Source organism: Gemmatimonadaceae bacterium (assembly GCA_037721215.1).
Lineage (GTDB): Bacteria > Gemmatimonadota > Gemmatimonadetes > Gemmatimonadales > Gemmatimonadaceae > UBA4720.
The window spans coordinates 1-57,050 of the sequence record JBBJNV010000025.1; the positions used below are offsets into that span (position 1 = coordinate 1).

Consider the following 57,050-nt stretch of genomic DNA (forward strand, 5'->3'; position numbering starts at 1 on the left):
CGAGACGTGCGTACGACACCGCTCGAAAGCATCTCGAGCTCAACCTCGACGATCCGCGCGCGCTCTACATGGGCGCAATGTCGCTCTCGACGCTTGGCGAATCCGAGAAAGCGCGCGAATGGAATCGACGAGCACTGGCAATGGACCCCGACGATCCGTCCGTGCTCTACAACATTGCGTGTGCATTTGCCCAGGAGGGGCAGGCTGATGAGGCTATCGACGCACTCACCCGTGCGCTCGACAATGGATTCGGCCACTGGAAGTGGATAGAACACGATACCGATTTCGATTCACTTCGCGACCATCCGGCATTCATCGCGCTACTTGAACGCAAGCCAGCCGACGCGAACGCGGAGTAGTCGCGTCGCTACTGCTGAGAGTACACCGTCGTACGGCCCGCACGGTCGAAAGTGAGTACGTCGTAGCGCTCCTTCGTGGGACCCTCCATACCAGGAGATCCCATCGGCATACCCGGTACGGCAAGGCCTGCAATCTGCGGCCTTTCCTTCAGCATTTTCCTGATCACTTCCGCGGGGACGTGACCTTCCACGACGTACCCGTCAACGAGTGCGGTGTGGCAGGACTGCAGCTCATCGGCAACGCCGTGCTTCTGCTTGAGCAGGGAGAGATCCGGCATGTCCATCGTCTCGACCTTGAACCCGTTGCTGGCGAGATGCTCGACCCATTTCTTGCAACACCCGCAGTTGGCGTCCTTGTAAACCTTGATCGCAACCGGCTCCCCGGCAGTCGCGGCAGTTACAGCGACCGTACTCGGCGCCGGCTGGTCGGGGGTCACAACTTCAGCTTGCGACTTTCCGCCGGTGGGCTCGACATCCTTGCTCCGAGATCCTCCGGATGCGTCGGCATCGTCAGCCCGGCATGCGGCGCTCGATGCAATCGCAATGACGACAACCGCCCGACAGACAATACGCTTCAAACTCACGTTTCCATCAATCATCATGATCTGATTCCTCGATTGGTGCGCCCAGCTCGTTCCACGCCCGCCATCCGCCGGCCATGGATCTGACGTTGGTGTAACCCATCTTCTGGATGGCATCCGCCGCCAGGGCCGATCGGTATCCACCGCCGCAGTAAAGGATGAGAGACTCGTCCTTCATGGGCACAAGCTTTTCGATATCGCGCTCGATTATACCCTTGCTCAGGTGATGTGCTCCCTCGGCATGCCCTGCCAGCCATTCGCTGTCTTCGCGCACGTCCAGAAGACGCGCGCTTCCATCTTTGACCGCGGCAACAGCCTCGGCAACAGCGATCTCCCGTACTTTGCTCCGTGCTTCTTCCGCAATCCGCAGAAATCCCGGCGAGTGCTCCATCGCTACCTCCCCAACCCGGCTGCGTCCATCTCCATGATCGTGCGGTTCGAGGGAGCCGTAGTCCGCTGAAGTCCGGAAGCTACCACCTCATTCCTGGCGAGCACCCGGAGAATGTTTTCGCCGGCGAGCTTTTTCATGTCGCCATCCGACCAGCCGCGACGCGCCAGCTCGGCGAAAAGCGCCGGGTAGGTGGAAACATCCTCGAGACCCTGCACGGTGACGGAGATTCCGTCGAAATCACCCCCGATGCCGACGTGATCGGCGCCGGCGACTTTCCGAACATGATCGATATGGTCGGCGATCTGCGAAATGGTCACGACAGGCCGCGGATTGGCCGCGACCCAGGCTTCCATCTCGGCGCGCACTGCGGCGGCGTTGCCCCGGTGTTTGCGCCCGGCTTCCGCTCCCGCTCTGCCTTCCAGTTGCGCGTGCGCGGCTGCCTGAGGCGACGTGAACGCGGTGACGAAAGTGATCATCGCTACACCACCATTAGCCGGCAGCCTCCGCAATATGGAATCGGGAATATTGCGGGGCACATCCGCCAGCGCCCGTGCGTTGGAATGCGAAAAGATTACGGGCGACTGCGTCGCATCGAGTGCATCGCTCATGGTCGCCGGAGATACATGCGAGAGATCGACGAGCATTCCGAGCCGGTTCATCTCGCGCACGACTTCCTTGCCAAACGGAGTCAGCCCTCCGTGCTTCGCCGAGTCTGCCGCAGCATCGGCCCAGTCGAGCGTGACGTTGTGGGTGAGCGTCATGTATCGCGCGCCCAGATCGTAGTACATGCGCAACGCACCGAGCGAATTCTCGATTGCATGGCCACCCTCGAGTCCGAGCAGCGACCCGATTTTTTTCTTTTTGAAAGTGCTCCTGATGTCCTTTGCAGTCAGCGCCCACTGAAACCGATCCGGGTATTTCGCGATGAAACGCCGGGCGATGTCGATCTGCTCCATCTGTACGCGCGCGAACCCCGAATCTCCCACTTCACCGGGGATGTACACCGACCAGAACTGCGCGCCAACCATTCCCTTTTTCAGTCTTTCGAGATCGGTGTGGCCGGTAGTGCGTTTGCGGAGATCGTAAGCGTCGACATTTCGTGGCGCGGTCTCGCTCTCGCGGATCGCCCAGGCAAGATCGTTATGGCCATCGACGAGCGGCGTGGAGGCTAGCACCCGGCGCGCCCGCGCCAGATCACGATCGGTTGGCTGGGCGGACATCTCAGCGCTGAAGATTGTGAGCGCGGCAAGTGCAACGAAACATCTCATGTACTCATACCAGGCAGGAGAAGCAGATCAGAGGCCGAAGTATAACGCGCTGGACTCGCATGCTCCACAAGGATAGAATCCGCGCATGAATCTCGACTCAGACTCGCCGCTCGACTTCGGCGATCAGACGACGCTCGACGAATCGCTTTCGGTAGCCGTGCGCGGTCTCCATGAGTCGGGGATTCTCAGAATCACCAGGCAGGTTCGCGCGATGATCGCGGCTGGGGAAAACGTCGTCAATCTCACCGTCGGCGATTTCGACCCACGGTATTTTCCCATCCCCGTCGAGCTTGCGATGGGCATTCAACAGGCAGTCGCGCGCGGGGAAACCAACTATCCGACGCCCGAAGGAATGCTCCCTCTTCGGCAGGCAATATCGGACTACGTCTTCCGCACGGCGGGCGTGCGATATCCTCTCGATGCGATCGTCGTCTGCAGCGGTGGCAGGCCGGTTCTCTACGGAGTGTACCGCGCGGTGATCAATCCGGGCGACAAGGTTCTCTATTCCGTCCCCTCATGGCAGAATGAGGCCTACGCCTGGCTCACTGGTGGAGAATCGCTCGAAGTGCAGGGAACAGCCGAGACCGGGTTTCAGCCAACTCTCGCGCAGCTTGCCCCGCACATTCCGGAAGCGTCGCTGCTCTGCATCTGCTCGCCGGGAAATCCCACCGGGACGGTGATGGCGGAAGAGCATCTTCGCGAGATTTTGATCGCAGTTGTTGCCGAGAACAAATCGCGGGAGGCCGCGGGGAAACGCCCGCTGTTCGTGCTGCACGATCAGATGTACGGGGCGCTTGTCTCAACGGGGCAGAAGCACGTCTATCCCGCGGCGATCGTACCGGAGTCGGCCCGATACCTCATTTCCGCCGACGGGGTGTCCAAGGCATTTGCCGGCACCGGCCTCCGACTCGGATGGATGCTCGTTCCGCCCGCCCTCGGCGCAAGAATTCGCGACCTGCTGTCGCATGCCGGCGCATGGGCACCGAGAGCCGAGCAAAGCGCCGTCGCGCACTTTCTGAATGATGAGGCGGCGATTGCGCGGTTCCGCGTGGAAATGGACGCAAGTCTTGCCGAGCGGCTGGAAGCGATGTCCGAGGGGTTCGACGCGCTGAAAGCAGCGGGTCACCCCGTTCACTCGATCAATCCCCAGGGCGCTATCTACTTCTCGGCGCAGTTCAAACTGCATGGAAAAAGTGTCGCGGGGCGTGTGGTCGAGACGGATGAAGACATCCGCAATCTGCTCCTCGAGCGGGCCGGCGTTGCCGTGGTCTCGTTCAAGGCGTTTGGTGTGCGCGGGGACACCGGGTGGTTCCGTCTGTCCGCCGGCGCAGTGTCGATGGATGAGATCCGGGAAATGTTTCCCAGAATCAGGGCCATGCTCGATGAGGTGGACTGAAACAATCAGGTCGCGCGCCGCGTCTGGATTTCATGGGATTCGAACCACAATCGCTGTTCATGATGACGATCCTGGTGGCAGTCACCGGGTACGTGACGAAGGGAGTCATCATTGCGTGGCGCCGGCTTGACCGCGACGCGAAACCGCCGGCAGACCGCATGGGGGAAATGGAGGAGCGGCTTCGAAAGATCGAGGTTGCCACCAGCAGCCTTCTGGTAGACATGACGGGAATGCGTGAGAAAGAGCGCTTCATGGCGGGTCTTGGTGAAAGTTCGGCGACCTGCCAAGCGCAGCGATCGCCATCAGCCACTGGTGATTATAAGTTGTCACCTCTGGTCACGCATAACATTCCAATTATTCCGCGCGCTGGCCGAACGCTGAAGTATTAGCAACTGTCACTGGAGGGCGCCTCTCCCTGGGAGCCGTGCGTTTATCAAAACCCCCAATTGGATAACTTCGTGATGTAAGCAGCGGCTGCTCCGCCGTCGAGCTCCCGCCAGCCAACAAACTTGTGGAGAGTCGTGATAAAGCACTCCAGAAGATTCGGATCGTAATCGCCGCGATAAGGGTCCCGGCTGGGCACACAGTCCAACATGAAATTGGCCAAGTTCCCTATGTTATCGTCTGATCGGACCTCGGACGTTTGGTACCCGCTTGCTGGATTGTCGCAGTTGTCCAACCAATTGGCGCCCTTGTCGCATTGATTCTCTGTTTTATAATTCGCGTGCTTGTCCTCAGCAACCCAAACGATCGGCCGGCCACGACCCTCGCCACTCCGGAACTGGAAATCGGCAGAAGTCCAGGTGCCTGTGCCGTCGACCCCACAGCACTCACCGTCATGCGCGGAGAGCGTTCCTCGCGTCATTTGATAGCGCGCAGCTGATTCTTCGCGCACCTCAACAATAATGAACTCGCTATCCCCATTATGCGATCCGCCCTGGCCGAATGCCGGTGAGCCGCCGTCCTCACGATAGGCTAGAGCGTAGAAGATGCGAAACGTTCGGGGAAATTCGAAGCTGCGAGTGACTGACCAGTGAGGTTCGCGTGACAGATTGTTGTCGTTCGACATGACTTTGAGATACGGGCGAAACGTGAGTGCTACTGCGTGCTCGCAATCATCCTTAATCTGGTCCATGTCGCGGTCGGGCCCGGTGCTATTTGTAACACAGTTATCCCACGAGAACGCCGGATCGAGCTGATACCCTGTTGCTACGAAGCCACCAGCGCCGGTTCCTTCCGTCGGGCATTCGATGACAGCCTCCGGTCCGCAGTCGTTCTGAACCGTGAAGAACTCTTCATTGCGAGTGCTGATGGTGCTCCCCATTCGTCGTGGCGCTTGACTCCGCGCTCTTTCTGGATCGCTACCAAAGTCGCTCTGCGCCTTCAGCACATGCAGTTGAGGCGCGGGCTCAAACGCACCCATTACAGGCACCGTGATTGGCTCGCCCCGCGTATTGTAGCCCGCAAGCCGACCAGTACGGAGAATGTCGTGAAGAGTGCTTACGCTCCCAACTACTAGGACATCGTCAGTGCCGGTCCAACGCACCCGGTCAATACTTCGCGACATCGAAAACTCCAAGGTCGGCAACGCGGCCAATTGCATCAGCAGATGCTGCGGCGTAACAGCTAAACCGAGTGCGGCGGCCTCAACGATTGCGGCACCCCGCGCTCCGCGTAAATAAGACTGGAGGTGAATCTTGTGGCGGGGGAAAGGAGTGTCGCGCAGGTCTGCCAAGAGCTGTTGGCGCACCGAGGTGGTGCGTAGAGCTAGCGCCACTCCCTTTAGAATGGCGTTTAGCGACGTGTCAACTTCTGTTGTCGCTATTGAGGTTAGTGGTTGCCTATCGCGGGAAGAAGGTGCCGTTGATTCAGCGTTGGAACAGCCGCTGAAAGCAAGAATGCCAATTGCGGAAATCAGTACCTTGTTAAAACGTTGTGTCATTTCTATCCTCTTGTGTAAAGGTGGAAGCCGACCTTCATACACCCTGCTACGATGAGGGGAAAGGTCACCATGATCAGACGATGGCAAGCTTAGTCTGGTCGCTTACTTGGGCTTCTGCCGGCTAGTCTTGCGTTCAAGGATGATCGAGGTCGCCAATTGCAATGGCGCCACAACCGCGTAGAAAGCACCCGCTTCGATGACGTCTCGGTCGAGGGCAAGGATCCCCAGGACACCTAGTGCCGTTGAAAGGAGCAATGCAGGAGCTAGATTTCCCCTCCCGCGATTGGCGATATTCACCCCCGCAGGGACGCCGACCGATTGCCCAAGAACCGCTCCGATAAATATTCCTCCGAGACCCTCTCCTGATGAGGCGGCACCTACAGCGCCGCCTATACCAAAACCAACGAGGCCGCCTACGATACCACCAGCGCCTAACCTTACTATCGAGGCCGGCGACCCTGCGGATGAAAGCTTAAATGTCACGAGCGGGATGGCCTCGAAAGCGGATGTGAGAGGCGTCGGACTAACGGTGCGATAAAGGGTTGGCGAGTGCTGCTGACCGTCTGCGCCAAGAGGGCGGAGCAACATCTGGGCGAGCGGAATTGCCATAGAAATGGCAAATCTTTGGAGCTTCATTCGGCGATCCTTCGAATCGTGTGTCAGGCGAGGGAAAGGCCCCAACCATAGGTGACCACTGTTCGAAACGCAAGCCTTTCATTAAATCGCTCTGCGCCTCGTGCTCAGGCACTCGCGATCACTGGCGGCGGAATCGCCTGAGGTAGGCGACAATACATTCATTCGCTCACTCGCGGGCCGGGGAACACGACTCGACGATCTCGGCGGCAGGACAGTCGTTCCGGGGTTCATCGACGCTCACTCGCATCCAGCGTCCGCCGGTCTTCGATATCTCCGCGCGGTGGGCTTTGATTTGCGGTACATCACGGCCATGTAGGTGGCGACCTCGAGCGCGCCGCCTCCACTGTTAAGTCCAAGTGGGTGCTTGGCTTCGAGTTCGACGACCCAGGACTTCCGAAGGCAGATTTCTCACGCGCGACGATCTGACGCGGCTCCGCGCGGCCATAGCGTTTGCATCGCGCATCGGTGCGGTCACAGCCCATATGATTCGCTCGCGATATGACGGGCGAACACGGCTGAACAGACTGCCGCCCCCTCGGTGGAGCATTCGACAGTGACAGCGCGGGCCGCAGACGGGACGGGTTGTCGAGAATGCCAGAGGCACATTCAACCAGGTGATCCCGAACACCTACATCCGCGCGGATTTTCAGAGCGGCGTGAAGCTTATCTTGAAGATGCTGGCAAAGTTAAGGGTCACGCTGCCGTGGTCTCGTTCGGCGTTTGGTGTGCGCGGGGACACCGGGTGGTTCCGTCTGTCCGCCGGCGCAGTGTCGATGGATGAGATCCGGGAAATGTTTCCCAGAATCAGGGCCATGCTCGATGAGGTGGACTGAAACAATCAGGTCGCGCGCCGCGTCTGGATTTCATGGGATTCGAACCACAATCGCTGTTCATGATGACGATCCTGGTGGCAGTCACCGGGTACGTGACGAAGGGAGTCATCATTGCGTGGCGCCGGCTTGACCGCGACGCGAAACCGCCGGCAGACCGCATGGGGGAAATGGAGGAGCGGCTTCGAAAGATCGAGGTTGCCACCAGCAGCCTTCTGGTCGACATGACAGGAATGCGCGAAAAACAGCGCTTCATGGCGCGGCTTGGTGAAGCTCCGGGCAGCCGTCCGCCGCCTTCGTCGGAGACAGCGCCGGGCGGGACCGAATTGTCACCGATGATGACGCAGAATGTGCCGGTCACTCCGCGCAGTGGTCGTCCGCGGTCGTAATAGCCAGACTGCCCGCGCATACTCCCGCCCGTCACACCGGCGTGACCGGCTGATCGGTCGCCTGAGGCTGGCGTGTTACAGGAGCCCACGGATTGTTGCCAACGCCGTCAGGCCCTGCGGTACTGGCACCCGCATCAGCAGTTGGCACCTGGCGCTTGACCAGGGTGAGAATCGTGTAGACCGCGACCGGTTCCTGATCCTGGTTAGTGACTTCGACGTCCCACGCGACGACACCCTGCGGAACAGTATCGGGCTGCGTCTCCTTTTCCGTTTTGACCTTGCAGGTGAGCCGCACCTGGATGGTGTCACCCACGTAAACCGGTTTTACGAAGCGCAGATTGTCGAGCCCGTAGTTCGCCAGCACCGGTCCCGGCGCGGGATCGACGAACAGTCCGGCCGCCGCAGACAACACGAAGTAGCCGTGAGCAACCCGCTTCTCGAATAGCGACTCCTTCGCGGCGATGTCATCCATGTGGGCGTAGAAGAAATCGCCGCTGATCCCCGCAAAGTTTACGATATCCGCTTCGGTGATAGTGCGACGATGCGTGACGAGTGTCTCCCCGATTTCGAGCTCTTCGAAATATTTTCTGAACGGATGTATGCGATCCGACGGTTGTGCGGCGCCCTTTATCCATTCTCTCGACACCCGCGTGAGGGTCGTCGGAGATCCCTGGACCGCCGTGCGCTGCATGTAATGGAGCGCGCTTCTTGTGCCGCCGAGCTCTTCGCCACCGCCGGCCCGGCCAGGGCCTCCGTGGACGAGGCCAGGCAAGGGAGAACCATGCCCGGTCGATGATTTCGCGCTCGTCCTGTCTATCACCATGATGCGGCCATGGTGCGAAGCAGCACCGAGCACCACGTCGCGGGCAACGGTATCGTCGGATGTGAACAGCGACCCTACGAGACTCCCTTTGCCCAGCTTTGCCAGCTCGACCGCTTCGCCAACGTTTTGGTAGGGCATGATGGTATTCACCGGGCCGAACGCCTCGATGTTGTGCGGAGCCAGGGTCGTGAGAGGCGCTTCGCAGTAGAGCAGCGTCGCGGGGAAGAACGCTCCCCGCTGCTTGTCACCGGAAGCGATCTCGAAATCGTATGGGTTCCCATATACAATCTCCGAGCCCTCTTTCAGCTCGTCCACCCGTTCGCCCACCTCCCGCACCTGCTCCCGTCCAACCAGCGGGCCCATGCGGACACCATCGGTACGCGGATCTCCGAGCTTCACTCCGCCAAGTCGCTTGCCGATTGCCTTGATGACATCGTCGACCATAGTCTCTGGCACCAGCGTGCGGCGGATCGCGGTGCATTTCTGTCCGGCCTTCGATGTCATCTCGCGCACGACCTCCTTCACGAACAGGTCGAATTCGTCCGAGCCCGGCGCGGATTCCGGTCCGAGCATCGAGAAGTTGAGGGAATCCGCTTCCATGTTGAAACGGGTGGAGTTTTCGACGATCGCCGAGCTGCTGCGAAGCTTGCGGCCGGTGACCGCAGAGCCGGTGAATGTGACGACGTCCTGGCCGGTCACATGATCGAGAAGATCGCCCGTGCTGCCCACGATGAGCTGAAGAACTCCCTCGGGAATTATCTCCGACTCGATCATCGCTCGCACCATTCCCTCGGTGAGATACGATGTGATCGTGGCTGGCTTGACGATCGCCGGCATGCCGCCCAGAAAAGTTGGCGCGAGTTTCTCGAGCATTCCCCAGCAGGGAAAGTTGAAGGCGTTGATATGAACCGCGGCGCCTTCGAGCGGGACGCACAAATGTCGGCCCACAAAGCTGTTGTCTTTCGAAAGCGGCTCAACCGCGCCCTCGGCGAAAAACGTCTCGTTGGGGAATTCCCGGCGGCCCTTGCTGGAGTAGGCGAAAAAAGTGCCGATGCCTCCTTCGATGTCGACCCACGAATCCTGCTTGGTTGCCCCGGTCGCTTCGGACAGCGTATAGAACTCGTCCTTCCGCTCCATCAGATATTTCGCCATCGCCTTCAACATCCGCGCGCGTTCGTGGAACGTCATCCCGCGGATCTTCGGTCCGCCGACAGTGCGGGCGTAATCGAGCATCCCGGCAAAGTCGAGTCCGCCCCCGGTGGCGCTGGCGACGGGCTCGCCAGTCACCGCATGTATCAGGTCGACGCTGTTCCCGGTGCCCTGAACCCATTCACCCCTGGCATAGCTCTTCAAAGTTGCAGTCACTCAGTCCTCACCTTTCTCGATTCGTCCTTCCACATCCCGAAGCTCGTCGGCTGTTGCGGCCGGTTGGGCTCGATCTCCCGCAGGGGCTCACACGGTTCGAGCGAATCGCGCAGACTTGCCGGCAGCGATTGATACAGCCGTGTACCCTTCGTTTTCCAGGCAATCATCTCGTCACTTACATCCTTCACGACTTTTGCCGGATTGCCAACGACTACCTTCCGCTCCGGAATCTGCATCTCGGCCGGGACGAAACAAAGCGCACCGACAATCGACTCTGCGCCTACCACCGCATTGTCCATCACCACTGCATTCATCCCCACGAGTGCATTCCGGCAAATGCGCGCTCCGTGGATGATCGCGCCGTGGCCGATGTGCGCACTCTCCTCCAGCACCACCGTAATGCCGGGGAACATGTGGATGGTGCAGTTTTCCTGGATGTTGCAGCCGTCCCCAATGACGATTCCGCCCCAATCGCCGCGGATCGCTGCGCCTGGTCCGACGTACACATCACGGCCGACGATCACGTTGCCGGTGACAGTCGCATTGGGATGAATGAACGCTGACTCGTGAACGACGGGGCGAAAGCCGCCGAACGCATAAATGTTGTTGGTCACTGCCACGCCTGCTGAGGCTGGAGAGTGCCGTTGAGCCAGATCGTACTCTTTCGCACTGAAAGCGGGATCACACGCGTTCGATGATCGTCGCCATGCCCTGGCCCACACCGACGCACATTGCGCAAAGCGCATAGCGTCCACCGTTTGCGTGCAGCTCGTGCATGGCCGTCAGCAGCAACCGCGCTCCCGACATTCCGAGCGGATGCCCGAGGGCGATCGCGCCGCCGTTCGGGTTGACACGAGGGTCGTCGTCGGCGAGACCCAGTTCCCGCGTGCAGGCCAGCGACTGTGCGGCAAACGCTTCGTTGAGCTCGATCACCGCCATATCGCCGAGCGTGAGGCCGGCGTGTGCGAGTGCCTGCCGGGATGCGGGCACTGGCCCGATTCCCATCACACGGGGCTCGACACCCGCAGCGGCAGATGCAACGATCCGGGCCTTTGGCGTGAGGCCGTACTTTTCCACCGCGGCCTCCGATACGATGTACATGGCGCAGGCGCCGTCGTTGATCCCTGACGAATTTCCAGCGGTAACCGATCCTTTCCCGTCTGTCCGAAACGCCGGCTTGAGTTTCGCCAGGATCGCAAGGCTGGTATCGGGGCGAATAAACTCATCCTCGGCGAATACTGCCGGCGCTGCGCCGCGCTTTTCCGATGGTACGGGAACAGCGACGATCTCGCGCTCGAACCGGCCGGCACTTCGGGCTGCTGCTGCCTTCTGCTGCGACCGGAGCGCGAAGCCATCCTGATCCTCGCGCGTGATGCCGAATTTCTCGCTTACGTTTTCGGCCGTCTGGCCCATGGAATCAACGCCGTACTCATCCCGCATTGCTGGATTGACAAACCGCCAGCCGATGCTCGTGTCGAACAGCTCAGCGTTGCGCGCGAACGGCTGAGCCGCCTTCGAGAGAACGTAAGGCGCACGCGTCATGCTCTCGACCCCGCCAGCGATATACACGTCACCATCTCCCAGGCGCGCCGCTCTCGCAGCGTTGACGACGGCATTCATCCCCGAAGCGCAGAGCCGGTTGACCGTCTCCCCTGGAACACTCGCGGGAAGTCCGGCGAGGAGTGCCGCCATCCGGGCGACATTCCGGTTGTCTTCACCGGCCTGATTCGCGCATCCCATCACGACGTCGGAGATCGCCTCCCTGGGAATCGCCGCACTCCGTTCGGCGAGACAACGGATGACGTGAGCCGCGAGGTCATCGGGACGAACCGGTGCCAGAGAGCCGCCGAAGCTTCCGATTGGCGTTCGTACGCCGTCCACGATATAGGCATTGGGCATGCGAAAATCTAATTGATCGGGGCTGGCACTCCGGGCCCGCCCGGTACGTAGTGCGTGTTGCCGGCGTTGGCTATCGGCGCCACTTCCGCGGATGCATTTTCTTACGCGGTCAATCCATTGCCTGAACGAGGTCGCAAATGACTGGTCCGACGCATGCTGACACGCACCGGATGATGACGTACGATGCCAACAAGAAATCCATCGCGGTTGCGTACCTGTGCTGGTTGCTGGTGGGCCTCTGCGGAGCCCACCGGTTCTACATGGGCAAATGGTTCACCGGCATGGTGATGCTGGCAATGACCATGTTCTCGTTCGTGATGATGCTGATTCTCGTTGGCTACTTCACGATCGCAGTTCCGGCGATCTGGGCGCTTGTGGATGCGCTGCTGATTCCGGGCTGGGTGCGCAGCCACAACAACAAACTGATTTCGGAGCTGGAGAGGTGACAGAGTCGGGCTGGCTCTGCTGTCACCGATGCTCTTTGACCCCGTGAGTCAGCAATTCATCCTCGTCGAATCCGCTGGCAGCGTGATGAAGATCACGCTCAACCGGCCTGACGTCCTCAACAGCTTCAACGGCGACATGGCCGCGGAGCTTCATGCCGCGCTTGCAACTGCCCGCGATGACAGAACAGTGCGCGCAGTGCTGCTCACTGGAGCGGGGCGCGCGTTCTGCGCCGGGCAGGACCTCTCTGCGGTTCCTCCGTCCGTCGATGGCCGCTTTGATCTCGGCGCGCTGGTTCGAACGACCTACAATCCAGTCATCAGGGCACTCCGGGAACTCGAGAAGCCGGTGGTTTGCGCTGTGAATGGTGTTGCGGCCGGAGCTGGTGCCAATGTCGCCATTGCCTGCGACATTGTCGTTGCCTCTGAGAATGCGTCATTCATACAATCGTTCTCGAAGATCGGGCTCGTACCCGACAGCGGTGGATCTTTTTTTCTTCCGAGAAGCGCAGGCCTGCCGATGGCAACCGCGATGATGATGCTGGGCGAGAAGATCTCGGCAACCCGCGCTCATGAAATCGGCATGATCTATCGGGTTTGTCCCGCCGATTCGCTGATGGCGGAGTCAATGGCCCTTGCAACGCAGCTCGCCGCGATGCCGACGCGCGGGCTCGGTCTTACGAAGCGATTGCTCAACGCGTCGATGGCCAACGATCTCGATGCCCAGCTCGATGCCGAGGAGTCGATGCAGCGCGAGGCGGGACATACGCGCGATTTCATCGAAGGCGTTGCGGCATTCCGGGAAAAACGGCAACCGCAGTTCTCGGGTGAATAGCGCGTCGGGCGGATCCAGCGGAGGAGGCGGGTCCGGTGGGTCGGCCAAGCAAAGCAAGCATTCCGGTGCCGATGTCATGGCCGGCGTCAGTCGCGAATTGCAGGTCGGAGTGGTGGGCGCGGGCGCAATGGGAAGCGGCATCGCCCAACTCGCCGCCATGGCCGGCCATCATACCGTTCTCTTCGACACCGACGCTGGCGCGCTCACTCGTGCTGTAGCGGGCATTGAAAAAAATCTCGCCAGAAGTGTAGAGAAAGGGCGAATGTCGGATACCGAAGCGGCTCTCGCCCGCAAACGCGTCATCTGCGTCGGAAGCGATGGAGGCGGGGGAGGCGGGGGAGGCGCGGCACTCGATCAGCTCGAAGGATGCGGATTCGTGATCGAGGCGATCGTCGAAACTCTCGACGCCAAGCAGAATCTTTTCTTCCGGCTGGAGGAAGTCGTCCCGGCCGACGCAGTGCTTGCGACCAATACGTCGTCGTTGTCAATCACGGCCATCGCGCAAGCGTGCCAGCGCCCTGAGCGGCTCATTGGCGTGCACTTCTTCAATCCGCCGACTGTCCTCCCGCTGGTCGAAATCGTACCGGGCCTCGCGACGAGCGGTGAGGTCACCCGTTTTGCGCGTGCTCTCATCGATGCATGGGGGAAGACCACGGTGATTGCGTCGGATACGCCGGGCTTCATTGTGAATCGCATCGCGCGCCCGTTTTATGGCGAAGCGCTCCGCATTTACGAGGAAGGAATCGCCGGCATGTCGACCATCGACTGGGCGATGCGGGAGATTGGCGGCTTCAAAATGGGACCCTTCGAGCTGATGGACTTCATCGGCAACGATATCAATTTTGCCGCGACGAAAAGCGTTTACGAAGCGACGTTCCATGACTCCCGCTTCAAACCGTTCATCACCCAGCAGCGATTGTTCGACGCGGGGTTCTTCGGCCGAAAAACAGGTCGTGGCTACTACGATTACAGCGAGGGTGCAGGCGTACCCGAACCCGATCGCAACACGGAGCTCGGAGATCTCATTTTTCGGCGGATTCTCTCGATGTTGATCAATCAGGCCGCCGAAGCGGTGTATTACCGCATTGCGACGGCGAGAGATGTCGATTTGGCGATGACCCTCGGCGTCAATTATCCGAAGGGCCTTTTGCAATGGGCAGACGAAGTGGGTATTCAGGAGACGGTCAACTGGCTCGGCGCGCTGCACGAGTTTTATGGTGAGGAGAGATACCGGCCAAGCCCGCTGCTCAAGACGATGGCGGCCGATGGTTTTACCTTCTTCAGTTCTCCAGGCGTCACCGAGTAGTTTTCGCTGACGACGGGCACCCCGTACACCAGGCTCTTACCGATTCATCGATGACCGGCACGCTTGCCCCCGCACAGCAATCATCCACGCTTCCTGTCGATCCGCGTTTCGACTGGAAACGAATTGCGTATCTGCTGCTTGCGTCGCGTAGTCTCGACTACATCGAAGAGACGCGGCTCCTGCCGCAAAAAAAGGTGGTCTACCAGTTCTCGGCACGCGGTCACGATCTGGCGCAGATAATTCTCGGAACGCTGCTGGATGGAAAACACGATGCCGCCGGGGCGTACTACAGGTCGCGTCCGCTGCTGCTGACGCTGGGGTTGACGCTCGAGGACGCGTTTGCGGGCCCGCTCCGGAAATCGGGCGGTTTCAGCGATGGGCGTGACATCGGCGTAGTCTGCAACTTTCCGAACAACGATGGTGCAATCGTGCTGCCGATGTCCGGTGATGTCGGTTCGCAGTACACCCCCTCCGTCGGCTGGGCGCAGTCGATCACTTATTATCGCGACGTAATGGGCGATCACTCCTACGATCGCTCGATGGCCGTTGTGCTCGGCGGTGAGGCTTCGGCAGCGACAAACGGGTTCTGGTCGGCCCTGACTATTGCGACGACACTTCGGTTGCCGATCCTTTTCTATATAGAGGACAACCGGTACGGTATCTCCGTGCCGTCGGAGCTGCAGACTCCGGGCGGGAACATCGCGGCCAATCTGGCCTCGTTCGGGAATCTCTACATTCGCGAAGGCGACGGGTCGGATCCGGGCGACGCGGCGGCATCGTTTGCGGATGTGACCGAGCACGTACGATCTCAAAAGGGTCCGGCCCTGCTTCGACTGGATGTGCCGCGTCTGTGTGGTCATTCCGGGCAGGACACTCAGGCATACAAGTCCGCCGACTACATCACCGATGAACAGGCGCGCGATCCGCTGCCCAGGCTCAGGCAATATCTCGTTCCCGCGGTAATGTCGGACGCTGAGTGGACCGAGCTTGAATCGCGCGTGGAGGCGGATGCCGAGGCTGCGCTGGAGGCCGCGCTGAATCGTCCGGAGCCGGATGCGTCGAGGATCAAGCGGTATGTTTTCGCCGAGTCGCGTCCGGACGGTATGCCCGACACTCAGCAGACAGGCGGGCTGGCGGTAAGCGGGCATGTTTTTCCTGGTGGTACCAGCACTCCCGCACCCGAGCTTCAGCGTACGAACATGCTGACCGCGATCCGCCGGACGCTGCAGCATGAGCTGAAAACCAATCCCAAACTGCTTCTTTTTGGTGAGGATATCGGCCCGAAGGGCGGTGTTCATGCAGCGACGATGGGGCTGCAGGACGAGTTTGGCGACAAACGGGTCTTCGATACCAGCTTGTCGGAGGAGGGGATCATCGGGCGCGCCGTCGGAATGGCGATCGCCGGGCTGATGCCGGTGGCCGAGATTCAGTTTCGGAAGTATGCGGATCCTGCTACCGAACAGCTCAACAACTGCGGCACGATGCGCTGGCGGACGGCGAACCGTTTTGCGGCGCCCATTGTGGTGCGGATGCCGGGTGGTTTTGCCAAGGTTGGTGATCCGTGGCACAGTGTTTCAGGCGAAGTTCTCTGGGCGCATGCGATCGGCTGGCAGATGGTGTTTCCATCCAACGCCGAGGATGCGGTTGGATTGTTGCGCGCTGCGCTCAGGAGCAACAACCCGACGATCTTTTTCGAGCACAGGCATCTGCTGGATGGTCCGTGGGCGAGGCGGCCGTATCCTGGTGACGACTACGTGCTGCCGCTGGGGAAAGCGCGCATCACGCAGAGTGGCGATGCGCTGACGGTGGTGACGTGGGGAGCTATGGTCGAGCGGTGCGAGCTCGCGGCGAAGCGAGTCGGGGAGTCGATAGAGATTATCGATTTGCGGACTGTTTCGCCGTGGGACAGGGAGGCCGTTCTGGCTTCAGTTGCGCGAACGCGGCGGTGTTTGATTGTGCATGAGGATAATCGGACTGCTGGTTTTGGCGCGGAGATCGCTGCTGTGATTGCTGAGGAGGCGTTTTACAGTCTCGATGCACCGATACGGCGGTTTGCGATTCCGGATGTGCCGGTCCCGCATAATTTCGGGTTGATGGATGCTGTTGTGCCGGGGGTTGAGGGGATTGCCCGGTACATGACGGAGTTGATTGAAGCTTGAACATTTGCCCGTTACCCGCTTTCCGCTTTCCGGTTCGCCGCTCTCCGTAACCCGGTAGACCATGCCGAATTTGCTTGACGTCACTGTTCCCCTGGGACAGGCCGAAGGTACCGAATCCGTTGTGTCGACATGGTTCAAAGCCGTGGGCGACGAGGTCGCTGAAAATGAGCCACTGCTCGAGATCAGCACTGACAAGGTGAACATGGAAGTCGCCGCACCGGGCAGCGGGCGCCTGTCGGAGATACTGAAGCAGGAAGGTGACGAGATTGAAGAGGGATCGGTGCTCGGACGGATCGAGGTGGGGGCATCGTCCAAGCCTGAATCGCAGCCCGCTGCGGGTGGGTCGCCCGCCGGCTCTTTGCAAGCAGACGGTACTGACAAGTTGGGAGCCATACCGACGACGGTTGCCGGTGGTGGATCGGGCGAACTCAGTCCGGCTGTGCGGCGACTGCTGAAGGAGAAGGATCTCGACGCATCTCAGATCAGTGGAACGGGGAGGGGGGGGCGGATAACGCACCAGGATGTTCTGGATTTCATCGCCCGTGACGTCGCGTCTGATGCTGGATCGGGAACGGCCGTCGTTGCCGATTCCCTCGATTCCGCCCGTCCCAGTGCGAGGCATTCGAAATCGGCGATTCCCGGCAGGCTCGTGCCGCACTCACAGATGCGGCGCACCATCGCTCAGCACATGGTTCAAAGCGTTGCGACAGCGCCGCATGTCACGAGCGTGTTCGACGCCGATTTGTCGCGGATGATGGAGCATCGGGATGCGCACAAGGCGGAGTTCGCGTCCCGCGGTGTGAAGCTGACGTACACTGCCTACTTCGTGCAGGCTACTGTCGAGGCGCTGAGGGAGGTGCCTGAAGCGAACAGCCGCTGGCAGGACGACGGGCTCGCGGTGTTCGACGATATCAATGTTGGAGTCGCGACGGCCCTCGGCTCGGGTGGTTTGATCGTGCCCGTTATTACGAAAGCGCAGGATCTCGACCTGTTCGGAATCGCCGAGCGGCTGCAGGATCTCACCGAGCGTGCGCGGGGCGCGAATCTCGACCCGCGCGATGTTCAAAATGGAACGTTTACCATTTCCAATCACGGGGTGAGTGGCAGTCTCGTTGCGACGCCCATCATCATCAACCAGCCGCAGTCGGCGATACTCGGCGTTGGTAAGCTCGAGCGGCGGGTCGTCGCAGAAGGATCGGGGAGTGACGAACGCGTCGTGGTGAAGCCGATGTGTTATGTGACGCTTACCATCGATCACCGGGTTCTCGATGGATTTCAGGCGAACCAGTTTCTTTCGAAGTGGGTGGAGGTTGTGGGGGCGTTCTAGCCTGCCCCCATTGGTACTGTCTCCGCCCGTTTACCCTCCCTGTTGTAGCTGACTCTCGCGAGATTGCTCGCTGAATTTCTCGAATGCAGAAAGCCTAGTGGACTTCGAGGAAGTCCGCCGACGCATCGCTCCGTTTGCCGAGGCAGCTGGTTATCTCACCGATGAGGATGTCTTCCGCGACGTTTCGTGAGGGTTTTCCTCGAACCAATGTGCTCGCCGGTGCCCTGGCGACACGTGGTCTTTGCACCGATCTGTTCGTCTCGTTCTGGCCGAACACGAACTGGTCGTGGGGGAAGTTGTCCTCGACGAACTCCGTCGGGTGCTTAACACGCGATTTCGCCTTCCCGCCGCGCGTGTGGCGGAGGTCGAGGAGCTGTTACGGGCCTACGAGGTCGTCGATCGGCCGGAATCTCCCGACGCGGTGGCGGTTCAAGACGCTGACGACGGTTGGATCCTGGCCAGTGCACGTTCCGCGCGCGTCGATGCGTTGATCACGGGGGACGGCGACTTGCTCGCTGTAGCTGATCAGGTCCCATTCCGCGTCCTGTCTCCTCGCGCGTTTTGGGATGAGGTCCGGCGTGGAGCTCGCTAACCACTCGCTGATACTGACACCGAGGCTCAGGTTCAGCACGTGCGCCCTTCCAATCACATATCGTAACGCACGGTAGTACGCAGCAGCGTCAAACTCTTCCGCGGAACGCTCGCTTCGCTCGCCTGGTGTGACCCGCTCGCAGCAGAAGCTGGCTTAGACCGCAATACTTAACTCTGTTATGACGAAAGCGGTTACGAAGATTGCAGACATCAGGGCTCTACTCTTGCGCGGTCGGACTGAGCCCGACTCGGTCTTTCCCGATATTCGACGGCTCGCTGCAAGCCCCGAATGGCAAACGCGTGAAGTGGCGGCAACCGCATTAGTTGAGATTGGAAAGCGTCACCCCGAAGCTGTGGCGAAACAGGCGCGCCGATGGGCTGCCCTCCCCGATGCCAGCATCCGGCGCGCGGCCAGCGAGGGCTTGAGGGGGATCGTAAAGCAGTCTCCCGAGATGGTCTGGCCAGTGCTCGAGCTGCTGCGTGCTGATGGGAATCTCTATGAAAAAAAGTCGGTCGCCAACGTATTACGCAACGCAAGTGGTCGCTGCCCCGACGATGTTCTCGCTATTTGTCGTAAGTGGGCGGAGTCACGAAGCAGTGATACTCATTGGATCGTGAAAGATGGCTTACGGAAATTGCGCGCGACTCGACCAACGGATGTCGAACAGATCCTGGCTGAAGCTTCACGCGTTGCGGTCTAACGATCCTGAAACTGCGTGAAACTCTGTACACCGGCATGACCTTCAATCGTACACTTTGCACGTCTTGATTCCCGCGTAGCACGAGGCGGATGACAGGGCGGGCGTCAGCGTCACGCCACTCGAGTAAACGCGAGCGGCATTTGCGGTCTCGCTTCTTCGGCGACAATACATTGACTCTTGCCGGAGATTGAAGCAAATGCAATTCAGTGAGACCACAGCCCCCTTCAAACTTGCTGCGCTGCGAATAGCGCGGTCCGCCTTGTTTTCGGATTCGGCGTGGCAGGCAACGCGGAGATTGCGTCCCTGAATCAGCATACCGCGGGGCACGGTACATGCACCCCCCGCCGATAACGGCCCAGTGGCCTTTCAGCTGAACTCCAGCATTAGACGCCGGTCTTCTTGCGTCCTGCCATGTGGCATCATAGGTTATGCCACATGGCAAAGATATCCCCTGTAGCAGAAGTCGCACGCAAGTCTGCCGATGTAGCCGAATTGTGGGACCGCGTGCAGTCGGGACATCGAGAGGGTCACTATTACGTAGCTCTCTTTGGTTTACGGCGGTATGACCCGATTCACGTCGCTGAACAAATCCAGCGCGGGTTCAGCTATGCGGCTTTCGAACGGTTTCAGAGAAATACCGACTTTTCTTACCACCTTCTGGCGAAGATCGTAGCGGTGCCCCAGCGCACCCTCGCTCGACGGAAAGTTGCGGGACGGTTTGAGCCCGAAGAATCGGATCGGCTCGCTCGGATTTCACGAGTGTTCGCAAGGGCACTCGAACTGTTCGAGGGAGATATCGAGAACGCCCGTGAATGGCTGACCAGTCCTGTGCGCGGACTGGGAGGCCGTGCTCCTATTGAGTTTGCTTCGACAGACGTCGGCGCGATCGAGGTCGAAAACCTGATTGGCCGCCTGGAGTATGGCATCCCGTCGTAGATGCGTTTATGGCGACTCGTCAAAACGCGATACGCCGCTACCGCCTTTGATGGAGAAGGGGCGCGGCTCCATGGAGCCCGCTGGAACGGCGTCGGAGTTCGGGTCGCATATGCAGCTGATAGTTCTGCCCTTGCCGTCCTTGAGGTCCTGGTTCACCTGGGCAAGGTGTCGGTACTGCCTTCCTATTCACTCGTCACTGGCAACTTACCCTCATCGTTGATGGAAGACCTTGAGGAGTCCACGCTTCCCGCAGGTTGGAATGCGTCGCCGGTGCCACCGGCTGTTCAATCAATGGGTGATGCGTGGATCAGATCGGGTCGCTCCCTCGCTCTCAGGGTTCCCAGCGCGATCGTTCAAGGGAGCTATTCGGTGCTGATCAATCCTGCCCATCCTGATGTCGGGCAATTCATCGTTGACGCTGCTACGCCATACAGTTTCGACGCCCGCCTCATAAAAATCCCCGGCGTCTGACACGCGCTCCCGTCAGGAGGCGTCATCCAGACACGGCGACACCGAATCTCAACGACTATACCGAACGGTTGCACAGTTTCGTTTGTCAGAGTACGGCACTCCAAACGGACTCGACGATGAAACAAGCAAGTGGCTTCAGATCTTTGTTCGTATTCAGCGCTTTATCTCTTGTTGCAGCGCAGTGGTACGACCCTCCGCTCCAGGCTCCCTCTCGAGCCGTGCAGGTCGGAACGCGCGGGGCCACGCTTCCGGATACACTACCCAGGCTCATACCAATTGAGGCGCTGTATGGAGCCGCCGCCACTCAATGGGGTGGTATCTCGCCGGACGGTCGCTGGCTGTCGTATGTAAAGAACTGGCGCGGGCGGCAGAACGTCTTCGTGCGAGCGGTTGGATCCACCCGCGAGCGCACTGTTACGCGCGACTCGGTCCGCTCGGTAAACAGGTACTGGTGGTCCGGAGACGGGAAACGAATTCTCTGGATCCAGGACCGCGGCGGCGATGAGAACTATCACCTCTACGCGGCGAATCTGGCCGATGAATCCGGCCGGGTCCGCGACCTCACGCCCTTCAGGAACGTGGAAGTTGAAATAGTAGCGCTGCCATTCCGCACCCCCGGTATCGCGATCATTACGCTGAACAAACGCGACCCCGCCCTGGCTGACGCTTACCGCCTTGATCTTGCCACCGGCAGGCTGGAGCTGGCGGCAGAGAATCCCGGGAACTTCTTCGGGTACGTAGCGGACGGTCAGAATCAGGTTAGAGCGGCCTACGGAGTGGATTCCGCCGGCCACTATCAGCTCTTCGCCCGGACGTCGGAGTCCACCAAGTGGAGAATGGTAAAAGCGTACGCGGTCGAGGATCGCATCACGCCATTGAGGTTTGCGCCAGACGGCCGCCTATACCTGATCAGCAACGCCGGTACGGATCTCTCTCGCCTCGTTCTGATCGACCTCGAGACTGGCGTGGAGAGAATGGTGGATGGCGATCCACTCGCGGAGGTAGACATCGACCAGCCCCTGTTCGATGACGCGACCGGAGAGTTACTGATGACGCGGTACATCGGTGACACTGCCCGGCTCTATTCGAAGACCGCCGATATGAGCGCACTTCTTCATGCGGCGAAGCGGGCCGGAGGCGGAGTAGTGGAAATGGGTGGAGGCACACGCGACAGATCGCGCTGGGTCGTGACACTTCACTCGCCAACCAGTCCACCTGTCACGTACCTCTTCTCACGACGCACAGGAATACTCGAGAAGTTCTACGAGCCACGTCCCCTGCTCAGAGAGTATCGGTTCGCGGAAATGCAGCCCATCTCGTACACAGCGAGAGACGGTCTGCGAATAAGGGGATACGTCGCGCTCCCGCCCGGTCGTACTCCTCGTGCGCTTCCACTGGTCGTTCTCGTACACGGTGGCCCGTGGGGCGATACAGACAAGTGGGAATTCCGCACTGACGTGCAGCACCTCACGAACCGTGGATACGCAGTCCTCATGGCGAACTACCGCGGAACGACAGGCTTCGGGAAGCGGTTCTCGCGCGCGGCAAAGAAAGAATTCGGGCGCGCGATGCACACAGACCTGCTCGACGGTATCGACTACCTCAGCGGTAGAGGTATCGTCGATACCGCCCGGGTGGCCATCATGGGCGGAAGCTATGGCGGGTACGCCGCACTCGTTGGTCTCACGTTCACGCCGCAGAGATTCGCATGCGCGGTGGACTACGTCGGGCCGAGCAGCCTCGTCACTTTGCTCGAATCTTTTCCGCCGTCCTGGAAGCCATTCCTTCCGCGGTCCTGGTATCCTTTCGTGGGCGATCCGCGGAAGCCGGCTGACAGGGCCGACATGATCTCGCGATCTCCGCTCTACCGCGCCGATTCAGCGCGCGCGCCGTTGATGATTTTCCAGGGCGCCAACGATCCACGCGTGACGAAACAACAGGCGGACGAGATCGCGGTCGCGCTTCATCGACGCAAAATTCCTGTTACTTACCTGCTCGCGCTGAACGAGGGGCACGGCTTCGCCGAAAGTGAGACCGCGCTCGCCGTAAACCGAGCGACCGAAGAATTTCTCGCGAAGTGCCTGGGTGGTCGAGTGCAGGCGGACGTGAGCCCTCGTGTGCTGGCGGCGATGCGTCGCATGACGGTGAATGTGGACACATTGCGACTGGCGCGATGATTCCACCTGAATCGCCCCGTTGCGTCATCACTTGAACTTCAATCCTCCGGCCACCTGCACGGGCGTCGGAGAAGAGAGCGTCGTACCATTTCCCAGGCGTCCGCCGAACCCCCAACAATACGCGTCTCCAGCCACCGTTACGCCACACGTGAGCGAACTGCCGGCCGCGACCCCTCGAAACCTGAGTGCGCTCGATACCGGTGCCGGTATCTGCGTTGTCTGGGTGGAGCCGTTACCGAGCTCGCCGCTGGAATTGCTGCCCCAGCAAATAATCTGGAGAGTGCTCGCTACCGCGCAGGTGTGCGCGTCAGGCGACCCCAGAATTATACTTGAACCTGTTCCAACTGACAGCGCGATGAACTTGAAATCCGTCTCTACTTTCCTCGGCTGTGCACGACACGGAGTACGCACGCCGAGGGCAGGGAGGCAGTATTCGGCGCCGGAGGATGAGCCGAGTTCTCCGGCCCCATTGGAGCCCCAGCAATAGATGTCGCCGTCGAAATCGAGGCCGCACGAATGGCCGTGCCCCGCGCTGATTGACTGAAAGCGCAGATTGCCCGGCACTTGCCGCGGCTCGACGCCATTTATCAGAGGTCCCGGTGTCTGGTTGTACCGTCCGGTACCCCAACAGTATGGAATATCAGCCCGGTCGAGTCCACACACATACGCAAACCCAAGGTCAATTGCACGGAACTGTGTAGTCACAGGCAATCGCGCAGGGATGCGAACGTTCTCTCCCCAGCAATGGATCGCGCCATCAGCGGAAACGGCACAGCTCCGCGCCGTGCAGACATATACTTCGAGACACTCGAAGTTTCCGGTCCGCGGTACTGTAGAAGCCACGGATACGTTGACGAAGGAACTCGATCCGGAGACCGGGGTCGGTACGAGCCGGGCCGTGGACGTGCCGTCGCCGATTTGCCCTCTTGAATTGTCGCCCCAGCAGTGAACGCCGGTTGCCGTCGTTCCGCAGGCGTGCGTCCTCCCCACAGAAACCGAAGTAAAGGTCAGGTTTCCAGTCACTTTCTGCGGCGCCACAACCGGTGTCTGCCGATCACCGGTACCCGCCTGCCCGTAGTCGTTCTCGCCCCAGCAGAAGAGCTCGTCAGCAGTCGTCAATCCGCACGTCGTCGTGACACCCGCGGTAAGCGATGACCGCGCACCAACCACGCTAACAATCGTCTCGGCGGAAATGCCACCGGCATCGACGCGAATCGTTGCGGAACCTGAAGCCTTTCCACTGATGCGGCCACGTTGATCGACCGAGACGATGTCGCTAGCTGAACTCGACCATCTCACCGCCGTATCGTTCAAGGCCGCGCCTGAAACCATGAATGGCTGGAGCTTGATCATCGACCCGATCAGCAGGTTTGGAGCCTCAGGCACAAGCCTGATCCTGGACACCGGTTCAATGATGATCGCGTCGGAGTTGCAGCTCTCGGTGAGGATCACCGTGGCGACGAGCATACCGAGCCGGAAAATGAGTCTCATCCGCCGCATTGTCTCGCCCGAGTATTGCAGACTGTGTGGAAACATGGCAACCAGGTACCGCAGGATTCGCTCCGTCGGGAGAACGTTGTCTCCGTTGGCTGGCGTAGCGCTGATCATGGTGGGCGCGTGCACTGAAAGCGTCACTCCGAAGGAACCGTCCGAAGTTGCAGCTGTCTCCGCGACGCAGCTGTCGGACACGGTCGGCTTGCAGGTATCGCCATCGCCGTCGGTGATCGCCAGGGACGGGAGCGGCGACCCTCTACGCGGGGTGCCGGTAATGTTCACCGTCACAAGCGGCGGCGGAACAATCGTGGGAGAAGCCGCCGAGACCGACACTTCCGGTGTTGCAACGGTAATCAGCTGGCGACTCGGCCGTACAACAGGACTCAATACTCTCACCGCTACTGTCGGGGGCCTTGCACCCGTGGTGTTCACCGCGAGAGCGATTGCTGGCTGGCCCGTGTCGATGAGTCGCATTGCCGGTGACGGCCAGACAGTCATTGCGGGAACCCCCGTGCCTGTGCGTCCAGCGGTGCTACTGCGGGACGTCGACGGCAATCGGGTGTCAGGTGCGACCCTCACATTCGAGGGAGCCGGAGTTATGGGAGCGACTCAGATCACCGGCGAAGACGGTATCGCCACGGTTGACGGCTGGGCTCCCCCAAGAGTTGGAACCGCAAGTCTCGACGTGCGGAGCGGTTTCCTCTACAACAGTTTTCGCGCAACCGCACAAGCAGGACCCCCGGCGACGCTTACCAAAGTGGCGGGCGACATGCAGTCGGCGCCTGCCGGAACCGCCGTCGGGAGGAGACCGGAAGTACTGGTGCGCGATGCCGCGCTCAATCTTGTGCCAGGGGTGTCAGTCGTTTTCACCGTCGCGAGTGGTGGCGGAACCGTTGTGAACGGGTCTCAGACCACCAATTCGAGTGGGGCGGCGTCTCCGTCAACGTGGATATTGGGAAGTGCGGGACCTCAATCACTTCGTGCAACAGCTGCCGGCCTTCCGCCAGTAATCTTCACCGCGACTGCAACAGTCCCGCCGTGACATGGCAGGGACGGAGTGTGCTCGGCCTGCACGTATTCTCAATGAAGAGAATTGCCTGGTTTTGTGTTGTGTCAGCGCTTTGCAGTAATGCCTTATTCGCTCAACGGAATCATGCCAGGGTGCGCGTTGGCGATCAGGTACGGTTTCGACTGACGCCAAGCGCAGCTCTCCCGATTGGTGCCACTGACCTGCAATGCGAAGGGCAAGTGTTCACGCTGCTGCGGGACACCCTGGTCATCCGACCACATGCCTTCTGTGGTCGTGCTTCCATCGCGGGAATGGAAGTCCGCCAGCTACAGCTTGAACAGAGAAAGGGATCTCGGAGGGGACATGTCCTGAAGGGCGCGCTCCTGGGGCTCGTGGGCGGTGGAATTGCGGGTTGGTTGATCGTCGGCGATGGATGCCGAATTAGTCCATGTGATGGAGGATTGGCTGTGATTGAATTCACTCTTGCCGGAATTGTTTCCGGGGGAATTATTGGTTCCGCGGTTGGCTTCCTGTTGCCGGCCGGGGTCCATTGGCGATCGCTGACGCACGCAGTGCTTCTCGACCGGCGCTGAGAACTTCCGCCTAGCTCCCCCCGCTCAATCGCCTCACAAGTTTGTCGAGAAAGTCGAGTCCATCGTAAAACGATTTCGTTCGAAGCTTTTCATCCCGTCCGTGCGCGTTGGTTTCCCCGGGAAGTGAGAAGATTCCACTCACTCCGTAAGTCGGGATGCCGGCGCCCCGCAGGATGCGACCGTCAGTTGCGCCGGTAGACATTGTTGGAATGACCGGAATGTCACCCCACATCGCGCGGGTCAGGGTTGTTGCAGCAGCGAGCAGCGCCGGATCGACAGCAGTTGCAACAACTGCAGGAACTTGTTTCCGAGTGGTGTCGGCGAACGTAATCGCAATCGATGTGTCCGCGAGAACGCGCGTCAGAACAGCCTGCGTTTGAGCCGCGCTCGAGTTCGGCTCCATGCGGCAGTTCACGTTTGCTGTAGCTGTCTGAGGCAGCGCGTTGTTCGCATGACCTCCAGAAAGGCGAGTCGCGACGCACGTTGTGCGCAGCATCGACGCATATCGTGGATCAGAAGACAGCTTCGCGGCGGCAGCATTATCACCCGGATTTGCAGCAATCGCTCTCATCGCCGACGCCATCTCCGGTCGCTCGACCCTGGCGGTCTGCTCGAAGAACGCGCGCGTCACCGGATTCAGGGCGACAGGAAACGCAAACCGGCTCAGTCGGGCGAGTCCGTTCGCGAGCGTATAGATGGCGTTATCAGGCCGAGGAATACTGGAGTGACCGCCGGGATTCCGAACGGTGAGCGTAAAATCCCAATAAACCTTTTCGGCGGCTTGTATCGAATTGAGAAGCGGGCGGACGTTCGAGCCGTCACCCGCGAGTGCTCCGCCGCCGCCTTCATTGATTGCGTAAGCGGCATCAATCAGCGGGCGATGGTTATTCACGAGCCACTCAACGCCGTTGTTATCGCCACCCTCTTCCGCCGCCGTCAACGCGAGGATTAGATCGCGATTCGGTTTCCATCCTTCCGCTTTGTATTTGAGCAGGTTCGCTGCGAAGATCGCCGCCATCGCCTTGTCATCGGCGGACCCTCGACCGTAGAAGAAGCCGTTCTCTTCATGAAGCGTGAACGGATCGCGTGGCCAGTCAGACCGCAGCGCTGCAACAACGTCGAGGTGTGCCAGGAGCAAGAGCGGCTTGGGAGCACTCGCGTCACTTCGGCCACGATACCGAATGACGAGATTTCCTTTCGTAGAATCGCCCGGCGGAATAAGGACCTGAACGTCTGCCGCGGGGAATCCTGCATCGAGGAATCGACGCCCCAATGCTCGTGCGGCTCGGGTCGTCGATCCAACCGTGTCCACCGTATTGATACCGACGAGCTCCGCGTAGATCTCCCGAGCGAGACGCTCGTGCGGTGTTGAAGCAGCACGAGAGCCTGTTGAGCTATTCGTTGTCTGCGCGGCGAGTGGACCGACAGCGGCGAGGGCGATCGAAAGAGTTGCGGCGATACGTTTCATTGAGCAGTCAAGATTGTAAGAGGAGCGCGTTGGTGTAGCTCCAACGTGCTCTATCCCGTAATTCTCTGCCGCTTTAACACATGCTGCGAAAGTGTGGCTCCATCGACGTCCCGATGGAGATTTGGAAGAAGCGCCGCCTGCCCTCGCTACGGTTATCAGTCGAGCATGTTCGCCGGAACTTTACCTCCGTTCGCCGCCATCTGCTTCATCACCTGCTTGTGCAGCCACGTGTTCATGCTTGCGCTGTCGTTCATATCGCCCGTGTAACCCAACTCCTCGGCCAGCTCCTTACGCTCGGAGAGGCTGTTCTCCATGCCGAGCAGTGACATCAGGTCGACAATCGAGTGGCGCCAGTTGCTCTTGTGCCCGCTCTTCGACTCGAGGTCCGTCATGATCGCCTCGACGTCCACGGGCGACGACGCCATGCTCGACGAAGATGAGGTGACGCCCGGCATCGAGCCGCCGGTCGGCCTCGGGGAGCCTGCCGTGCCTGCTGTCGCCGCTTCGGCGTGGCCGGTAATTTTGGACCAGATCTTTCCGAAAATGCTCATGAATGCCTCGCTATCGTAGGGAAGGAAGAATTGCTCTAGTGTGGCAAGGATAGTCATTAGGCCCACGCTCGGGAAGAGGCTGGACAGGTGACTCGGCCTCCGGGCTGAATGCAGACCCGAAAGTTGAATATCTGAAACGGTACTTCAGCCGCATCCACAAATTCAGGCGGGTCAGGCACGCCCGAGGGTTTTCCATGTCACGACTCCGCTTTTCGGACATGAACATTTTCGCACCGAACACTACCTGATGCCTGCCAGGCCAGTACTCATAATCGGTTCCGGCCACCTCGCCTACCGAATCAGGAAGCTCGCCGAGATCCGCGGTCATGGCGTCAATCATCTTGCGCACGATGCATTCCGCCCGCCGGACAGCGATGAACCCGTTTATGACACCATCGAGCGAACCCTGCGCGGTCTCGACCTCGCTTCGCTCGCAATGGTGTTCCTCGTGGACGATGACGACGAACGCAATCTTCAACTGCTGATCGCGCTCATTGCCCTCCGCGCAGACCTGCCGATCACGGCCTCACTCTTCAACGAGAACATCGCTCCACATCTTCAGGCAGCACATCCGGACATCAGAATTCTCAACCCGGCAAGGATCGCTGCGCCGGCTTTCATCGAGGCACTGCAAACGCCGCTCACGCGTTCGCTCCACTATACCCCGGCCATCGTTGCCGACAAGCCTGCACTGCCGCGTTCCGACAATCTGATCGCGTGGCTGGTGGGTGCGTTTGTGGTGCTGATTGCAGCGGCGACCACGTATTTCCGTGTCGCGGAGGACCTATCGTGGCTCGATGCACTTTACTTCGTCACGGTTACTGTGGCGACTGTCGGATATGGCGACATCAGCCTGCGCGATTCCACCGCCACGAGCAAACTCGCCGGTATCGGCCTCATCCTCGGCTCGACGGTCTTCATCTGGATGATCTTCTCTCTTACCGTCGACCGCCTCATCAAACGACGAGATCAACTCGCGCTCGGCAGAAAAAAATATGCGAAGCGGGGACATGTGATTCTGTGCGGTCTGGGACGCCTCGGCTACTTCATCGCGGAGGGGTTGCTGGAACGCGGCGAGAACCTGCTGATCGTGGAGAAGAACGAAAGCTCACCGTCAATCGAATACTTTCGTTCGCGCGGAGCGGACGTCTACATCGGAGACGCGCGACTGCCACGGGTGCTGCAGGATGTGGGAGTGACCAGAGCCAAGGCCCTCTATTCGGTGGTCAGCAACGACATCGTCAACCTGGAAATCGGGCTCAACGCAAGGTCGTTCACACCCGGCTTGCGGCTCATCCTCAGGATATTCGACCACTCAATATCGCGGGAGATCAGGCAACACCTGGATATTCATCTGACGTTCAGCATGTCCGACATCGCCGACGAAAAATTCCTGAATCAGTCGCCGCCCCCTCCGCCGCAACTCGACGAGCAGCCGGAACCTCCGCCGCTATCGCTGCCTGCACCTGCGTCGGCACCCTGACTCGAATCGGCTCCGTTTCCCCAGCTGCTGCCGCTGCCGCCGCCTGAAAAACCACCACCGCCTCCGAACTCGGACATTGCGGCGTGCGACACGCCACCATCTGCGCCATCACCATTGAAGAACAGATACAGCGGTAAGTCATCACCCGGGGTAGTTGCGCCGCCGTCATTTGACTTCTTCCTGTCCGGCTTCGGCATCTCGATTCGGGAATCATCCATTGCGAATTTCGGAGTACCCCAGATGTCGGCAGGCGGAGTCATGTTGAATTCGTCGCGATACAGATCGAGCGTCGCGGCATACTGTGCGTGAAAAGCTTCAGTCTGCTCGTCGGTGGGTACGAGCTCCGGGTTGTGATCGAAATCACGTTCGAGAACATCGTGACAGAATTCCCGGTAGGCCCGGCTGAACAGCAGGTGTTCGTGCCACACCTGGTCGATCACTTTTGGGGGCGTGACACTGGAATCACTCACCACGCCGAGGTACACGAACTTCCGGTATTCTTCGATCGAGCGCAGTGAAAACACGCGGGTCCAGCCCAGCTTTCGTGAGAGCTTGCTGGCAAACGCTTCGGTCGGCGCATTGGTTCCGCCGAAAACTGCTCTCACGTGATCCCTGAGCTGCGATGGCACCAGGTCTTCAAAGTGATAGCGTTTAAGGCGGAGCCAGAGTTGTTTTTTCATGCTGGAAGATGGCCTGCCCCCGGTCGACCCGACAAGCTCCCGCGTCGAAGGTTGCCGACGGCAGCCACTGCAGCCTGCGGCCGGAACCCTAGAAATTTGTTGCGAGTAGTCTGTCCAGTGCGGCGTAGCTCTCGTTCAAGCCGCCTTCCATCCCCGAGCTCAGCATTCCATCGCGGTCTTCGGCAGTATAAAACAGCGATGTTGTAATGAGCCGGGTGCGTCCGCCGCCGAGGTCTTCGAGTGTGGCCGTCTCGAAGGAGACGTGGCCCGGCATTCCGTCCCATTCGAATGTCTGGCCGATGCGCTCCTGGGGTGTGACTTCGCTGTAGCGCCCTTCGAAACCGTGCTCACCGTTGGCGCTGTGTTCGACGAATCGCCAGTGCCCTCCGCGCTCGACCTCCATTCGTTCGATTACCAGCTTGTTCCCTCGGCCCCACCACTGCGCGACGAGCTTCGGGTCCGTCAGCGCTCGCCAAACGCGGTCGCGCGAGGCGTTGAAAACCCGCTCAATCCGGATTTCGCGATCGGCCGGTGTGGTAATCACTGCTTTCGCAGCATGCCCGTCCTTCGCGGCGTGTTCGTTCTTCGCTGAGTGTTCGTCCAGGGTGGCATTCGTCATCAGTTCTCCCTTGTACGCTCGAGGAATTTCTCGAGCCGGTCGAGGCGGTCTTCCAGCATCCGCCGATGTGATTCGATCCATGCGGTCTCGTGATCCAGTCCGCGTGGGCCCAGAGTGCAGGTGCGTACCCGCCCGATCTTTTCAGTCGACACCAATCCGGCCCCCTCGAGCACGTGCACATGCTTGGCGATGCCTGTTAGTGTCATCTCGAACTCCTCGGCCAGCTGGCTGATAGCGGCGTCCGAGCGGCCGAGCCGTTCGAGAATTCCGCGGCGTGTGGGATCTGCCAGGGCGCCGAAGGCGGAGTCGAGCGGAGCTGGATACTGAACCATGTGGTTCAGTATACCTGCCAGGGAGTCGGGTGTCAACCGTCGCCGAAAGCTGGCTTTGCGACGTCCGCAGCCAATCGCCTACTGGGTGGGGACACCGACGAGTGATTTGCGGATTCGGCGCCTAACGCGGCATTTTAAGGCGAGTTCGTATCCGGGTTATGGCGTTGGGGGGCGGGAGCGTTGTTCCCGGAACAGATGGTGATTACGATCGCTACTTTCTTTCCCTTGGAGGCTCTCATGCCGCAGTACCTGATTGAGCGTAATATTCCTGGCGCCGGCAAGCTTACCTCGGCCGAACTGCAGGGCATCTCTCAGAAGTCCTGTAGTGTGCTGGACCAACTCGGTCCCGAAATCAAGTGGATGCACAGCTACGTGACCGACGATCAGATCCATTGTGTATACAACGCGCCGGACGAAGAGATGGTACGAGAGCACGCCCGCCTGGGTGGGTTTCCGGCAGACCGGGTATCGGAGATCAAGACAACGATCAGCCCCGCGACAGCGGAGTAGCCACTGCGCGCCGCCGAATCTCGAACGCGATTGGGCCGCTGCATTTCCGTTGTATGCTGGTCTTCACGTTACTGGCCATCAGTGGTGCGCCTTGCGCTTGTCAGCGTTGCGGCCTAGCGCCGGGAACCCGACTGGTTTCCAGGTGTAAGTCGCTGTGCTGTAACTCTTTACATTGGTGACAAAAGCTGTTAAACTTATGAAGTTTAACATGGGCTGATTTGCTGATTCGGGGCGGTTTTTACTGACCATCCCGGATCAATCTGCGCGTTTTTCACCTACTCCCGCCCAAGCGGGAAAGGAGACGAATGATCCAGGGGACGCGATTTCAGAATGCATTCGTCGGCGGCGTCGTTGCGATGTTTGGCAGCGCCCAGCTGGTTCCCGGAGTAAACGAGAATGGTCCGATTGCAAAGTCGGCAATTTCCATCGTAGCCGGCAGCGCTGGGGTCCACGATACCTCGAGGGCTCGAATGCCCAAGGGTGCCCTCACGAAGGTCGGCACCGCGCTTGGTGCCCTCCAGGAGGTCGTGCGCCCGTTGAGCCATTCGCGCGCGCTTGGCGATGCGTTCAGAAGCTACTTCGCGTACAAGGCAGCCAATCCTGAGCAGGTCACCAAGCCGTACCTCTATTTCGTCGATTACGGATTGCCCAGCACTACTCCCCGGGGCTACGTGTTCGACATGGTTTCGCTGAAGATTGTCGACGGCCCGTTCATGGTCGCGCATGGCCGCGGTTCGGCGGCCGGAAAGAATGCAATTCCGACCCGCTTTTCGAATGTGTCCGGCAGCTACGCGACGTCGCTCGGTCTGTATCTCGCGCAGGAAACGTATGCGTTCCACGGCAAGAGCGGTGGCAGGGCGTACGGCTCCATCGGACTCAAGCTTCAGGGAGTTTCCGACGGCTACAACGACAACGCGCGGGCGCGGAGTGTCGTTGCGCACGGGGCTCCATACGTGACTCCCACCAAAGCCGGCAGAAGTGAAGGATGCCCCGCAATGGAGCAATTCCGCGCCCAGAAGCTTCTGCCAGTGCTCGCGAACGGGGCGATGGTTTTCCTTTTTGCACCGGATGAGGAGTGGTTGGAGAGCGACCGCTGGGTAACGGCGGACGCCGAGTAAGACGAAGTTGTTCTGAGCGACCCGAGCGCATTGGCGAGCCTCGTGTTATGATGGGCCTCCAATGTGAACGCAAAGGAGAAGCTCAATGCGCCTGTGGATCGCCCTTGTTTGCATCCTGACGGCGAACTCCACGACCGCGCAGCAGACCTCGCGAGCCGCGCAGCCAACGCACGTGCCGATTGAGTTCGTCGATTCAAATGGGCGCGAAGACTACCGCTGCGATTGCGATGCGTGGCGAGTCGGCGGCCGTCCTCGCTGGGTTGGAGAGCCGATTTGAAAAGAGCGGATGGTCCCGGCGTGATATCCGCCCCGAGGATCGGCAGGTTGGGTTCGTCGGTCGCGGCCGACGGGGCCGCGCTCGATCGAGCCGCGTTTCAGCGCGCTTCCCTCACTGTCGCCGCCGCCGGGTGCGCTCGTGGCAAATAGCGGCGTTAGCAGCAGTACCGGCGGAGCAGAAACGCGGGCAACGCTGCAAACCGAATTGTCGACCGCAGCACTCACCGAGCACTACGCCCGCGACATGCAGGCACAGGGCTGGACTGCTGTAGAGCAGCCGAGTAGCAAATCGGCCGCTGTCAGCACCTGGCGCAAAGTGGACGCCGGCGGGGCCGTGCTTTCGGCTCGCTATCGGCGATTCGATTTCCTGACGGCAGCCACGGAATGCAGATGCACGAAAAGGAGCCGCCGGCCGATGAAGATGATCGCTCCACCGGCCTGGCTACCGGAACATTATTCGAAATCCAGAAAGCTCGCATTCTCAAGCGGCACGATTAGGATTAAGCGCCCGCGCCCACGCAATCTGGAAGAGCGCTTCGTGAGCCGGCTCATGCCACTCTTCAAGCTGAGAACCGTGGGTGTCGGTGCCATGCTTCCGGAGCTGTAGCTGCGCAGCGACGGAACAGGGCCAATTGATTTGTCCACGACGCCGACGCTATGCGGCTCGCGATGTCAAAGCAGGCGTCGTCAAGCGGCCCCACGCCATTTGCAGGATTGTGACCTATCAGAAAACAGGCCGCTTCGAAGAGCTATTAATATAGGCGCGCTGGCCGCCTCTGCTTTAGTGCATTGAGTACCTTTGTTCTCAGCATGGAAACCGTCCTTGAACCCGGCCGCGCCGAGAAGAACTACTGGCGCGATCTCTGGCGCTACCGCGAGCTCTTTCAGGTACTCGCCTGGCGTGATGTTTCAGTGCGCTACAAGCAGACGGTCATTGGAGTCCTCTGGGCCATAATCCGGCCATTTCTTACGATGGTCGTTTTCACCGTCATCTTTGGACGGGTTGCGAAATTGCCCAGCGAAGGCTCTGCCCCTTACGCTCTCATGGTGTTCGCCGGGATGCTGCCTTGGACATTCTTTTCCACAGCGTTGAGCGACGCTTCCAACAGCCTAATCAGCAATGCCAATCTCATCAGCAAGGTTTACTTTCCCCGTCTGATCGTGCCCGCGGCCACGATAGTAGTCGCGCTCATCGACTTACTGATCAGCTTCGGGATACTGATCGGCATGCTGATCTGGTATCGGTTTCCTCCGGGTCCACAGATTTTACTTCTGCCGGTGTTCATCCTGATTGCATTCCTCGCCGCGCTCGGTCCCGGTCTCTGGATCACCGCGGCCAATGTGAAGTACCGGGACTTTCGTTACGTGATTCCGTTCATCGTTCAGACTGGACTTTATGTTTCTCCGGTCGGGTTCAGCTCGAGCGTCGTGCCGGAAAAATGGCGTCTGCTCTATTCGCTCAATCCGATGGTTGGCGTAATTGATGGATTTCGGTGGTGCATTCTGGGCGGCCAGAGTCAGATATACTGGCCGGGTTTCAACATCAGTCTGCTCGGCGTTGCATTCTTTCTTTGGCTGGGAGTTCACCAGTTCAGGAAATTGGAAAGAACATTTGCGGACTTGATTTGACTTCGAATGCTACGATCCTGCCGTCTGCGCGCGGATGCTGAGCGATGAAGTGGTGATTAGCGTTGACGGCCTTTCGAAGCGCTACCTCGTCGGCCACGAATCCGACACGCGCGAGGGGTACAATTCACTTCGAGACACCGTGGTCCGGCACGCGCGCAATGCGGGCCGGAAAACGATGGATATGGCGCGCGGGCGTCAGATCATCCAGGGGGATCAGATAGAGGAATTCTGGGCGCTGAGGGGCGTCTCGTTCGACGTGAAGCGCGGAGATGTTGTTGGGATTGTCGGTAGGAACGGTGCCGGCAAGTCAACCCTTCTGAAGATTCTTTCGCGCATCACCGAGCCCACCGAAGGACGCATACGGATCAAGGGTCGTGTGGCGAGCCTGCTCGAAGTAGGCACGGGATTTCACCCGGAGCTCACGGGACGCGAGAATATCTTTCTCAACGGCTCCATCCTCGGCATGACAAAAGCGGAGATCAGGACGAAGTTCGATGAGATAGTAGCCTTCGCCGAGATCGAGAAATTCCTCGATACTCCGGTCAAGCGCTACAGCTCGGGCATGTACGTCCGTCTCGCCTTTGCGGTTGCCGCACACCTCGAGCCGGAAATCCTCATTGTGGATGAGGTTCTGGCGGTGGGCGACACGGAGTTTCAGAGGAAATGCCTCGGCAAAATGAAAGACGTCTCGCTGCACGATGGAAGAACGGTTCTGTTCGTAAGCCATAACATCGCTGCCATCAAATCGCTGTGCCGGAAGGGACTTTACCTCGAGAACGGCAAGGTAAAGAGCTGGGGAACTGTCGATGATGCAGTTACGCTATACGTCAGCGGAGGGATCTCCAATGCTTTTGACGGGACGATACCAAGGGATCTGCTGCGTGATTATTCCACCGGTGAGGCTGAATTGCGAAGAGTGCAGATCGTCGGCACCGGAGGAACTCCGGTTCACGCGATAGTCACGGGTAACCCGCTGGAGGTGCTCGTTCAATGGGAGGTAGTACAGCCGATCGAAGGAATGCTAGAGATAGGCATCATGGATTCGGAAGGACGCCAGATCACGCAGTCATTGTCAACCGACGGAGGTACGCCGCCACTCGACATGAAGCCCGGATGCCACGAGATTGCCTTGCGAATCGATCACACGATCTTCCCTGGGCGGTACTCGCTGCTGGCGGGTATTCACAAAATGGACGGCGGGACCGTGGATTTCGTTGAACGCGCTCTGGACTTTGAGATTCTGAATGCCGGGCGGGACGATCCAAATCACTACCCGTGGAGCGTACGAGGCTATCTTCGACCGGCGCAGCAGTGGGGGCAGGCGATTCCTCACGAGCAATCACAGCAGCGAACACCAACAAGAGCGACGAACGAACCTTGATCGAAAACAAACGCATCTTCGTTACCGGCGGCGCCGGATTCATCGGCTCGACGGTAATCAGCAGCCTGATCGAGCGGAACGACGTCACTGCATTCGACAACCTGACGCGCAACACGCTGAAGGATTTGCCGGCGTTGTTGCATCATCCGAACCTGACCCTCATTGAAGGCGACGTTCTCGATGCCGCGCTGGTGACAAAAGCAATGAAGGGAGCTGACATCGTCGTTCATGCAGCGGGCATCGCGGGGATTGACACGGTCATCAAGAACCCGGTCAATACGATGCGGGTGAACATGCTCGGCACGGCCAACGTGCTCGAGGCGGCGGCGGCGAACGGCGTAAAGGACCGCATCGTGGATTTCTCAACCTCCGAAGTGTTTGGTGCGATGGCCTTCCGGTCATCCGAATCGGATGTCACGGTCGCTGGCTCGGCGGGAGAAGCGCGCTGGACTTACGCGGTCAGCAAGCTTGCAGGCGAGCATCTGGCGCACGCCTACCACGCTCAATACGGCCTGCCGATCGTAACTATACGTCCATTCAACATTTACGGACCCGGCCAGACTGGTGAAGGAGCGCTGCAGACGTTCGTCAAGCGAGCGTTGAAAAACGAGACGATCAGAATCGACGGCGACGGCGCCCAGATTCGCGCCTGGTGCTACATCGACGATTTCGTCGACTGCCTGATGCTATGCATCGAGGATCCGGCCGCAATCGGCCACAGTTTCAACATTGGAAACGCGAGAGCGGTAATCACCATTCTTGGTCTGGCTGAGACAGTTTTGCGTGTCACTCGGTCAGAATCGAACATCGTCTTCGACCCTCCCTTGTCAGCGGACATCGCGATCCGCATCCCGAGCGTCGAGAAGGCATTAAACATCCTTGGATTCAAGGCGAAGGTGGACCTCGAAGAAGGTATTCGTCGCACGGCCGAATTTTTCCGGAATACGGAAGCGCCACGTTCCAGAGCATGATCCGTCTCGCCATTCCCTCCATTGAAGAGGATGACCTGCACGCGGTGCGGGAGGTCTTGGCGTCAGGCATGCTGATTCAGGGCCCTCGCGTGGAAGCGTTTGAGAAGGTTGTGGCGGAACGTGTCGGAGCCACGCATGCCGTGGCGGTGAGCAACTGCACCTGCGCACTACATCTGGCGCTGGCCGCCCTTGACGTGCGGCCGGGCGATCTGTGCGTGGTCACCGCGTATTCGTGGATAACAACTGCCAACGTCATCGAGCTTTGTGGCGCGAGCCCTGTGTTCGTGGACATCGATCCGAAAACTTTTAACATCGATCTGAATCAGCTGGAAAGCGTCCTCAGCGGCCTGATGTTGAGCGCGAATAGCGCTGGCCGGGTGAAGGCGGTGCTTCCGGTGCATACTTTCGGACAGGTTGCCGAGATGAACTCGATAATCGAGCTGTGTGGGCGCTGGAATGTGCCCGTTGTGGAGGATGCCGCCTGCGCGCTCGGGGCTACGCTCGATGGGCGGCAGGCTGGCTCGTGGGGTTCGATGGCGTGTTTCAGTTTTCACCCGCGCAAGGCGATCACCACCGGCGAGGGCGGAATGGTGACGACGAACGACGACGCACTCGCCCGCCGCATCCGTGCATTGCGCAATCACGGCCAGGATCCCAGTTCGACGCAACCGGACTTTGTGATGCCCGGATACAACTATCGCCTCACCGAGTTTCAGGCCGCTCTGGGGCTGACGCAGATGTCAAAACTGGAGCGAATTGTGGACGCCCGGCGCGCAGCGGCCGCGCGCTATGACGCGCTGCTCGAGAGAACCGGTCTGGAGAAACCTTTCGTCATGTCGGGAGCCGGGCATGTGTACCAGTCGTACGTCACTCTCCTGCCAGCGGAGCTGGCGCTCCGTCGAGCGGAAATAATAAAAGCGGCAAAAGAGGCTGGGGTCGAAGGTCAGATCGGCACCATTCACATGCCACTGACGACTTTCTACCGGAAAAAATATGGGCATCAGGAGGGGGAGTTTCCGGTGACCGACGCTGTCGCTGCGCGCACGCTGACTCTGCCGCTATTCGAAGCAATCACGTTCGAGCAGCAGAAATCCGTTGTGGACGTCATCCAGGGCCTTGTCGGCTAGCATGCCCCGCCCGCCTTCGCTCTACCGCTCAGAGGGTTCCGGGTCTCCGGATGACGCGAAGTTTGGCGCCATCGGCAGCAATGTCGTTTTTGAGGCCGGCGTGATGGTGTTTCACAGCGAGAACATCCGGCTGGGCCAGAACATCTATATTGGCCATCAGACGATACTCAAGGCATACTACAAAAACCTGCTCGAGATCGGTGACAATACCTGGATTGGCCAGCAGTGCTTCCTTCACAGTGCAGGCGGCATTGTCATCGGTCGCAACGTAGGGATTGGCCCGGGGGTCAGGATGTTGACCTCTTACCACGGTGAGGAAGGGATCCAGATTCCGATTCTTTTCGGCGCTCTGGAGCTCGCTCCCATTACGATCGAAGACGATTGCGACATTGGAACGGGCGCGATCGTTCTACCTGGCGTTCACCTCGGACAAGGCGTTCAGGTGGGAGCCGGAGCGGTCGTCACGCGTGATGTGGCTGCTTACTCCGTGGTCGCCGGCGTTCCGGCAACGGTCCTGAGGGTTCGCGCCGAGAACGGGCCATCTTCCCCATGATCGCGATCGTCGACTACGACATGGGCAACGTCGCGTCGGTGGCAAATATGCTCAAGCGTGTCGGCGCGCCGGAGTCAGTGCTGACGCGTGATCCTGACGTTCTCCGCCGCGCCGACAAGGTGATTCTCCCTGGCGTGGGTGCCTTCGACAAGGGGATGCGGAACCTCGCCGAATTCGGACTTCTCGAGGCGCTGAACGAGGCCGTAATCGAGCGGCGCGTTCCGATACTCGGCATCTGCCTCGGCATGCACCTCCTCACGAAATCCAGTGAAGAGGGCCAACTGGACGGCCTCGGATGGATCGACGCGCAGACAGTACGTTTCCGTTTTCCTGAAAACTCGGGGCTGAAAGTGCCCCATATCGGCTGGAATTACGTCGAAGCCCGGCGCGGGAATCCCCTCATTCCGGCCGGCAAGGGCAGCCGCTTCTATTTTGTTCACGGGTATTACGTGACGTGCAACCGGGAGGAGGACACGATCGGCATGGCCAGCTACGGCTTCGACTTCGCGTGCGCGGTCAACCACGATAACGTCTTCGGCGTGCAGTTCCACCCGGAGAAGAGTCACCGCTTTGGAATGGCGCTCCTCGATGGCTTCGTCAGGCTTTGAGCGATGGTCCTCAAGCGCATCATGCCGTGCCTCCTTTTCGACGGGAGCGCTCTGGTAAAGACGGTCCGGTTCAAAAATCCGCGGTATGTCGGCGATCCGATCAACGCGATAAAGATCTACAACGAGAAGGAGGTGGACGAGCTTGTAATGCTCGACATCAATGCGTCACGGGAGAAGCGGCGTCCAAAGTTCGACCTCATCCGGGACTGCGCTTCGGAGTGCTTTATGCCTTTTTCGTACGGAGGCGGCGTGGCCTCACTGGACGACTTCGCCCGGCTCTACAAGATTGGTGTCGAGAAGGTGATCGTGAACACCCGGTGCCTTACAGATCCGGGCCTCGTGCGTGAGGCTACCCGCCAATACGGGTCAACAAGTGTCGTCGGGGCGGCGGATTACCGGAAGAGACTCTTCGGTTCGCAACAGGTGTATTCCGCTTCAGGCGCGCGAACCCGGCGAAGCCTGCAGGAGCACTGCCGCTTTCTGGCCGATGACCTTGGCGTTGGAGAGCTTCTGCTCTATTCGGTGGACCGCGATGGCACGTGGAGCGGCTACGACCTGCCCACGATCAGAGAGATTGCGGGGGCGGTGACAGTGCCACTGATTGCGTGCGGGGGAGCTGGTAACGTTGCGCATCTTCGGCAGGTGCTCGACGAGACCGCCGCCAATGCTGCAGCGGTGGGCAGCATGGCCGTCTACCAGAAACAGGGAATGGGGGTGCTCATCAACTTTCCGCAGCGGCAGCTCATCATCGACGAGGATTGACGGTGCAGGAATCCGGAACACTCCAGCAATGCGTGCGCTGTATCTACGACGAGACGATCCCCCGGATATCATTCGGCGAGGACGGGGTATGCAGCTACTGCAGGCAGCACGAGGTGCTTGAGCTGGACTATCCGACGGGCAAGCCTGGACGGGCGATTCTAGAGGCGACCGTCGCCCAGATCAGGCAGGACGGTCGCGGGAAGCCGTACGACGTTGTCATTGGAGTCAGTGGAGGCTGTGACTCCTCGTACATGCTTCATCTCGCGAAGAAGGAGTTCGGGCTTCGCGTTCTCGCCGCGCACTTCGACAACACTTACAACTCGCGCATTGCAGTTGAGAACATCCAGCGGATGCTGGAGGCGCTCGACATCGATCTGTATACCCACGTTGTAGACAATGCCGAACTTCAGCGCATCTACCGGTCGTTCTTTTTGGCCTCCGTCCCTGAGATCGATACACCGACGGATATCGCGCTGGCCGCGGTACACTACATGGCGGCGGCAAAACACGGTGTGAAATGGATATGGGAGGGACATTCGTTCCGAACGGAGGGAATCTCTCCCCCAGGCTGGTTTTATATGGACTCGAAGTATGTCCGGACGATCCACCGCAGGTACGGAGATGGGCGTATCAAGACGCTGCCCGAGCTGGGCCTTATTCGCTGGATGAAGTGGATGGCCGTCGACCGCATAAAAAAATTCAGACCGCTCTACTACCTGGATTACAACAAGGAACGCACCAAGCGCATTCTAAACGAGACCTACGGCTGGCAATGGTATGGTGGCCATCACATGGAGAATCGCACGGCGTACTTCGTCAACAACTATTATCTGCCTCGAAAGTTCGGGATCGACTTGCGCTACGCGGAATTCTCCGCGCTCGTCCGCTCCGGACAGCTCGGCCGGAGCGAGGCTCTTCTGCGAATTGCCGAAGAGAAGACCTTCGACACGGGAATCCTTGCCGAGATCAAACAGCGAGTCGGCTTCTCGGATTCCGAGTGGGAAGACATCATGAGCGCGCCGCTCTCTCACTACACCCAGCATCGCACCTACAAGCAGACTTTCGAGCGGATGCGGCCGGTGTTTTTTACGCTCTACAAATTGGGTTACGTGACGCGGAGCTTCTATCTCAAATACTGTGTCCTCAAGGACACAGCTATGGTCGAAAAGAGAGCGTCGAGATATTCGCTGAATTCACTTGCCGGACCTTCCGTGAATCCGACTGTGGCACGGTGAGCACTTGGCCCTGGCGAGAAGCGCTCGTGCGTCATCATCGTATGTTTTCACTCTTTCAATCATGAGCATGAATGGCGAGTGCAAGCTCTCCCCAATCCGCGAGACAGATTCGGCGGCCTTGTTCAAATGGGTCAATGATCGCTCCACCGTCGTGTACAACACGGGCTACCGTCCGGTGCACGAGCCAAACCATCAGAAATGGCTTGCTGAGATCATTGCGAGCCCCTCAGATCATGTATTCGGTATTCGGACCGCCGAAGGTGCTCTCATTGGCATGTGCCAGCTCAACCGCGTCGACGCCGTGGCCAGGAGCGCCGAGCTTCGGATCAGAATTGGGGAGGACGAACATCGCGGGATGGGATATGGCCGAAGCGCCCTCGTGCAGCTTCTGTCATTCGCGTTCGACGACTTGAACCTGCACCGCGTTTATTTGCAGGTATATGCGACGAATGCTCGTGCCGTGCGCCTCTACGAAAGCGTCGGGTTTCGCCATGAGGCTAGATTGGTGGAAGCGGACTACGTGAACGGCAGCTTTGTCGACGTTATCGGCATGGCAATCCTTGCACGCGACGTGGCGCCAGCGCGTTCCTGACACAAAGTCGATCCCAATTGTGCGAGTTGTCATAACTCAGCCTGACTTCTGGCCATGGCTCGGCTTTTTCGACAAGGTGGCCAAGGCGGACCGATTCATCTTTCTCGATCATGTCGCGAACCGACCGAACGACGGCATCCTGACGAAGCGAGTCAGGATACTTCTTGGCGGCCGGTCACATTGGCTTGGTATACCGCTCTGCAGAGACCGGCAGCGCGAATTCGTCCCTATCGCTGAAATGGTTATCGACAACGAACCAAGGCTGTGTCGAAAACAATTGGAAACGGTCAGGCACGCATACTCGAAACACACAGTCTTCCGTGAAATATTTCCGCTGGTCGAAGCGTATTACCAACTCGGAGGGACATCGATTGCGGACCGAAACATCATGGCGGTGGAATGGGTGTGCGAACGGCTCGGCCTCCGGCTGGAATACACTCGATCGTCAACGATGCAGATTTCAGGTCATTCGAACCAGATGCTACTCAACATTGTCAACCACGTCGATGGAACCGAATACCTGTATGGTGCGGGATCGACTGAGTATCTGGATTTCGAGATGTGGGCGGCGAGCGGAATCAAGCTGGTAGCTCAGGACTTCTCCCATCCGGTCTATGAGCAGGGCGGCAGCTCGGCGTTCACCAGCGGCCTTTCGGTGATCGATGCCCTGATGAATCTCGGATTCAGCGGAGTCCGTGCACTGATGGTTGAATGAAAGCGAACGACAGCGGGCTTGCACGAGGTGTTGCGGCTCCCGTTCCGCTCTTCACCATCAACTATCTCCGTAACCAGCTGAAGTCCGTGCTCGACCTTGGCTACCGCATTCTCACCTGTGATGAGTATTGCCAGCTTCCCGACAAGATGAATGCCGGGCGAGTGGTGGTTCTTCGCGTCGACGTTGACCTTTCGCTGCTGAAGGCGCGCATGGTTCTTGGAGTTTTGCGCGATCTCGGCGTTCCAGCGACATTTTTCATTCGGCTGCATGCTCTGGAGTACAACCCGTTTTCGTTTGAGAACTTTCGGATCCTTCGGCAAATGATCGTGGAAGGGCATGAAGTCGGATACCACTCAGAAGTTTTGGACCAGGCCTTCATCTGGCAGGACGATCCCGAGCGTTGCCTGGTCCGCGATCTTCGGGTAATGGAAGCGATGCTGGAGGTCCGCGTGCGCGGGGCGGCAAGTCACGGCGGCATGACCGGGCTGAACAATCTCGACTTCTGGAACCATCGCAAACCTGCGGACTTTGGGCTTGATTACGAAGGGTACGACCGCGAGCCCTCCTTTAACCTGTTTTGGAACAGTCTTTACGTGTCCGATTCGGAATGGACCCGATGGAAGTCGTATCGCAACGGGCAACTGTTGGACGGTGACCGCCGCTCGATTGAAGAGCACGCAGCCGCCGGCGAGCGCCTCATCTACGCACTCATCCACCCGGATACCTACTTCGTTCATCACCGGTACGAACATGAAGGATAGCCGGAAGGGCTCCCTTCGAGTGGTCATAAGCGGTCACGAAATCTGCGGTTTGATCCACGACCTGACGGAAGAGTTCAGGCGTCGTGGCCATAGCGTCACCTCGGTCGCGATGCCACACCAGTTTTTCTCATACTCGTACGACTACGACCAGTACACGTTTCCGACTTCCTTTCTGTCACGTTGGCTTGGCTTCAACTGCGTCTGGCGGCGGATTATCCAGGCGGTTTGGGAAACCAGCCAGGGTTTGCACAACTCGATCGAGGCTTGGCTGCGGCAGCGCCTGGTCCGAAACGCCGACCTTTATGTTCGCGTCTGGGGCGACATCCCTTTCGACCAGGAAGTCTTCCGCACTATTGAGGACAGCGGCACCCGCGTTGCGACGATGCTGATGGGCTCCGACGTACGGGATTATGACGTCTTCAGGCAGCAATACGGTATTGAGCGCTGGCTCTTCCCGCCAGAGTATCATTCCGTACCGCTCGCGAAAAAGCTGCAAGTTCTACGTACCCACGAGCGCTATGCTGACGCTATCTTTTCGGCGCCCGACCAGATGGGGTTGGCGCTCCGTCCGTACCATCACCTGCAAATCCCGCTTCGCCTCGAAGAGATTGAGTTCCGAGTACCGGGGCGAACCGTACCCAAAGTGGTCCATATTCCCAGCATGCCGCATGTCAAGGGCACCGACGTGATTGAAGACGCGTTGGAAAGACTTCGCACTCAAGGGATCGAATTCGATCTGGTTTCCCTTCGTGATGTCCCTCATGCGGAAGTTCTGGAAGTTCTCGCCGATGCCGACGTCCTTGTCGACGAGCTTATCGGGCATGGTCCCGGTTGGCTTTCGTTCGAAGCAATGGGCAGTGGCTGTGCCGTTGCCACGCGTTATCTGGAAGATTCACCGGCATGCTTTCGCCCCCCCGTTTGGGGCATCGATGAGCATTCCATTGTGCCCCGCCTGCACACTTTGCTGACGGATCGGCGTCTCCGCGTGCAACTTGCCGAGGACGGGCGCCGGTACGTGGAGGCAAACAATGGCATTGAACATGTTGTGGATCAGCTATTGGAAAAGCTCCACGCAGGGCGGGATGCGGCGCCCGATTATGTGCCAACCTATCTGACTGCCGATTATGTGCCGAGAGACGAGGCAGAGGCCGCGGTGATTAACGCCGCAAGCACTTGCGTGGCAGGTGAAACGTGGTATCGCGAGAATGTCGCCGGGAAATCGCACGATGGCCTTGTCTTCTGACACGATTGGAACAATCCGCCTACATCCTGATTCAAACACGGTCGTCACGACCTGTAGTTCGTCGTTCAACCGGGCGGATCCCGTGGAGGAACGCTCGACTCGATTCTTGCCCAGTCCGATCCGCGCTGGGAGGCGATTGTTGTCGACGATGGGTCCCGCTACAAATCTCCAGCGCTGATCTCAGCCTATTCCAAGCGCGATTGGGATAGGAATTTGAGCAGGGGTCGCGCCACGCGCGCCACGACAGGTGGGAGGCGGATGGGGGACATCCGCCCGACGGCTGGCCTCGCGGGCCGTCGCCGGGGTGCCGGGACCGTGCTCAGGGAAAGTCGCGGGCGCGGCGGTGGCGGTGGGTTTTTCTTCAAGTGCAACGCTGGCAGCGCAGATGACGCCTGGCTGCCCTGCGCGCCCTATCAGGCTCTGAGCATGGGATCGGGCTGAGGGAGTTCTACTTCTGAGAAGCCTGTCCGGGCGAAGTCTGCAAGTCGTCCTGCAAGGTCCGTAGCTTGCAATCATTCGGCATTCTATCCGGAGGCTCCGTGGATGAGGATGTAACCTCGATGTCGCGTGAGCAGCTCATGACTGAGGTTCGCAAACTTCGCGCGGGCATTCGAACGCACCGGGACAGTACCGGTCAAGAGCTTTGCTGGCACCATCCGGCATTGTGGGCCCTGCTTCCGGAATCAACTGACCCGCTCCCTGGGGTTCCGGAGTGGCCCGAGTTCCTCCAGGGCTGCCTGCGCTACCGACAATCACTCGACGAACAATTGCCGGACGCGCCGCGTACGGATGAGCGTTATTCAGCGCGGCCCTGACACAGAAAGAAGGCCGGGAGGAATGAAGCGTCTGCTGCTCGCCGGCGGCGGGCACAGCCACATCGAGGTCCTGCGCCGTTTTGCATTGCAGCGCCCCTGCGACACCGAAATAACTGTCGTGACTCCGTCGCCGTTGCTGCTATACACCGGCATGTGGCCAGGCTGGATTGGTGGCCTCTACAAAACCGAAGAATGCGCGATCGACGTGGAACGTCTTGCCGGTGCCGCAAATGCGGACTTTGTAAAGGCGAGCGTGATTGGCATCGACCCTGCGACCAGCACCGTGCTGATCGACGACGATACCCGGCTCGGATACGACTTGTTGTCGCTCGACATCGGTGCAACGCCACCGCGTCAGGACGTTGCCGGGGCCGAACAACACTCCATTCCAGTGAAACCGATCAAGGCGTTTGGCGATTGGTGGGACAAGCTCCTCCGCGAACGCACCGGCCCGATCCGAGTCGGCATCGTCGGCGGCGGGGTTGGAGGCATCGAGCTCGCGCTGGCGATGCATCACCGGCTTGCAGCCACTGACAACGCGTACGGAACCGTGTTCCTGGTTGACAGTGATCGACACATCCTGCCCGAAAAAAATGATCGTGCGAGGCAGTTGATTTCCGAAATCCTCGCAGCGCGCGGGATTGAAGTGCACACGGGCAGCGAGGTCGTGGCAGTGGATCCGCGCGTCCTCCGCCTCGTTGATGGCGCGCGCATTCCCTTCGACCACCTGGTATGGGCGACAGGGGTCGCACCGCCGGCGTGGCTTGCATCATCCGGCATTTCGCTCGACGAGCGAGGCTTCGTCCTCGTCGACGCCACGCTGCGGTCGGTTTCTCATGAGCGCATTTTTGCTGCCGGCGACGTGGCTGGCATGTCGAATTGCGCGCTGCCCAAAGCGGGGGTTTATGCCGTACGGCAGGGACCGGTGCTGGCTGATAATCTGCGCCGTGCGCTGGCTGGCAAGCCGCTCGCTGCGTATCGGCCCCAACGCCATGCGCTGGCACTCATCGGCACCGGCGAGCGTGACGCTGTCGCGGTGCGCGGTGCGTTCGCGCTTCGCGGGAAATGTGTGTGGCGATGGAAGGAATTGATCGACCGTCGCTTCGTGGCCCGCTACAGGTGACACCCATGAGTAGCAACCGAGCCCTGATAACCGTGTCGGCCTTCCCCTGCGGTACAAACATCCGCACATTCCGCCGCTCTTCGATTTCGGGCGAGGCTGTGTGAGCGTAGTCGTCACCTTGATCGGGCTGGTGCTGGTAGTATGGGCGGTCGTGGCGTTCAATCGTCTCGTGCATCTCCGAAATCAGGTACGCACCGCGTGGGCCGACATCGACGTTCAGCTGAAGCACCGGCACGATCTCGTGCCTCAGCTGGTGGCCGCAGTGCAAGGGTACGCGGGACACGAGCGTGGCGTACTTACAGCGGTAACCGAGCTTCGTGCGCAGGCCATTTCGCTGACGAGTCCCGCGAAACTCGGCGAGGTCGAGTCTTCTCTCGAACAGGCGCTGACCCGGCTGTTTGCGCTGAAGGAGGCTTACCCCGACCTCAAGGCGAACGAAAACTTTCTTCAGCTTCAGCGCGACCTGGTCGAGGTCGAGGATCATCTCCAGTATGCACGACGCTTTTACAACGGCGCCGTGCGCGACAACAACACTGCGATTCAGCGGTTTCCGGGGGTTCTGATCGCACGCGCTGGGGGATTCGCAGAAACCGAGTTCTTCAGTGCCCGGGATGACGAACGCGCGTCGGTGCCAGTGGTGCTGTCATGATAAGAATTCTGGCATTCCTCGTTATGTGGCCAGTGATGCAGCTGGCCGGCCAGGAGCACATTGTTTCGTACGATAGCCGTGTCGACATCAGGCGTGACGGCAGCCTCGACGTTACTGAAAAGATCGTAGTGGTTGCCGCGGGGCAACAGATTCGGCGCGGCATTTATCGTGATTTCCCCACCCGGTACCGTGATCGCTTCGGAAATCAGGTCAAAGTCGATCTCGAGGTAATCGGCGTCGAACGAAACGGAAAACAGGAGCCCTGGTTCACCGAGCGGATGAGTAACGGAGTGCGCATCAATACCGGCAACGATGACTTCCTCACCGTCCCGGCCCAATACACCTATACGTTGCGGTACCGGACCACGCGGCAGCTTGGCTTTTTCGCGAAGCACGACGAGCTCTACTGGAACGCGATTGGTACCAGCTGGGTCTTTCCGATCGATAGCGGCACGGTCGAAGTCCGGTTGCCCGAGGCGGTTCCGGTGGAGCGCGTGACCGCGGAAGCTTACACTGGAGCGCAGGGGGCAAGGGGAAGTGCTTATGTCGCCGAAGTCGCGGCGCCCGGTATGGCGCGATACCGTCTCACTGCGCCGCTCCCGCCAAACGAAGGATTTACCGTCGTCCTGACTTTTCCAAAAGGCATCGTTTCCGCACCAGGTGACGCGGAGCGAGCGCAGTCATTCCTGCGCGACAACAGGGGGGTGCTGGTCGCGTTCGCGGGCCTTCTGGTGTTACTGGCGTACATGTGGCGCGAATGGAGCCGCGTCGGACGCGACCCGCGGAAGGGGATCGTCATCGCTCGATACGAGCCGCGGCCGGGTCAAACACCGGCCGGTCTGAGGTTCATGCAGCGCATGGGTTACGACATGCGTTGTTTCAGCGCGGATGTACTTGCTCTCGCGGTCGCCGGCTACATCGGAATCAACCGCGACGAGAAGTTCCTTAAGGATGAGTGGCGGCTCGATCGCGGAGCATCTGCATCGCCGCCCACGCCGGAGCCGACACAGCTCGCATTGCTGCAGAAATTGTTTTCCGCCGACCGCGAGAGTGTAGTTCTCAAGAACAAGAACGCCGCTATCCTCTCCAAGGTGCGCGATGCGCATTCAAAATCGTTGCGCGGCGAATTCGATCCCCGATACTTCAAGGTCAATGGTGGAAAAGTGGGGATCGCGATTGTCATTGCGGTTGTGACCGGTGGTCTTGCGTTCATCGGCTCTGGCGGGTACGGGATTCCCGCAATAATAGTGGCGGTCGTATTGATGCTGATCAGCGTGAGCATCTTTGCGAGGCTCGTGCGCGCTCCAACCGCCGAGGGCAGGGAGCTGCTCGACGAGATAGAGGGGCTCAAGCTGTACATGAAGGTGGCCGAGCGTGACGAGCTTTCGCAGATGCGGGGTCCGGATGAGCCTTCGCTCGATGCAAAGCGCTACGAGACCATGCTGCCATTTGCCGTTGCCCTGGAAGTTGAAGACGCCTGGACCGACAAATTCACACAGGCCGTGGGTGAGGCGGTAGCGGCTACAACCGCCAACAGCATGACATGGTACAGTGGTCGGGGACCGATATCCAACCTCGGCGATTTCAGCAACGCAATCGGATCCAGTCTAAGTTCTCAGATATCCTCTGCGTCGACGCCGCCTGGCGGCAGCTCGGGGTCGGGAGGCGGGGGGTCGTCAGGAGGCGGCGGAGGGGGTGGCGGTGGCGGCGGACGTTAAAGGGAAACATGAACTTCGATTCGATGCGTTTGTGGCGGTGGCTGTGAACGCCAGAGGAAAACATGAACTTCGATCTCAATGCTTCACTGGAAGTGCTCGCGCGTACTCCCCCCGCCCTTCACGCATTGTTGAGCGGACTTGAAACACGATGGACGCTGCCAAACGAAGGCGCCGATACGTTCAGCCCGTTTGACGTCGTCGGGCACCTCATTGACGGCGAAGAAACCGACTGGATTACTCGCGCGCGGATTGTTCTGGCAAAAGGCCCCGACATAACCTTCGAACGTTACGACCGCTTTCGTCATCGCGAACGGAACGCAGGCCGGTCGCTGGACTCGCTCCTCGATGAGTTTTCAAGGCTTCGCACGGCGAATCTTGCGCTGGTGCAGTCGTGGCAATTGCAACAGGCAGATCTCGATCTTCCTGGCCTGCATCCCGTGCTCGGCAGCGTAATCCTCAGTCAGTTGTTCGCGGCGTGGGTCGTTCACGATCTCGGGCACATCGCGCAAATATCGCGCGTGATGGCCAAGCAGTATCGGGATGCTACAGGCCCGTGGGAGCGTTTTCTACCAGTTCTGACCGACCACGAACAGCCTCGGTCCTAACTGGCCCCTCGCCGCCCATCCACGCATTTTCCTCCACCTTCACCAGCGAGTTGATCTGACCTCGGCCTTCGATCGCCTATCCGAAGACCTTGCCGGCCAATACCGCCTCGAGCGTGAAATCGGCGCGGGCGGCATGGCTACCGTTTATCTCGCGACCGACCTCCGTCATGAGCGGCAGGTCGCTGTTAAAGTGCTACGCCCGGATCTGTCGGCTTCCATCGGGAGCGAACGCTTCTTTCAGGAAATCCGCATCGCGGCGCGCCTCGGGCATCCGCATATCGTGCCGCTGCTCGATTCCGGCGCTGTGGGCGCCGAACGCGCGACTCTTTATTACGTCATGCCGTACATCACCGGCGAGTCGTTGCGACAACGGCTTGCGCGTGAAGGCGAGCTGCCGGTGCCGGACGCGGTTCGCATCATGCGCGACGTGGCCGATGCGCTGGCGCACGCGCATGATCACGGGGTGGTGCACCGCGACATCAAGCCGGAGAACATCCTGCTCAGCGGCCGGCATGCACTGGTTACTGACTTCGGCGTCGCGAAAGCGGTGAGCGATGCCGCAGGCCGCAGCCGGGTGACCACCGCTGGCGTGGCGCTCGGCACGCCGGCGTACATGGCGCCGGAGCAGGCAGTTGCCGATCCTCATGTGGATCACCGCGCCGATGTCTACGCCCTCGGAGTGGTCGGCTACGAGATGGTGGCGGGCGAACCGCCATTCACTGGCGTGACGCCGCAGCAGGTGCTGGCCGCGCACGTGACCGAGCTTCCGCGGCACGTCACGGCGCGACGCCAGGGTGTACCGGCGGCTCTGGCCGACGCGATCATGCGTTGTCTCGAGAAAAAAGCCGCCGACCGATGGCAGACAGCCGGCGCGCTGCTGACGCAGCTCGAGCTGGTCCAGACGCCCACCGGCGGCAGCACGCCCACCGACACGCGGCCGTACCCGGCGGTCAGCGCGAATGCCCACCGGCGTTGGACTGTGGCGGCGGTCGCTGCTGCCCTTATCGTCGTCGTCGCGGCATTGGGCATCTGGGGCGGCCGCTCGTTCTCCAGCCGGTCGTCAGCAGTGAGCCTGCGCGACCGCACCCAGCTCACCTTCACTGGCCGCATCCAGACGCCGTCGATCTCGCCCGACGGCAAGCAGCTCGCATACGTCACCAAGGAGTGCACGGAAACCACCTGCGCCTACGCCGTGGACGTGCAGGACATCGGCGGGGCGGCAAGCCGGCGCGTGCTGGAGGCCGCAGCGTCGGCATACTTCATAGAATGGAGTCCCGACCGGCGGCACCTGCTAGTAACCGGGACTATTGGCCGCCGGTGGGGAACCCACCTCGTTGCCCTGCTGGGAGGTCAACCCCGCTGGGTGGGAACGGGCGGCAGCTTCGGCGGCGGCGCGACGTTCTTTGCGGGTGGTGATTCGCTGTTGCTAATGCCGTCGACGGGGATCGACAGCGTCCAGTGGATTCGGGTGACGACGCTGGCGGGCGCGGTACACGACAGCATACGTATTGAGACAGAAGGGTCGCGGTCCGCTGGCATCGCGGCTGTGCCCGGCACGCAGTGGATCATCCTGTCGCTGGTGAAGTCATCGCTCCTGCAGCAGCGGATCATCGATCGGCAGGGCCGGGAGGTTGGACGCATCACCGGACCTTCAGGGCCCGTCCGGACGAGCGGCGACGCGCTGTGGCAGAGCGGCGCGCGTGACGCGATCGCGCTGTGGCAGAGCGGCGCGGGTGAAGCGGTCAGAGCCATCACGCGAACCCCGCTCGATCCTAGCTCAGGCCGCCTGGGCTCGCGCACCGATACCGTCTACGCCGGCCGTTTCACAAGCTTCTCGGTGACCGCCGACGGAGGCGCGCTGGTGGTGGACGACGGCGCGTACCAGCACAGCGTTTATGCACTGGAAATGTCGGATGTGCTCGCTGGCCGGTTTCCCGACAGCCGCCGGCTCGCGCGCGCGTCCACTCCTATCTGGGCTCACCTTTCACCCGACGGTAGCCGGGCCCTGCTCTGGCGTACCGTGCCTGCCACTTCTGGCGCCACAGAATTTCGCTGGTCCCTTCGGTTATTTGAGGGCGCGACCGAGTCTCCGCTGAGCCTTCCGGCGGGCACCCACCGCGCCTTCTGGGAGGACCCGGCAACCCTCGCGATATCGGTGCTTGACGGAACTGGACGCAGCCTGTCGCTTCTGGATATTGAAACCGGGAGGCGCCGGCACGAGTTCGCTGTTGATTCCATTGCCTGGGACTTTGAACCCCTTCCCGGCGGAGGGTGGATGTGGATCCCGGATGGCGGACAAACCGTCCAGATCCATGCAGCGGGGCAGACGCGTACCGTTCCGAAGCCCCCGTGGTACGATGTCATCACGGAGGTGAGTGCCTCCCCGCGCGGCCGCGCAGCGCTCAAGGGATGGAACGTCGCAACCTCCGACAGTATGCGCCTGAGCGAGATCTCGCTCACTGACGGTGCCGTAATTCCCTGGGCGACAGAGTTCGTAGACGACGGCCGCTTCAGGGTGCTCGCCGACGGATCGATGTTTTTTCTCGCCTGGGAGGCGGCGTCGACGGCGGTTCTCTATCACGTCACAGCTCCGGGCGTGCAGCGGCGGCTGGGTGTCGTGCCTCGCCCCATCACCGGCCTCTCGGTCTCCGACGATCTCAAGCGCGCGGTGGTATTCACGGAGGACTACTTCGGCGACGCCTGGATAAGCCGGGTGACCGGGCGGTGAGGCCCCCCAATTACAAACTTTTGAACCGATCGAACGGCTGGTGACACCCATTACAGAAATGAATCGCCTTGCACGCGGTCGAGCCGAACTCACTCCGCTCCTCGGTATTCGCTGATCCGCAGTACGGACACTCGGCCGCCGGCCTCGCCCGCCGCAGTGTTACCAGCTCGGCGATCCCCCCCCGCGATGCTTCAACCGCACCCGGCGGAGCAATCCCGTAGTCCTTCAACTTTTGTTTAGTTGCATCGGTCAGCCAATCCGTAGTCCACGACGGCAAGAAAGTCGTTCGCACCCGCACGTCCCCGAACCCATGCGCATTTAGCGTCGTGACAATGTCACGCTCGATCACCTCCATCGCCGGACATCCCGAATAGGTCGGCGTCACGTCAACCCTTACGCCGTTTTCGTCGAACACGACATCGCGCACGATACCAAGCTCGACAATGTCGATCACCGGAAGCTCGGGATCCTTGACCTCGGTGAGAATCTCCATAATGGACTCGCGCGTCGCGGTGCGCTGCATCACCGTTCCGCCCCTGCGCGTCCCCTCATCACCACTCCGCACCGGGATGCGATCTCGCCACGATCTGCATCTCACTCAACATGTGACCGAGGTACTCGGTGTGACGTCCCTTGCGGCCGCCGCCAATCATTGCCGAGTCGGCGGGGACGGCGAGCGTCGCGCGAGTCACGACATCCGTCACAACGCTATCCCACTTTGGCTTGATTGCACGAAGATCGGATCCGACACCGCCGGCGAGCATCTCTTCATCGATCGCATCCGCGCCGAACATCTCAGGTGTGAATCGCCATATATCATCGAGCGCCTTCTGCGCGCGGGCATGACTCTCCTCTGTACCGTCGCCCATCCGCAACATCCACTCGCTGCTGTGACGCACGTGGTACCTCGCTTCCTTGAATCCCTTCGCGGCAATACCCGCCAGCTCCGCGTGTGAGCTCTGCTGAAGCTGCTCGAGCACATGATAACTGTACGCATCGAACAGGAACTGCCGCACGATCGTGTACGCGTAATCGCCGTTCGGAAGCTCAACAAGCTGCAGGTTCCGGAAATCCACCGCCTCGCGGAAGTATGCCAGCGCATCCTCATCCCGCCCCTTGCCCTCGACTTCGCCGGCGAGCTTCAGCATCAGCGTCGCCTGGCCTATCAGGTCGAGCGAGATATTTGCAAGCGCAATGTCTTCCTCGAGGATCGGCCCATGCCCGCACCACTCGGAGAGCCGGTGTCCCAGCACGAGCCGGTCATCCGCGAGACGCAGCAGGTACTCGAATAACGAGTCGCTCAAAATCCTTTCAGGCCGCGCGGAATCTTGTAGAACTGCGGATGACGATAAATCTTGTCCGCCCCCGGGTCGAACAACGGGCCGGCGTCTTCACTCTTCGACGCCACTATCTCGTTCGACGGAACTACCCATAGACTGACCACTCCACCACGCCTCGCATACACATCGCGCGCGTTCTGCAGCGCCGTCTCCGCGTCCGACGCATGCACGCTCCCCGCGTGCTCATGCGGAACCCCGCCGGTCTTCTGAGTGAAAACCTCCCACAACGGCCACTGGCTTCCACCGCTCGGCGCTGAAGCGTGGTCGCTCTGCGCGATAGTGTCGGACACCGGGCTCGCTCCATTCGCTGCATTCGACTCGCCCGGAGCGACGCCAATTAACGGCGTTTCTCCCTTACCGTCCCTCGCCTCTGCCATGAGCGCCGACTACGCCGCGCTCGCCTGCGCCGCACGCTCGTGCTTAGCCGCGTACGCCTCAGCGGCTTCACGCACCCACCGCCCGTTTTCGTGCGCATCCCGCCGCGCCTGCAACCGCTCGCGATTGCACGGACCGTTACCCTTAACCACCGCCCAAAACTCGTCCCAGTCGATCGCGCCGAAATCGTAATGCTCGGTTTCGGGATTGTATTTCAGATCGGGATCGGGGAGCGTCAGCCCCACAGCCTCTGCCTGCGGCACGGTTAGATCGATGAACCGCTGTCGCAACTCGTCGTTCGTCTTCCGCTTAACGCGCCATTTGATCAACTCGGCGGTATTCGGCGAATCCTTATCGCTGGGCCCGAGCATCTGGAGCGACGGCCACCACCACCGGTTCACTGCGTCCTGAGCCATCGCCTTCTGCGCCGGAGTGCCACGGGCAAGGGTGGCAATGATCTCATAGCCCTGCTTCTTGTGGAAATTCTCTTCCTTGCAAATCCGGATCATCGCCCTCGCGTACGGACCATATGAGGCCTTGGCGAGCACCGTTTGATTCACGATCGCCGCACCGTCCACGAACCAGCCGATCACGCCCATGTCAGCCCACGACAACGTCGGGTAATTAAAGATGCTCGAATACTTCGCTTTCCCCGAAAGAAGCTGATCGACGAGCTCCGAACGATCGACTCCCAGCGTCTCGGCGCCGCAGTAGATATAGAGGCCATGACCCGCTTCATCCTGCACCTTGGCGATGAGCGACATCTTCCGTTTGAGCGAAGGCGCGCGGGTAATCCAGTTGCCCTCGGGCAGCATGCCGACTATTTCGGAATGCGCGTGCTGCGACATCATCCGGATAAGCTGGGTGCGGTAGCGGTCGGGCATCCAGTCTTTCGGTTCGATTGTCTCGCCTGCGTCAATGCGAGCCTCGAAGGCGCGATTGAGTGCTTCCTCGCTGGGGCTGGGTAACTGCTGGTTCATTGGTATTTCCTCGAAGCAGGACGGCAATTGGCGATGCGGATTTAAACGTATTGGAGCCGACTGCTGAAAGTTACCCCGCTATCTTGTCCACGGATCGGGTTTCCGCGTTTTCCCAGGCTCTGCTCAACGACTTTCCTTACGCACACCATGAACACTGACCAACAGCTGACAGTTGAAGCGGGCCGAGTGAGCTCCGAAACAACAAATGGGGTTGCGACGATTACTTTCTCGCATCCGAAGAGCAACTCCATGCCGGGAGTCACACTGGCCGAGCTGGCGCGGGTAATTAGTGTTGCGGGCGACGATCCGGATGCGCGAGTGATATTGCTTCAAAGCGAAGGCACCGGTGCTTTCTGCGCCGGGGCGTCGTTCGCGGAGCTCCAGGCGCTCGCAGGGCCCGAGGATGGTCGCCGGTTCTTCATGGGATTTGCGAATCTGATCATCGCGATGATTCGCTGCCCGCGCTTCATCGTGACACGAGTGCATGGAAAAGCGGTTGGCGGCGGCGTTGGAATCGTGGCAGCGTCGGACTACGCGATTGCCGCTGAAGGCGCATCGATCAGACTTAGCGAGCTCGCGGTGGGTCTTGGACCGTTCATCATCGGGCCCAGCATCGAGAAGAAAATTGGCATGGGTGCATTCAGCGCGATGGCGATAGACGCCGACTGGCGGGACGCAGCCTGGGCGCACGGACATGGATTGTACGCAGAGTTACAACCCGATGTCGAGTCGCTCGATGCGGCCGTCATGAAGCGGGTGGAGATGCTTCGATCGAGTAATCCCGAGGCAATGGCGCAGCTTAAACGAGTGCTCTGGGAAGGAACCGAAAACTGGGTTGATCTCCTGGCGACGAGAGCGGCGACGAGCGGGGCGCTGGCGATGTCTGACTTCACCAGCAGGGCCGTCGGGCGACGGAGCGGGTGAGCACCGCGTGCAGACCGCGCTGAACGACGCATGATGTACAACTTCGCCGTTCTCGGCGGTGGGATTGTCGGTCTGTCGACAGCAATGGCGCTTGGCCAGCGGTTTCCCACTGCGCGAATCGTGGTGATCGAAAAGGAGAACCGCTGGGCCGCGCATCAAACGGGGCACAACAGCGGTGTGATTCACTCGGGTGTGTATTATCGCCCCGGCAGCTTCAAAGCCAGGTTCTGTCGCGAGGGCAACCGCTCGATGGTGGAGTTCTGCAGGGCGAATGACATCCCTCATGAGATCTGTGGGAAAGTCATTGTCGCTACCGAGCCAGCTGAGCTGGCGCTGCTCGAAACGCTTTACCAGCGTGGAGTCGAGAACGGAGTTGAAGTGCACCGCATGGGCCCCGACGAAGTCGCGAAGGTCGAGCCTCATGTGCGCTGCCTGAAGGGAATTCGGGTTCCGTCCACGGGCATTGTGGACTTCGCCGCAGTCGCTCGCGCATACGCCCGTATCGTCGAAGAGAATGGCGGCGAGCTCCGCCTGAGCAGCGAGGTCGTTTCACTGCGAGCCGACTCACGCAGTCATCAAATCGAAACGACAGCCGGAACGTTCGAAGCCCGCTTCCTCATCAACTGCACCGGTCTCCACAGCGACCGCATTGCGCGAATGGCTGGTGTAGATCCCGGCGCGCGCATTGTCCCGTTCCGCGGAGAGTATTACGAGCTGCGGCCCGAGCGCCGTCACCTCGTGCGAACGCTGATTTACCCCGTGCCCAATCCCGATTTCCCTTTCCTCGGCGTGCATTTCACGAAGATGATCGACGGCAGCGTGCACGCGGGGCCGAACGCCGTACCCGGCTTGATGCGTGAAGGGTATCTGAAAAGCGACTTCAGCTTTCGCGATTCGCTCGAGACCCTCAGGTATCCCGGATTCTGGCGTCTCGCCCGCCGCCATCATGCGGAGGGCCGCCGTGAAATTATCAGGTCGTTCAGCAAGGCCGCATTTGTCCGCAGCCTTCAGCGCCTCATCCCTGAAATCACCGCAGATGACGTCGTCCCCACGCATGCGGGGGTACGTGCCCAGGCGTTACTCCCTGACGGAAAACTGGTCGACGATTTTCTCCTGGTGCCTGGCGTCCGATCCATGCATGTGTGTAACGCGCCATCGCCGGCCGCGACCGCGTCGATTGAAATCGGCATCGCGGTTGCAGATTCGCTGCCCGATCAGCCGAATCTGCGAAAAGTCACGGGAAGGATGACGTTGTAAA

58 protein-coding genes are annotated in these 57,050 nt (G+C 60.0%); 40 read left to right on the forward strand and 18 right to left on the reverse strand.

Translation table 11 applies throughout. The annotated features are described in order from the left end of the window. The coding region (locus tag WKF55_13410; GenBank protein MEJ7760575.1) for a tetratricopeptide repeat protein at window positions 1–359 on the forward strand (359 nt) is incomplete at its 5' end. Window positions 360–367: 8 nt separating this feature from the next. Here the strand turns inward: WKF55_13410 and WKF55_13415 are convergent. Genes WKF55_13415 through WKF55_13425 form a run of 3 tightly spaced genes read right to left on the reverse strand, consistent with a single transcriptional unit; the run spans window position 368 to window position 2,599 of the window. Continuing rightward, complete coding sequence (locus tag WKF55_13415; GenBank protein ID MEJ7760576.1) at window positions 368–961, reverse strand: DUF411 domain-containing protein; 594 nt, start codon at window positions 959–961, stop codon at window positions 368–370. Continuing rightward, window positions 951–1,331, reverse strand: a complete 381-nt coding sequence (locus WKF55_13420) for a rhodanese-like domain-containing protein (GenBank protein ID MEJ7760577.1) — start codon at window positions 1,329–1,331, stop codon at window positions 951–953. The genes WKF55_13415 and WKF55_13420 overlap by 11 nt, the downstream gene beginning before the upstream one ends. A 2-nt stretch (window positions 1,332–1,333) precedes the next feature. Further along, the gene (locus tag WKF55_13425) at window positions 1,334–2,599 is read right to left on the reverse strand and encodes a dipeptidase (protein ID MEJ7760578.1); all 1,266 of its coding nucleotides are present in this window, start codon (window positions 2,597–2,599) and stop codon (window positions 1,334–1,336) included. Between the two features lie 85 nt (window positions 2,600–2,684). Here WKF55_13425 and WKF55_13430 point away from each other — a divergent pair, with 85 nt between their 5' ends. Both WKF55_13430 and WKF55_13435 read left to right on the forward strand, forming a co-directional pair. Beyond that, window positions 2,685–3,995, forward strand: coding sequence for an aminotransferase class I/II-fold pyridoxal phosphate-dependent enzyme (locus tag WKF55_13430; GenBank protein MEJ7760579.1), 1,311 nt, complete (start codon window positions 2,685–2,687; stop codon window positions 3,993–3,995). Between the two features lie 32 nt (window positions 3,996–4,027). Then, window positions 4,028–4,384 carry a hypothetical protein gene (locus tag WKF55_13435; protein MEJ7760580.1) on the forward strand — a complete coding sequence of 119 codons (357 nt, stop codon included), beginning with the start codon at window positions 4,028–4,030 and terminating at the stop codon, window positions 4,382–4,384. A 44-nt stretch (window positions 4,385–4,428) separates the two neighbouring features. Here the strand turns inward: WKF55_13435 and WKF55_13440 are convergent, their stop codons facing one another. Then, window positions 4,429–5,937 carry a hypothetical protein gene (locus WKF55_13440; protein MEJ7760581.1) on the reverse strand — a complete coding sequence of 503 codons (1,509 nt, stop codon included), beginning with the start codon at window positions 5,935–5,937 and terminating at the stop codon, window positions 4,429–4,431. 102 nt (window positions 5,938–6,039) lie between these two features. Next, window positions 6,040–6,573, reverse strand: coding sequence for a hypothetical protein (locus tag WKF55_13445; GenBank protein ID MEJ7760582.1), 534 nt, complete (start codon window positions 6,571–6,573; stop codon window positions 6,040–6,042). Window positions 6,574–6,673: 100 nt separating this feature from the next. On the opposite strand from WKF55_13445, the gene WKF55_13450 reads away from it, so the two are divergent. From WKF55_13450 to WKF55_13460, 3 genes are all read left to right on the forward strand, one after another. After that, a complete protein-coding gene (locus WKF55_13450; GenBank protein MEJ7760583.1) occupies window positions 6,674–6,889 on the forward strand; it encodes an amidohydrolase family protein in 216 nt (71 codons plus the stop codon). 298 nt (window positions 6,890–7,187) lie between these two features. After that, a complete protein-coding gene (locus WKF55_13455) occupies window positions 7,188–7,406 on the forward strand; it encodes a hypothetical protein (GenBank protein ID MEJ7760584.1) in 219 nt (72 codons plus the stop codon). 32 nt (window positions 7,407–7,438) lie between these two features. After that, window positions 7,439–7,792, forward strand: a complete 354-nt coding sequence (locus tag WKF55_13460; GenBank protein MEJ7760585.1) for a hypothetical protein — start codon at window positions 7,439–7,441, stop codon at window positions 7,790–7,792. A 31-nt stretch (window positions 7,793–7,823) separates the two neighbouring features. On the opposite strand, the gene paaZ is transcribed toward WKF55_13460, so the two are convergent. The 3 genes from paaZ to pcaF all read right to left on the reverse strand — a co-directional run bounded on the left by paaZ (window position 7,824) and on the right by pcaF (window position 11,879). After that, entirely contained in the window at window positions 7,824–9,980 is a 2,157-nt protein-coding gene (gene paaZ / locus WKF55_13465; GenBank protein MEJ7760586.1) for a phenylacetic acid degradation bifunctional protein PaaZ, read from the reverse strand. After that, window positions 9,977–10,594, reverse strand: coding sequence for a transferase hexapeptide repeat family protein (locus tag WKF55_13470; GenBank protein MEJ7760587.1), 618 nt, complete (start codon window positions 10,592–10,594; stop codon window positions 9,977–9,979). Before WKF55_13470 ends, paaZ begins: the two co-directional genes overlap by 4 nt. 67 nt (window positions 10,595–10,661) lie before the next feature. Beyond that, window positions 10,662–11,879 (reverse strand): 3-oxoadipyl-CoA thiolase, encoded by a 1,218-nt coding sequence (gene pcaF, locus WKF55_13475; GenBank protein ID MEJ7760588.1) that lies wholly within the window; start codon window positions 11,877–11,879, stop codon window positions 10,662–10,664. 137 nt (window positions 11,880–12,016) lie between these two features. On the opposite strand from pcaF, the gene WKF55_13480 reads away from it, so the two are divergent. The 9 genes from WKF55_13480 (at window position 12,017) to WKF55_13520 (ending at window position 22,825) form a co-directional block, all read left to right on the forward strand. After that, a complete protein-coding gene (locus WKF55_13480; GenBank protein ID MEJ7760589.1) occupies window positions 12,017–12,325 on the forward strand; it encodes a TM2 domain-containing protein in 309 nt (102 codons plus the stop codon). A gap of 28 nt (window positions 12,326–12,353) precedes the next feature. Beyond that, the gene (locus WKF55_13485; protein ID MEJ7760590.1) at window positions 12,354–13,157 is read left to right on the forward strand and encodes an enoyl-CoA hydratase-related protein; all 804 of its coding nucleotides are present in this window, start codon (window positions 12,354–12,356) and stop codon (window positions 13,155–13,157) included. After that, window positions 13,150–14,463 (forward strand): 3-hydroxyacyl-CoA dehydrogenase NAD-binding domain-containing protein, encoded by a 1,314-nt coding sequence (locus WKF55_13490; protein MEJ7760591.1) that lies wholly within the window; start codon window positions 13,150–13,152, stop codon window positions 14,461–14,463. The genes WKF55_13485 and WKF55_13490 overlap by 8 nt, the downstream gene beginning before the upstream one ends. A 50-nt stretch (window positions 14,464–14,513) precedes the next feature. Next, a complete protein-coding gene (locus WKF55_13495) occupies window positions 14,514–16,622 on the forward strand; it encodes a transketolase C-terminal domain-containing protein (GenBank protein ID MEJ7760592.1) in 2,109 nt (702 codons plus the stop codon). A gap of 61 nt (window positions 16,623–16,683) precedes the next feature. Next, the gene (locus WKF55_13500; protein MEJ7760593.1) at window positions 16,684–17,949 is read left to right on the forward strand and encodes a dihydrolipoamide acetyltransferase family protein; all 1,266 of its coding nucleotides are present in this window, start codon (window positions 16,684–16,686) and stop codon (window positions 17,947–17,949) included. Between the two features lie 241 nt (window positions 17,950–18,190). Continuing rightward, window positions 18,191–18,541, forward strand: coding sequence for a PIN domain-containing protein (locus tag WKF55_13505; protein ID MEJ7760594.1), 351 nt, complete (start codon window positions 18,191–18,193; stop codon window positions 18,539–18,541). 1,135 nt (window positions 18,542–19,676) lie between these two features. Beyond that, entirely contained in the window at window positions 19,677–20,177 is a 501-nt protein-coding gene (locus tag WKF55_13510) for an antitoxin Xre/MbcA/ParS toxin-binding domain-containing protein (GenBank protein MEJ7760595.1), read from the forward strand. Further along, complete coding sequence (locus WKF55_13515; GenBank protein MEJ7760596.1) at window positions 20,178–20,648, forward strand: RES family NAD+ phosphorylase; 471 nt, start codon at window positions 20,178–20,180, stop codon at window positions 20,646–20,648. It begins immediately after the preceding gene. Between the two features lie 116 nt (window positions 20,649–20,764). Continuing rightward, window positions 20,765–22,825, forward strand: coding sequence for a S9 family peptidase (locus tag WKF55_13520; protein MEJ7760597.1), 2,061 nt, complete (start codon window positions 20,765–20,767; stop codon window positions 22,823–22,825). A gap of 27 nt (window positions 22,826–22,852) precedes the next feature. On the opposite strand, the gene WKF55_13525 is transcribed toward WKF55_13520, so the two are convergent. Beyond that, window positions 22,853–24,316: an Ig-like domain-containing protein gene (locus tag WKF55_13525; protein MEJ7760598.1), complete on the reverse strand. Its 1,464-nt coding sequence runs from the start codon at window positions 24,314–24,316 to the stop codon at window positions 22,853–22,855. Between WKF55_13525 and WKF55_13530 the strand changes: the two genes are divergently transcribed. Both WKF55_13530 and WKF55_13535 read left to right on the forward strand, forming a co-directional pair. Then, window positions 24,306–25,361, forward strand: a complete 1,056-nt coding sequence (locus tag WKF55_13530; GenBank protein MEJ7760599.1) for a hypothetical protein — start codon at window positions 24,306–24,308, stop codon at window positions 25,359–25,361. The two genes, WKF55_13525 and WKF55_13530, sit on opposite strands and share 11 nt — an antisense overlap. Window positions 25,362–25,795: 434 nt before the next feature. Beyond that, window positions 25,796–25,921, forward strand: coding sequence for a hypothetical protein (locus WKF55_13535; GenBank protein ID MEJ7760600.1), 126 nt, complete (start codon window positions 25,796–25,798; stop codon window positions 25,919–25,921). Between the two features lie 10 nt (window positions 25,922–25,931). On the opposite strand, the gene WKF55_13540 is transcribed toward WKF55_13535, so the two are convergent. Further along, on the reverse strand, window positions 25,932–27,389 hold the full coding sequence (locus WKF55_13540; protein MEJ7760601.1) for a M20/M25/M40 family metallo-hydrolase: 1,458 nt from the start codon (window positions 27,387–27,389) through the stop codon (window positions 25,932–25,934). A 155-nt stretch (window positions 27,390–27,544) separates the two neighbouring features. Then, window positions 27,545–27,997, reverse strand: coding sequence for a DUF3597 domain-containing protein (locus WKF55_13545; protein MEJ7760602.1), 453 nt, complete (start codon window positions 27,995–27,997; stop codon window positions 27,545–27,547). A gap of 190 nt (window positions 27,998–28,187) precedes the next feature. On the opposite strand from WKF55_13545, the gene WKF55_13550 reads away from it, so the two are divergent. Next, window positions 28,188–29,423 carry a potassium channel family protein gene (locus WKF55_13550; protein ID MEJ7760603.1) on the forward strand — a complete coding sequence of 412 codons (1,236 nt, stop codon included), beginning with the start codon at window positions 28,188–28,190 and terminating at the stop codon, window positions 29,421–29,423. Here WKF55_13550 and WKF55_13555 read toward each other — a convergent pair. From WKF55_13555 to WKF55_13565, 3 genes are all read right to left on the reverse strand, one after another. Beyond that, a complete protein-coding gene (locus WKF55_13555; protein MEJ7760604.1) occupies window positions 29,339–30,103 on the reverse strand; it encodes a hypothetical protein in 765 nt (254 codons plus the stop codon). The genes WKF55_13550 and WKF55_13555 overlap by 85 nt on opposite strands. An 88-nt stretch (window positions 30,104–30,191) precedes the next feature. Further along, a complete protein-coding gene (locus WKF55_13560) occupies window positions 30,192–30,722 on the reverse strand; it encodes an SRPBCC family protein (GenBank protein ID MEJ7760605.1) in 531 nt (176 codons plus the stop codon). Continuing rightward, a complete protein-coding gene (locus tag WKF55_13565; GenBank protein MEJ7760606.1) occupies window positions 30,722–31,090 on the reverse strand; it encodes a metalloregulator ArsR/SmtB family transcription factor in 369 nt (122 codons plus the stop codon). The genes WKF55_13560 and WKF55_13565 overlap by 1 nt, the downstream gene beginning before the upstream one ends. Before the next feature lie 144 nt (window positions 31,091–31,234). On the opposite strand from WKF55_13565, the gene WKF55_13570 reads away from it, so the two are divergent. From WKF55_13570 to WKF55_13665, 20 genes are all read left to right on the forward strand, one after another. After that, on the forward strand, window positions 31,235–31,564 hold the full coding sequence (locus WKF55_13570; protein MEJ7760607.1) for a DUF4242 domain-containing protein: 330 nt from the start codon (window positions 31,235–31,237) through the stop codon (window positions 31,562–31,564). A 305-nt stretch (window positions 31,565–31,869) separates the two neighbouring features. Beyond that, the gene (locus WKF55_13575; GenBank protein ID MEJ7760608.1) at window positions 31,870–32,682 is read left to right on the forward strand and encodes a murein L,D-transpeptidase catalytic domain-containing protein; all 813 of its coding nucleotides are present in this window, start codon (window positions 31,870–31,872) and stop codon (window positions 32,680–32,682) included. 415 nt (window positions 32,683–33,097) lie between these two features. Then, window positions 33,098–33,565, forward strand: coding sequence for a hypothetical protein (locus WKF55_13580; protein MEJ7760609.1), 468 nt, complete (start codon window positions 33,098–33,100; stop codon window positions 33,563–33,565). A gap of 203 nt (window positions 33,566–33,768) precedes the next feature. Next, window positions 33,769–34,587: an ABC transporter permease gene (locus WKF55_13585; protein ID MEJ7760610.1), complete on the forward strand. Its 819-nt coding sequence runs from the start codon at window positions 33,769–33,771 to the stop codon at window positions 34,585–34,587. Between the two features lie 34 nt (window positions 34,588–34,621). Continuing rightward, window positions 34,622–35,968 (forward strand): ABC transporter ATP-binding protein, encoded by a 1,347-nt coding sequence (locus tag WKF55_13590; protein MEJ7760611.1) that lies wholly within the window; start codon window positions 34,622–34,624, stop codon window positions 35,966–35,968. After that, entirely contained in the window at window positions 35,965–36,939 is a 975-nt protein-coding gene (locus WKF55_13595) for an NAD-dependent epimerase/dehydratase family protein (GenBank protein MEJ7760612.1), read from the forward strand. The genes WKF55_13590 and WKF55_13595 overlap by 4 nt, the downstream gene beginning before the upstream one ends. Beyond that, window positions 36,936–38,066 carry a DegT/DnrJ/EryC1/StrS family aminotransferase gene (locus WKF55_13600; GenBank protein ID MEJ7760613.1) on the forward strand — a complete coding sequence of 377 codons (1,131 nt, stop codon included), beginning with the start codon at window positions 36,936–36,938 and terminating at the stop codon, window positions 38,064–38,066. The genes WKF55_13595 and WKF55_13600 overlap by 4 nt, the downstream gene beginning before the upstream one ends. A gap of 1 nt (window position 38,067) precedes the next feature. Further along, on the forward strand, window positions 38,068–38,619 hold the full coding sequence (locus WKF55_13605; protein MEJ7760614.1) for an acyltransferase: 552 nt from the start codon (window positions 38,068–38,070) through the stop codon (window positions 38,617–38,619). Next, on the forward strand, window positions 38,616–39,227 hold the full coding sequence (hisH, locus tag WKF55_13610; GenBank protein ID MEJ7760615.1) for an imidazole glycerol phosphate synthase subunit HisH: 612 nt from the start codon (window positions 38,616–38,618) through the stop codon (window positions 39,225–39,227). The genes WKF55_13605 and hisH overlap by 4 nt, the downstream gene beginning before the upstream one ends. Window positions 39,228–39,230: 3 nt before the next feature. After that, the gene (locus tag WKF55_13615) at window positions 39,231–39,989 is read left to right on the forward strand and encodes an AglZ/HisF2 family acetamidino modification protein (protein MEJ7760616.1); all 759 of its coding nucleotides are present in this window, start codon (window positions 39,231–39,233) and stop codon (window positions 39,987–39,989) included. A 2-nt stretch (window positions 39,990–39,991) separates the two neighbouring features. Next, window positions 39,992–41,224 carry an N-acetyl sugar amidotransferase gene (locus WKF55_13620; protein ID MEJ7760617.1) on the forward strand — a complete coding sequence of 411 codons (1,233 nt, stop codon included), beginning with the start codon at window positions 39,992–39,994 and terminating at the stop codon, window positions 41,222–41,224. Window positions 41,225–41,285: 61 nt separating this feature from the next. Continuing rightward, the gene (locus tag WKF55_13625) at window positions 41,286–41,816 is read left to right on the forward strand and encodes a GNAT family protein (protein ID MEJ7760618.1); all 531 of its coding nucleotides are present in this window, start codon (window positions 41,286–41,288) and stop codon (window positions 41,814–41,816) included. Between the two features lie 19 nt (window positions 41,817–41,835). Further along, window positions 41,836–42,531, forward strand: a complete 696-nt coding sequence (locus WKF55_13630) for a WbqC family protein (GenBank protein ID MEJ7760619.1) — start codon at window positions 41,836–41,838, stop codon at window positions 42,529–42,531. Beyond that, on the forward strand, window positions 42,528–43,292 hold the full coding sequence (locus WKF55_13635; GenBank protein MEJ7760620.1) for a hypothetical protein: 765 nt from the start codon (window positions 42,528–42,530) through the stop codon (window positions 43,290–43,292). Before WKF55_13630 ends, WKF55_13635 begins: the two co-directional genes overlap by 4 nt. Then, window positions 43,282–44,535: a glycosyltransferase gene (locus WKF55_13640; GenBank protein MEJ7760621.1), complete on the forward strand. Its 1,254-nt coding sequence runs from the start codon at window positions 43,282–43,284 to the stop codon at window positions 44,533–44,535. Before WKF55_13635 ends, WKF55_13640 begins: the two co-directional genes overlap by 11 nt. Before the next feature lie 837 nt (window positions 44,536–45,372). Further along, window positions 45,373–46,473 (forward strand): FAD-dependent oxidoreductase, encoded by a 1,101-nt coding sequence (locus tag WKF55_13645; protein MEJ7760622.1) that lies wholly within the window; start codon window positions 45,373–45,375, stop codon window positions 46,471–46,473. A 100-nt stretch (window positions 46,474–46,573) separates the two neighbouring features. Then, entirely contained in the window at window positions 46,574–47,122 is a 549-nt protein-coding gene (locus tag WKF55_13650) for a LemA family protein (GenBank protein MEJ7760623.1), read from the forward strand. Beyond that, window positions 47,119–48,840, forward strand: coding sequence for a DUF2207 domain-containing protein (locus tag WKF55_13655; GenBank protein ID MEJ7760624.1), 1,722 nt, complete (start codon window positions 47,119–47,121; stop codon window positions 48,838–48,840). The genes WKF55_13650 and WKF55_13655 overlap by 4 nt, the downstream gene beginning before the upstream one ends. A 62-nt stretch (window positions 48,841–48,902) precedes the next feature. Next, window positions 48,903–49,445 (forward strand): DinB family protein, encoded by a 543-nt coding sequence (locus tag WKF55_13660; GenBank protein ID MEJ7760625.1) that lies wholly within the window; start codon window positions 48,903–48,905, stop codon window positions 49,443–49,445. A gap of 55 nt (window positions 49,446–49,500) precedes the next feature. Next, window positions 49,501–52,173, forward strand: coding sequence for a protein kinase (locus tag WKF55_13665; GenBank protein ID MEJ7760626.1), 2,673 nt, complete (start codon window positions 49,501–49,503; stop codon window positions 52,171–52,173). Between the two features lie 10 nt (window positions 52,174–52,183). On the opposite strand, the gene paaD is transcribed toward WKF55_13665, so the two are convergent. From paaD to paaA, 4 genes are all read right to left on the reverse strand, one after another. Beyond that, the gene (gene paaD / locus WKF55_13670) at window positions 52,184–52,696 is read right to left on the reverse strand and encodes a 1,2-phenylacetyl-CoA epoxidase subunit PaaD (protein ID MEJ7760627.1); all 513 of its coding nucleotides are present in this window, start codon (window positions 52,694–52,696) and stop codon (window positions 52,184–52,186) included. A 28-nt stretch (window positions 52,697–52,724) separates the two neighbouring features. Continuing rightward, window positions 52,725–53,477 (reverse strand): 1,2-phenylacetyl-CoA epoxidase subunit PaaC, encoded by a 753-nt coding sequence (paaC, locus tag WKF55_13675; GenBank protein ID MEJ7760628.1) that lies wholly within the window; start codon window positions 53,475–53,477, stop codon window positions 52,725–52,727. Beyond that, window positions 53,474–53,791 carry a 1,2-phenylacetyl-CoA epoxidase subunit PaaB gene (gene paaB / locus WKF55_13680; protein MEJ7760629.1) on the reverse strand — a complete coding sequence of 106 codons (318 nt, stop codon included), beginning with the start codon at window positions 53,789–53,791 and terminating at the stop codon, window positions 53,474–53,476. The genes paaC and paaB overlap by 4 nt, the downstream gene beginning before the upstream one ends. A 108-nt stretch (window positions 53,792–53,899) precedes the next feature. Beyond that, window positions 53,900–54,868 (reverse strand): 1,2-phenylacetyl-CoA epoxidase subunit PaaA, encoded by a 969-nt coding sequence (gene paaA, locus WKF55_13685; protein MEJ7760630.1) that lies wholly within the window; start codon window positions 54,866–54,868, stop codon window positions 53,900–53,902. A gap of 147 nt (window positions 54,869–55,015) precedes the next feature. Here paaA and WKF55_13690 point away from each other — a divergent pair, with 147 nt between their 5' ends. Then, window positions 55,016–55,792, forward strand: a complete 777-nt coding sequence (locus WKF55_13690; protein MEJ7760631.1) for an enoyl-CoA hydratase/isomerase family protein — start codon at window positions 55,016–55,018, stop codon at window positions 55,790–55,792. Window positions 55,793–55,822: 30 nt separating this feature from the next. Beyond that, the gene (lhgO, locus tag WKF55_13695) at window positions 55,823–57,049 is read left to right on the forward strand and encodes an L-2-hydroxyglutarate oxidase (GenBank protein ID MEJ7760632.1); all 1,227 of its coding nucleotides are present in this window, start codon (window positions 55,823–55,825) and stop codon (window positions 57,047–57,049) included. The last annotated feature ends 1 nt before the right edge of the window (window position 57,050 follow it).

What these genes read in the sequence shown, in the direction of transcription:
- WKF55_13415 (MEJ7760576.1), bottom strand. Translation starts at nt 961, where the DNA reads ATGATGATTGATGGAAACGTGAGTTTGAAGCGTATTGTCTGTCGGGCG.
- WKF55_13420 (MEJ7760577.1), bottom strand. Translation starts at nt 1,331, where the DNA reads ATGGAGCACTCGCCGGGATTTCTGCGGATTGCGGAAGAAGCACGGAGC.
- WKF55_13425 (MEJ7760578.1), bottom strand. Translation starts at nt 2,599, where the DNA reads ATGAGATGTTTCGTTGCACTTGCCGCGCTCACAATCTTCAGCGCTGAG.
- WKF55_13430 (MEJ7760579.1), top strand. Translation starts at nt 2,685, where the DNA reads ATGAATCTCGACTCAGACTCGCCGCTCGACTTCGGCGATCAGACGACG.
- WKF55_13435 (MEJ7760580.1), top strand. Translation starts at nt 4,028, where the DNA reads ATGGGATTCGAACCACAATCGCTGTTCATGATGACGATCCTGGTGGCA.
- WKF55_13440 (MEJ7760581.1), bottom strand. Translation starts at nt 5,937, where the DNA reads ATGACACAACGTTTTAACAAGGTACTGATTTCCGCAATTGGCATTCTT.
- WKF55_13445 (MEJ7760582.1), bottom strand. Translation starts at nt 6,573, where the DNA reads ATGAAGCTCCAAAGATTTGCCATTTCTATGGCAATTCCGCTCGCCCAG.
- WKF55_13460 (MEJ7760585.1), top strand. Translation starts at nt 7,439, where the DNA reads ATGGGATTCGAACCACAATCGCTGTTCATGATGACGATCCTGGTGGCA.
- pcaF (MEJ7760588.1), bottom strand. Translation starts at nt 11,879, where the DNA reads ATGCCCAATGCCTATATCGTGGACGGCGTACGAACGCCAATCGGAAGC.
- WKF55_13480 (MEJ7760589.1), top strand. Translation starts at nt 12,017, where the DNA reads ATGACTGGTCCGACGCATGCTGACACGCACCGGATGATGACGTACGAT.
- WKF55_13485 (MEJ7760590.1), top strand. Translation starts at nt 12,354, where the DNA reads ATGCTCTTTGACCCCGTGAGTCAGCAATTCATCCTCGTCGAATCCGCT.
- WKF55_13495 (MEJ7760592.1), top strand. Translation starts at nt 14,514, where the DNA reads ATGACCGGCACGCTTGCCCCCGCACAGCAATCATCCACGCTTCCTGTC.
- WKF55_13500 (MEJ7760593.1), top strand. Translation starts at nt 16,684, where the DNA reads ATGCCGAATTTGCTTGACGTCACTGTTCCCCTGGGACAGGCCGAAGGT.
- WKF55_13510 (MEJ7760595.1), top strand. Translation starts at nt 19,677, where the DNA reads ATGGCAAAGATATCCCCTGTAGCAGAAGTCGCACGCAAGTCTGCCGAT.
- WKF55_13515 (MEJ7760596.1), top strand. Translation starts at nt 20,178, where the DNA reads ATGCGTTTATGGCGACTCGTCAAAACGCGATACGCCGCTACCGCCTTT.
- WKF55_13520 (MEJ7760597.1), top strand. Translation starts at nt 20,765, where the DNA reads ATGAAACAAGCAAGTGGCTTCAGATCTTTGTTCGTATTCAGCGCTTTA.
- WKF55_13530 (MEJ7760599.1), top strand. Translation starts at nt 24,306, where the DNA reads ATGAGTCTCATCCGCCGCATTGTCTCGCCCGAGTATTGCAGACTGTGT.
- WKF55_13525 (MEJ7760598.1), bottom strand. Translation starts at nt 24,316, where the DNA reads ATGAGACTCATTTTCCGGCTCGGTATGCTCGTCGCCACGGTGATCCTC.
- WKF55_13540 (MEJ7760601.1), bottom strand. Translation starts at nt 27,389, where the DNA reads ATGAAACGTATCGCCGCAACTCTTTCGATCGCCCTCGCCGCTGTCGGT.
- WKF55_13545 (MEJ7760602.1), bottom strand. Translation starts at nt 27,997, where the DNA reads ATGACTATCCTTGCCACACTAGAGCAATTCTTCCTTCCCTACGATAGC.
- WKF55_13550 (MEJ7760603.1), top strand. Translation starts at nt 28,188, where the DNA reads ATGCCTGCCAGGCCAGTACTCATAATCGGTTCCGGCCACCTCGCCTAC.
- WKF55_13555 (MEJ7760604.1), bottom strand. Translation starts at nt 30,103, where the DNA reads ATGAAAAAACAACTCTGGCTCCGCCTTAAACGCTATCACTTTGAAGAC.
- WKF55_13560 (MEJ7760605.1), bottom strand. Translation starts at nt 30,722, where the DNA reads ATGACGAATGCCACCCTGGACGAACACTCAGCGAAGAACGAACACGCC.
- WKF55_13575 (MEJ7760608.1), top strand. Translation starts at nt 31,870, where the DNA reads ATGATCCAGGGGACGCGATTTCAGAATGCATTCGTCGGCGGCGTCGTT.
- WKF55_13585 (MEJ7760610.1), top strand. Translation starts at nt 33,769, where the DNA reads ATGGAAACCGTCCTTGAACCCGGCCGCGCCGAGAAGAACTACTGGCGC.
- WKF55_13590 (MEJ7760611.1), top strand. Translation starts at nt 34,622, where the DNA reads ATGCTGAGCGATGAAGTGGTGATTAGCGTTGACGGCCTTTCGAAGCGC.
- WKF55_13600 (MEJ7760613.1), top strand. Translation starts at nt 36,936, where the DNA reads ATGATCCGTCTCGCCATTCCCTCCATTGAAGAGGATGACCTGCACGCG.
- WKF55_13605 (MEJ7760614.1), top strand. Translation starts at nt 38,068, where the DNA reads ATGCCCCGCCCGCCTTCGCTCTACCGCTCAGAGGGTTCCGGGTCTCCG.
- hisH (MEJ7760615.1), top strand. Translation starts at nt 38,616, where the DNA reads ATGATCGCGATCGTCGACTACGACATGGGCAACGTCGCGTCGGTGGCA.
- WKF55_13615 (MEJ7760616.1), top strand. Translation starts at nt 39,231, where the DNA reads ATGGTCCTCAAGCGCATCATGCCGTGCCTCCTTTTCGACGGGAGCGCT.
- WKF55_13625 (MEJ7760618.1), top strand. Translation starts at nt 41,286, where the DNA reads ATGAGCATGAATGGCGAGTGCAAGCTCTCCCCAATCCGCGAGACAGAT.
- WKF55_13635 (MEJ7760620.1), top strand. Translation starts at nt 42,528, where the DNA reads ATGAAAGCGAACGACAGCGGGCTTGCACGAGGTGTTGCGGCTCCCGTT.
- WKF55_13640 (MEJ7760621.1), top strand. Translation starts at nt 43,282, where the DNA reads ATGAAGGATAGCCGGAAGGGCTCCCTTCGAGTGGTCATAAGCGGTCAC.
- WKF55_13645 (MEJ7760622.1), top strand. Translation starts at nt 45,373, where the DNA reads ATGAAGCGTCTGCTGCTCGCCGGCGGCGGGCACAGCCACATCGAGGTC.
- WKF55_13655 (MEJ7760624.1), top strand. Translation starts at nt 47,119, where the DNA reads ATGATAAGAATTCTGGCATTCCTCGTTATGTGGCCAGTGATGCAGCTG.
- WKF55_13660 (MEJ7760625.1), top strand. Translation starts at nt 48,903, where the DNA reads ATGAACTTCGATCTCAATGCTTCACTGGAAGTGCTCGCGCGTACTCCC.
- paaD (MEJ7760627.1), bottom strand. Translation starts at nt 52,696, where the DNA reads ATGCAGCGCACCGCGACGCGCGAGTCCATTATGGAGATTCTCACCGAG.
- paaA (MEJ7760630.1), bottom strand. Translation starts at nt 54,868, where the DNA reads ATGAACCAGCAGTTACCCAGCCCCAGCGAGGAAGCACTCAATCGCGCC.
- WKF55_13690 (MEJ7760631.1), top strand. Translation starts at nt 55,016, where the DNA reads ATGAACACTGACCAACAGCTGACAGTTGAAGCGGGCCGAGTGAGCTCC.
- lhgO (MEJ7760632.1), top strand. Translation starts at nt 55,823, where the DNA reads ATGATGTACAACTTCGCCGTTCTCGGCGGTGGGATTGTCGGTCTGTCG.